This is a genomic window from Halomonas sp. BC1 (assembly GCF_002078135.1).
In the GTDB taxonomy this organism is placed as follows: Bacteria; Pseudomonadota; Gammaproteobacteria; order Pseudomonadales; family Halomonadaceae; genus Vreelandella; species Vreelandella stevensii.
In genome coordinates, this window is record NZ_LFGS01000012.1 from 107033 (window position 1) to 164703 (window position 57671).

At 61.1% G+C, this 57671-nt stretch carries 53 protein-coding genes and 2 pseudogenes (1 of these 55 cut by a window edge); 7 read left to right on the plus strand and 48 right to left on the minus strand.

Going from position 1 to position 57671, the window contains the following annotated elements; genetic code table 11:
* The 12 genes and pseudogenes from B7L72_RS10010 to B7L72_RS10065 form a co-directional block, all read right to left on the minus strand.
* Positions 1-324 (minus strand): annotated as a pseudogene (locus B7L72_RS10010) (iron transporter); the annotation flags it as partial.
* Positions 321-728, minus strand: a complete 408-nt coding sequence (locus B7L72_RS10015; RefSeq protein ID WP_039177216.1) for an ExbD/TolR family protein — start codon at positions 726-728, stop codon at positions 321-323. The gene B7L72_RS10015 and the pseudogene B7L72_RS10010, both read right to left, overlap by 4 nt.
* Positions 721-1263 carry a MotA/TolQ/ExbB proton channel family protein gene (locus B7L72_RS10020; RefSeq protein ID WP_039177218.1) on the minus strand — a complete coding sequence of 181 codons (543 nt, stop codon included), beginning with the start codon at positions 1261-1263 and terminating at the stop codon, positions 721-723. The genes B7L72_RS10015 and B7L72_RS10020 overlap by 8 nt, the downstream gene beginning before the upstream one ends.
* A 1-nt stretch (position 1264) precedes the next feature.
* Positions 1265-2632 carry a MotA/TolQ/ExbB proton channel family protein gene (locus tag B7L72_RS10025; protein WP_081137124.1) on the minus strand — a complete coding sequence of 456 codons (1368 nt, stop codon included), beginning with the start codon at positions 2630-2632 and terminating at the stop codon, positions 1265-1267.
* Positions 2632-3402, minus strand: coding sequence for a DUF3450 domain-containing protein (locus B7L72_RS10030; protein ID WP_081137122.1), 771 nt, complete (start codon positions 3400-3402; stop codon positions 2632-2634). Before B7L72_RS10030 ends, B7L72_RS10025 begins: the two co-directional genes overlap by 1 nt.
* 218 nt (positions 3403-3620) lie before the next feature.
* Positions 3621-4592: a class 1b ribonucleoside-diphosphate reductase subunit beta gene (gene nrdF, locus B7L72_RS10035; RefSeq protein ID WP_016913568.1), complete on the minus strand. Its 972-nt coding sequence runs from the start codon at positions 4590-4592 to the stop codon at positions 3621-3623.
* A 44-nt stretch (positions 4593-4636) separates the two neighbouring features.
* Positions 4637-6850: a class 1b ribonucleoside-diphosphate reductase subunit alpha gene (nrdE, locus tag B7L72_RS10040; RefSeq protein WP_081194078.1), complete on the minus strand. Its 2214-nt coding sequence runs from the start codon at positions 6848-6850 to the stop codon at positions 4637-4639.
* A complete protein-coding gene (gene nrdI / locus B7L72_RS10045) occupies positions 6817-7266 on the minus strand; it encodes a class Ib ribonucleoside-diphosphate reductase assembly flavoprotein NrdI (protein WP_081137118.1) in 450 nt (149 codons plus the stop codon). Before nrdI ends, nrdE begins: the two co-directional genes overlap by 34 nt.
* Positions 7267-7276: 10 nt before the next feature.
* On the minus strand, positions 7277-7498 hold the full coding sequence (nrdH, locus tag B7L72_RS10050; protein ID WP_039177227.1) for a glutaredoxin-like protein NrdH: 222 nt from the start codon (positions 7496-7498) through the stop codon (positions 7277-7279).
* A 252-nt stretch (positions 7499-7750) separates the two neighbouring features.
* Positions 7751-8362, minus strand: coding sequence for a superoxide dismutase (locus B7L72_RS10055; protein ID WP_081137116.1), 612 nt, complete (start codon positions 8360-8362; stop codon positions 7751-7753).
* A 213-nt stretch (positions 8363-8575) separates the two neighbouring features.
* On the minus strand, positions 8576-9502 hold the full coding sequence (locus tag B7L72_RS10060; protein ID WP_081194079.1) for an electron transfer flavoprotein subunit alpha/FixB family protein: 927 nt from the start codon (positions 9500-9502) through the stop codon (positions 8576-8578).
* Between the two features lie 14 nt (positions 9503-9516).
* A complete protein-coding gene (locus tag B7L72_RS10065) occupies positions 9517-10266 on the minus strand; it encodes an electron transfer flavoprotein subunit beta/FixA family protein (protein WP_081194080.1) in 750 nt (249 codons plus the stop codon).
* Between the two features lie 358 nt (positions 10267-10624).
* Here B7L72_RS10065 and B7L72_RS10070 point away from each other — a divergent pair.
* Positions 10625-12288 (plus strand): annotated as a pseudogene (locus B7L72_RS10070) (electron transfer flavoprotein-ubiquinone oxidoreductase).
* 25 nt (positions 12289-12313) lie between these two features.
* Here B7L72_RS10070 and B7L72_RS10075 read toward each other — a convergent pair.
* The 15 genes from B7L72_RS10075 to B7L72_RS10145 form a co-directional block, all read right to left on the minus strand.
* Positions 12314-14518 carry an ATP-dependent helicase gene (locus tag B7L72_RS10075; protein WP_081194081.1) on the minus strand — a complete coding sequence of 735 codons (2205 nt, stop codon included), beginning with the start codon at positions 14516-14518 and terminating at the stop codon, positions 12314-12316.
* Positions 14515-15075: a DUF1285 domain-containing protein gene (locus B7L72_RS10080; RefSeq protein ID WP_081194082.1), complete on the minus strand. Its 561-nt coding sequence runs from the start codon at positions 15073-15075 to the stop codon at positions 14515-14517. Before B7L72_RS10080 ends, B7L72_RS10075 begins: the two co-directional genes overlap by 4 nt.
* A 27-nt stretch (positions 15076-15102) precedes the next feature.
* A complete protein-coding gene (locus B7L72_RS10085; RefSeq protein ID WP_016913558.1) occupies positions 15103-15936 on the minus strand; it encodes a TatD family hydrolase in 834 nt (277 codons plus the stop codon).
* Positions 15937-15973: 37 nt separating this feature from the next.
* Positions 15974-16309 (minus strand): PilZ domain-containing protein, encoded by a 336-nt coding sequence (locus tag B7L72_RS10090; RefSeq protein ID WP_016913557.1) that lies wholly within the window; start codon positions 16307-16309, stop codon positions 15974-15976.
* Between the two features lie 24 nt (positions 16310-16333).
* Positions 16334-17317, minus strand: coding sequence for a DNA polymerase III subunit delta' (locus B7L72_RS10095; protein ID WP_016913556.1), 984 nt, complete (start codon positions 17315-17317; stop codon positions 16334-16336).
* Positions 17308-17961, minus strand: coding sequence for a dTMP kinase (tmk, locus tag B7L72_RS10100; RefSeq protein ID WP_081194083.1), 654 nt, complete (start codon positions 17959-17961; stop codon positions 17308-17310). Before tmk ends, B7L72_RS10095 begins: the two co-directional genes overlap by 10 nt.
* Positions 17962-18015: 54 nt before the next feature.
* Entirely contained in the window at positions 18016-19023 is a 1008-nt protein-coding gene (gene mltG / locus B7L72_RS10105; RefSeq protein ID WP_081194084.1) for an endolytic transglycosylase MltG, read from the minus strand.
* A gap of 35 nt (positions 19024-19058) precedes the next feature.
* Entirely contained in the window at positions 19059-19859 is an 801-nt protein-coding gene (gene pabC / locus B7L72_RS10110) for an aminodeoxychorismate lyase (protein ID WP_081194086.1), read from the minus strand.
* Positions 19860-19865: 6 nt separating this feature from the next.
* Positions 19866-21104, minus strand: a complete 1239-nt coding sequence (gene fabF, locus B7L72_RS10115; RefSeq protein ID WP_081194088.1) for a beta-ketoacyl-ACP synthase II — start codon at positions 21102-21104, stop codon at positions 19866-19868.
* A gap of 194 nt (positions 21105-21298) precedes the next feature.
* Positions 21299-21532, minus strand: a complete 234-nt coding sequence (acpP, locus tag B7L72_RS10120; RefSeq protein WP_008956801.1) for an acyl carrier protein — start codon at positions 21530-21532, stop codon at positions 21299-21301.
* A 124-nt stretch (positions 21533-21656) separates the two neighbouring features.
* Positions 21657-22400, minus strand: a complete 744-nt coding sequence (fabG, locus tag B7L72_RS10125) for a 3-oxoacyl-ACP reductase FabG (RefSeq protein ID WP_081194090.1) — start codon at positions 22398-22400, stop codon at positions 21657-21659.
* Between the two features lie 51 nt (positions 22401-22451).
* Positions 22452-23411: an ACP S-malonyltransferase gene (gene fabD, locus B7L72_RS10130; protein WP_016913550.1), complete on the minus strand. Its 960-nt coding sequence runs from the start codon at positions 23409-23411 to the stop codon at positions 22452-22454.
* 149 nt (positions 23412-23560) lie between these two features.
* Positions 23561-24571 (minus strand): phosphate acyltransferase PlsX, encoded by a 1011-nt coding sequence (plsX, locus tag B7L72_RS10135; RefSeq protein ID WP_026001658.1) that lies wholly within the window; start codon positions 24569-24571, stop codon positions 23561-23563.
* Positions 24572-24612: 41 nt separating this feature from the next.
* Entirely contained in the window at positions 24613-24783 is a 171-nt protein-coding gene (rpmF, locus tag B7L72_RS10140) for a 50S ribosomal protein L32 (protein WP_009099300.1), read from the minus strand.
* Positions 24784-24819: 36 nt separating this feature from the next.
* Positions 24820-25368 (minus strand): YceD family protein, encoded by a 549-nt coding sequence (locus tag B7L72_RS10145; protein ID WP_016913548.1) that lies wholly within the window; start codon positions 25366-25368, stop codon positions 24820-24822.
* A gap of 172 nt (positions 25369-25540) precedes the next feature.
* On the opposite strand from B7L72_RS10145, the gene B7L72_RS10150 reads away from it, so the two are divergent.
* Positions 25541-26143: a Maf family protein gene (locus B7L72_RS10150; RefSeq protein WP_081194092.1), complete on the plus strand. Its 603-nt coding sequence runs from the start codon at positions 25541-25543 to the stop codon at positions 26141-26143.
* A 21-nt stretch (positions 26144-26164) separates the two neighbouring features.
* Here the strand turns inward: B7L72_RS10150 and sppA are convergent, their stop codons facing one another.
* The 3 genes from sppA to B7L72_RS10165 all read right to left on the minus strand — a co-directional run bounded on the left by sppA (position 26165) and on the right by B7L72_RS10165 (position 29020).
* Positions 26165-27280, minus strand: a complete 1116-nt coding sequence (sppA, locus tag B7L72_RS10155) for a signal peptide peptidase SppA (RefSeq protein WP_081194094.1) — start codon at positions 27278-27280, stop codon at positions 26165-26167.
* A gap of 128 nt (positions 27281-27408) precedes the next feature.
* Positions 27409-28059, minus strand: coding sequence for an HAD family hydrolase (locus B7L72_RS10160; RefSeq protein WP_081194096.1), 651 nt, complete (start codon positions 28057-28059; stop codon positions 27409-27411).
* A 10-nt stretch (positions 28060-28069) separates the two neighbouring features.
* Positions 28070-29020: an RluA family pseudouridine synthase gene (locus tag B7L72_RS10165; RefSeq protein WP_081194098.1), complete on the minus strand. Its 951-nt coding sequence runs from the start codon at positions 29018-29020 to the stop codon at positions 28070-28072.
* Between the two features lie 696 nt (positions 29021-29716).
* On the opposite strand from B7L72_RS10165, the gene rne reads away from it, so the two are divergent.
* On the plus strand, positions 29717-33052 hold the full coding sequence (gene rne / locus B7L72_RS10170) for a ribonuclease E (RefSeq protein ID WP_176212868.1): 3336 nt from the start codon (positions 29717-29719) through the stop codon (positions 33050-33052).
* Positions 33053-33104: 52 nt separating this feature from the next.
* On the opposite strand, the gene murB is transcribed toward rne, so the two are convergent.
* From murB to B7L72_RS10205, 7 genes are read right to left on the minus strand one after another with little or no spacing between them, the layout of a single operon-like run.
* Positions 33105-34100, minus strand: a complete 996-nt coding sequence (gene murB / locus B7L72_RS10175) for a UDP-N-acetylmuramate dehydrogenase (protein ID WP_081194102.1) — start codon at positions 34098-34100, stop codon at positions 33105-33107.
* 25 nt (positions 34101-34125) lie between these two features.
* Positions 34126-34593, minus strand: coding sequence for a low molecular weight protein-tyrosine-phosphatase (locus B7L72_RS10180; protein WP_081194104.1), 468 nt, complete (start codon positions 34591-34593; stop codon positions 34126-34128).
* Complete coding sequence (gene kdsB / locus B7L72_RS10185) at positions 34590-35372, minus strand: 3-deoxy-manno-octulosonate cytidylyltransferase (protein WP_081194106.1); 783 nt, start codon at positions 35370-35372, stop codon at positions 34590-34592. The genes B7L72_RS10180 and kdsB overlap by 4 nt, the downstream gene beginning before the upstream one ends.
* Complete coding sequence (locus B7L72_RS10190) at positions 35372-35581, minus strand: Trm112 family protein (protein ID WP_026001654.1); 210 nt, start codon at positions 35579-35581, stop codon at positions 35372-35374. Before B7L72_RS10190 ends, kdsB begins: the two co-directional genes overlap by 1 nt.
* Positions 35574-36590 carry a tetraacyldisaccharide 4'-kinase gene (gene lpxK, locus B7L72_RS10195; RefSeq protein ID WP_081194108.1) on the minus strand — a complete coding sequence of 339 codons (1017 nt, stop codon included), beginning with the start codon at positions 36588-36590 and terminating at the stop codon, positions 35574-35576. The genes B7L72_RS10190 and lpxK overlap by 8 nt, the downstream gene beginning before the upstream one ends.
* Positions 36587-38323, minus strand: coding sequence for a lipid A export permease/ATP-binding protein MsbA (gene msbA / locus B7L72_RS10200; protein ID WP_081194110.1), 1737 nt, complete (start codon positions 38321-38323; stop codon positions 36587-36589). Before msbA ends, lpxK begins: the two co-directional genes overlap by 4 nt.
* 55 nt (positions 38324-38378) lie before the next feature.
* Positions 38379-40673 carry a DNA internalization-related competence protein ComEC/Rec2 gene (locus B7L72_RS10205; RefSeq protein ID WP_081194112.1) on the minus strand — a complete coding sequence of 765 codons (2295 nt, stop codon included), beginning with the start codon at positions 40671-40673 and terminating at the stop codon, positions 38379-38381.
* 95 nt (positions 40674-40768) lie between these two features.
* Between B7L72_RS10205 and B7L72_RS10210 the strand changes: the two genes are divergently transcribed.
* Entirely contained in the window at positions 40769-41320 is a 552-nt protein-coding gene (locus B7L72_RS10210) for a DUF2062 domain-containing protein (RefSeq protein ID WP_081194114.1), read from the plus strand.
* On the opposite strand, the gene B7L72_RS10215 is transcribed toward B7L72_RS10210, so the two are convergent.
* Together B7L72_RS10215 and B7L72_RS10220 are read right to left on the minus strand one after the other, a co-directional pair.
* Entirely contained in the window at positions 41317-42042 is a 726-nt protein-coding gene (locus B7L72_RS10215; protein WP_081194116.1) for an ABC transporter ATP-binding protein, read from the minus strand. The two genes, B7L72_RS10210 and B7L72_RS10215, sit on opposite strands and share 4 nt — an antisense overlap.
* A 10-nt stretch (positions 42043-42052) precedes the next feature.
* Positions 42053-43294 carry a lipoprotein-releasing ABC transporter permease subunit gene (locus B7L72_RS10220; protein ID WP_081137070.1) on the minus strand — a complete coding sequence of 414 codons (1242 nt, stop codon included), beginning with the start codon at positions 43292-43294 and terminating at the stop codon, positions 42053-42055.
* Positions 43295-43492: 198 nt separating this feature from the next.
* Between B7L72_RS10220 and B7L72_RS10225 the strand changes: the two genes are divergently transcribed.
* Together B7L72_RS10225 and B7L72_RS10230 are read left to right on the plus strand one after the other, a co-directional pair.
* A complete protein-coding gene (locus B7L72_RS10225) occupies positions 43493-44563 on the plus strand; it encodes an agmatine deiminase family protein (RefSeq protein ID WP_176212869.1) in 1071 nt (356 codons plus the stop codon).
* Positions 44564-44629: 66 nt separating this feature from the next.
* The gene (locus B7L72_RS10230) at positions 44630-45532 is read left to right on the plus strand and encodes a carbon-nitrogen hydrolase (RefSeq protein WP_081194118.1); all 903 of its coding nucleotides are present in this window, start codon (positions 44630-44632) and stop codon (positions 45530-45532) included.
* 146 nt (positions 45533-45678) lie between these two features.
* Here B7L72_RS10230 and B7L72_RS10235 read toward each other — a convergent pair whose 3' ends face one another.
* From B7L72_RS10235 to secA, 3 genes are all read right to left on the minus strand, one after another.
* The gene (locus B7L72_RS10235) at positions 45679-46635 is read right to left on the minus strand and encodes a Nudix family hydrolase (RefSeq protein ID WP_254893795.1); all 957 of its coding nucleotides are present in this window, start codon (positions 46633-46635) and stop codon (positions 45679-45681) included.
* Between the two features lie 77 nt (positions 46636-46712).
* Positions 46713-47942: a bifunctional glutamate N-acetyltransferase/amino-acid acetyltransferase ArgJ gene (argJ, locus tag B7L72_RS10240; protein ID WP_016913529.1), complete on the minus strand. Its 1230-nt coding sequence runs from the start codon at positions 47940-47942 to the stop codon at positions 46713-46715.
* A gap of 30 nt (positions 47943-47972) precedes the next feature.
* Positions 47973-50696, minus strand: a complete 2724-nt coding sequence (secA, locus tag B7L72_RS10245) for a preprotein translocase subunit SecA (RefSeq protein WP_081194122.1) — start codon at positions 50694-50696, stop codon at positions 47973-47975.
* A 554-nt stretch (positions 50697-51250) separates the two neighbouring features.
* Between secA and B7L72_RS10255 the strand changes: the two genes are divergently transcribed.
* Entirely contained in the window at positions 51251-51712 is a 462-nt protein-coding gene (locus B7L72_RS10255) for a DUF721 domain-containing protein (protein WP_081194124.1), read from the plus strand.
* Between the two features lie 125 nt (positions 51713-51837).
* On the opposite strand, the gene lpxC is transcribed toward B7L72_RS10255, so the two are convergent.
* From lpxC to murC, 6 genes are all read right to left on the minus strand, one after another.
* A complete protein-coding gene (lpxC, locus tag B7L72_RS10260; RefSeq protein ID WP_081194126.1) occupies positions 51838-52749 on the minus strand; it encodes a UDP-3-O-acyl-N-acetylglucosamine deacetylase in 912 nt (303 codons plus the stop codon).
* Positions 52750-52904: 155 nt separating this feature from the next.
* On the minus strand, positions 52905-54086 hold the full coding sequence (ftsZ, locus tag B7L72_RS10265) for a cell division protein FtsZ (RefSeq protein ID WP_016913524.1): 1182 nt from the start codon (positions 54084-54086) through the stop codon (positions 52905-52907).
* A 33-nt stretch (positions 54087-54119) separates the two neighbouring features.
* Entirely contained in the window at positions 54120-55409 is a 1290-nt protein-coding gene (gene ftsA / locus B7L72_RS10270; RefSeq protein WP_016913523.1) for a cell division protein FtsA, read from the minus strand.
* 304 nt (positions 55410-55713) lie between these two features.
* On the minus strand, positions 55714-56436 hold the full coding sequence (locus tag B7L72_RS10275; protein ID WP_016913522.1) for a cell division protein FtsQ/DivIB: 723 nt from the start codon (positions 56434-56436) through the stop codon (positions 55714-55716).
* A 22-nt stretch (positions 56437-56458) separates the two neighbouring features.
* Positions 56459-57397 carry a D-alanine--D-alanine ligase gene (locus tag B7L72_RS10280; RefSeq protein ID WP_081194128.1) on the minus strand — a complete coding sequence of 313 codons (939 nt, stop codon included), beginning with the start codon at positions 57395-57397 and terminating at the stop codon, positions 56459-56461.
* A protein-coding gene (gene murC, locus B7L72_RS10285; RefSeq protein ID WP_100730813.1) for a UDP-N-acetylmuramate--L-alanine ligase crosses the window boundary here: on the minus strand, positions 57394-57671 show its end. Its footprint extends 1135 nt past the window's final position; the window shows 278 of its 1413 coding nt (coding positions 1136-1413); its start codon lies beyond the right edge, outside the window; the stop codon is at positions 57394-57396. Before murC ends, B7L72_RS10280 begins: the two co-directional genes overlap by 4 nt.

The window sequence follows — 57671 nt, forward strand, 5'->3', positions numbered from 1 at the left end:
CTCCGGCAGCTCGCTCTCCAACTCCAGCGGCTCTACCGGTGCATCCGGCAAAGCCAGATCGGGCAGCGCAATCTGACTCGTCGCGACCGGCGCAGGGGCAGGCGCTGGTGCAGGAGGGGGAGCCGCAGGAGCCGCCTGGGCAGGCTCTGGCGGCGGCGTTTCCGGCTCGGCAGCCTGCTCAGGCGCTTCCACCATGGTCATGGCCATGGACATGACCGGCTCGTCGACGCTGCGCTCCGGAGGTGCCACCAGCAGCGCCAGCATCCAGAACAGCCCCATCGCCAGCGCAGCACCAGCCAGCAGCGAGAACCCGTGGCGTATCATGGCGCACTCCGACTAGCCGCCACCGCCACTTGCTCTACGCCTGCCTGCTGCAGGCGATCCATCACTTCGATCAGCAGTCCAGTGGTGGACGCTCGATCGGCCTGGATGACCACCGAGCCATCGCCACTGAGCATGCCGGCCACTTCCTGACCGATGCGATGGGCATCGACCGGACGACCATCCACCCAGACGGCTCCTTCCGGCGTAATCGCGATCAGCACCTGGGCGTCCGGACGCTGTGTGGCGGCGGCCGCTTCCGGGCGCTCGATCTCTACGCCACTCTCCTTGATAAAGCTGGTCGTCACGATAAAGAAGATCAGCATGATGAAGACCACATCCAGCATTGGGGTCAAGTTGACTTCATTGCTCTCTTCGACGGCCTCTATGGAACGGCGTCTACGCATCATTTTCCTCCAGGGCACGCGCCAGGCGATCATGCAGACGCTGGTCTTCGCGGCGAATCACGTGCTCCAAACGGCTGATAAACAGCATGCCCACCACGGCAATGGCCATGCCTGTCAATGTGGGTAGCGTGGCTCGGGCCACGCCATCGGCCATGGCTCGGGCCTGATGGGTGTCACTCATGGAGAGGCTATCGAACACGGTGATCATGCCGGTGACCGTGCCCAGCAAACCCAACAGCGGGCACAACGCCACCAGCAATTTGATCCACGGCAGCGGCCGACGCAGCTTGGCCACCAGGGCCGCACTCCACACATCGCGCAACGTCCGTGCGCTCCAGCTGCGATGGTCGCTACGCGCTGCCCAGCGGTGCACCAGCTGACGACGCGCACGTCGCCAGCTGATGCGGTAGTACCACCAGCGTTCGATGGCCATGGCGAACACCAGCACGGCCACCAGCGCAAGCACCACCAGCACCGCGCCACCGGCATCCAACAACCGCTCTACCGGCTCCAGCCAAAGGGGCAACGTCGGCATATCAGTTCACCGCTTGCCCGGGATGGGCGGACTGCGCTTCCAGGTGATCGGCCAGGGTGGCGCTAGCCTCCCCTTCGATCACTTGCGTAATGGACCGGCTACGGCTGGACAGTGCCGTTTGTGCAAACAGCAACGGCACCGCTGTCACCAGACCCAATACCGTCGTCACCAATGCCTGACTGATCCCTCCCGCCATGAGCTGCGGGTCACCGGTACCGAACACGGTAATGGCCTGAAAGGTGACGATCATGCCCGTCACCGTACCCAACAGGCCCAGCAGCGGCGCAATGGCGGCCAACAGCTTGACGATGGGCTGGCCTCGCTCGATGCGCGGCAGCTCTGCCAGCACCGCTTCATCCAGGCGGGCTTCGAGGGCTTCGGGGGTTTGATGCTTGTCCATGTCCTTGAAACGCTGCAGCACTCGGCCCAGCGGATTGTCTGCTCGCGGCTGCTCCAACTGACGGCGTTGACGACGCACCCGTGCGCTTACCAGCAGCAGATAGAGGTATTGCGCCAGCGCCACCAACAGACCGATACCCCCCAGCACCACGACCACATAGCCGACATAGCCCCCCTGCTGGAAACGCTCCCAGAGACTGGGCTGCTGGGCCAACGCCTGCAGTACGCTGCCCTGGGTAGGGTCGATGGCAAATTCACGGCTCTCACCTTGGTGGTAGGCGGCGAGCAGACGGCGGATTTCCGACGGCGTACGCGGCAGCTCGGCCAGGCTCTGGTCATCCTGCCCCTTGCGGAGCAGTGCCGACTCCGTGAAAGCGGCAAAATCCCCCAAACGGACCACCTGACGAGGCGCAATCTCGCCAGCACCGTCTGCCACGGGCAACTCGAGACGCTCGGCCTGCCCGGTGTTCATGGTCAAGGCTGCCAGCCGGTCTACCACGCTCTCCAGGTGCTCACGCTCCAGCACCTCGACGTCGTTGAGGCGCGGAGGCAAAGCGTCAGGCGTCAACGTCAGCCAGCTCTCCCCTCCCAACTCGTTGCGCAGCTCCTCGCTGTGCCGCGTCAGATCGGCCAACAGTGCCGTAAGGGCCTCCCCCTGCTCATCCTGACGCTGAGCCAAAACCTCGGCCTGCTCGGCCTGCTCTTGCTGCTGCGCCTGCAGGGCAACCTGCTCCTGCTCGGCGGCTGCGTGCGCGGCGCGTGCTTCCTCCAGGGCAGCAGCCAGGGCGTCCTGATCTTCCAGAAACGACTGCAGCCGCGCCTGATCTCGCGCTTCTGCTGCTTCGCGGGCATCACGCAGCGTCGTGACATCACTGCTTTGGGCAATGGCCGGGGCGCTCGCCCAAACGCTCATGGCCAGCAGCAGGCAGGCCATCTTGTGCACGCCGCGCCGATAGCTGGATAGTTTCATTACGGCGCTCCTGTGGCGGTGATCGATAGCGGCAATTGCAGCAGTTCAGGCGTACGCTGATCATCGGCAATACGCAGGCCATTACGCACTTCTCGGCGTGCACGCTCTTCCAGCGCCAGCCATTCGCCGCGCTGCTGGTCCCATACGCCGCCCTCACGGCCATCCGGCGTCAGGTAATAGAGGCCAATACGCCCAATACGCAGATAATCGACTTCCCGAGGAGCCTCGCCGTCGCGCTGCAAACGCCCCCGCCAGCGATCCACCTGGCGGCCGTATGCCAGCTCTGCACGCCAGGCTTCGAGCAGCTCGGCAATCCGTTCGGCGCTCTCCTGGGTGGACGCCTCGGCCCCTTCTACGCGTGCCAAGCGCTCGGCGCGCAGGAAAGGCAGATCCGACGCGATCCATTGGCTGAGCTGTTCGGCCATATCCTGCTCGATGGCCGGCAGCGCAGCACGTGTATCGCTCAGCGTATCCAGCGCCTGGGCCAACCGCTGCTGGCGCTCCGCTTCACCGGCCAGGCGACTACTCAGGGCAGCATTGGAAGCGCTCATCTGCCGCGTCTCCTGCTCCAGTTGGCGCAATTCTTCCAACTGTTCTCGCGTTGCTTCGTCGGCCCTGTCGATTTGCTGCTGCAGCTCAGATTGCACTTGCTGGGCCTCGACACTCTGGGCCGCCTGATCCATCGTTTCATCGCTCGCCATCAGCGATGTACTGGCCAGCATTCCAGCAAGCCAATATCCGCTCAAGGCAAAGAAAGGCCTTTTCAGCACGTCGTCTCTCCCTCACTGCTCAGCGCGCTATCAGTATCAGCTCGCCAAGGCTCACCAAATATAAGAACGATTTGCGTTTAAATCGTTAGCGTGCATAGCCTACCATCAATAGAGCAAATGACAATATTTATCATTAACATTCAATAACGAAATCTTTTCATCACCCATAAAAAACGGGAGCTCTGAGGCTCCCGTTGAGTGGCACGCTAATTGAACGATCAGAACGCCCAGTCGTCGTCTTCGGTAGCGACGGCCTTGCCGATGACGTAGGACGAGCCAGACCCCGAGAAGAAGTCGTGGTTCTCGTCTGCGCTGGGGGACAGCGCCGCCATGATCGTCGGGTCGACGTCCGTGACACTGCTGGGGAACAGCGGCTCGAAACCGAGGTTCATCAACGCCTTGTTGGCGTTGTAGTGCAGGAACTTCTTCACGTCTTCGGTCAAGCCCACCGCATCATACAGCGACTCGGTGTAGCGCACTTCGTTGTCGTACAGCTCCAGCAGCAGCTCGTAGGCATAATCCTTCACTTCCTGCTGACGCTCCGGGGTGGCTTCCGCCAGCGCCTGCTGGAACTTGTAGCCCACGTAGTAACCGTGCACCGCTTCGTCACGAATGATCAGACGAATCAGGTCAGCGGTATTGGTCAGCTTGGCATGGCTGGACCAGTACATGGGCAGATAGAAGCCGGAGTAGAACAGGAACGACTCCAGGAAAACGCTGGCCACTTTGCGCATCAGCGGGTCATCGGAGCGATAGCGCTTGAGAATCAGCTCGGACTTCAGCTGGAGCGACGGGTTCTCCTCACTCCAACGGAACGCATCGTCCACGTCCCGGGTGGCGCACAGCGTCGAGAAAATCGAGCTGTAGGAGCGCGCATGCACCGATTCCATGAAGGCAATGTTGGTATACACCGCTTCTTCATGGGGCGTACGCGCATCTTCCATCAACACCGGCGCACCCACGCTGCTCTGGATGGTATCGAGCAGCGTCAGGCCGGTGAAGACCCGGATGGTCAGCTGCTTTTCCTGCTGAGTCAGGGTGTTCCACGACTGAATATCGTTGGATAGCGGCACTTTTTCCGGCAGCCAGAAGTTGCTGGTCAGGCGGTTCCACACCTCCAGATCTTTATCGTCCTGCAGACGGTTCCAGTTGATCGCATTAACCCGCGACAGGCGTTGCATCGTTGTCATCAGCGCTCTCTTCTAAACGTCATCACATGCCAGTGGGAATATCGTTACAGCGTGCAGGAGACACAGCCTTCTACCTCGGTGCCTTCCAGCGCGCTTTGGCGCAAGCGAATGTAGTAAAGGGTCTTGATACCCTTCCGCCATGCATAGATCTGCGCCTTGTTGATATCCCGAGTGGTAGCGGTATCAGGGAAGAACAGTGTCAGTGACAGCCCCTGATCCACATGCTTCGACGCTTCTGCATAAGTATCGATGATTTTCTCAGGGCCAATTTCATAGGCATCCTGAAAGTAATCGAAGTTGTCTTCATTCAAGAACGGCGCCGGATAATAGACCCGCCCCAGCTTGCCTTCTTTACGAATCTCGATTCTCGCCGCCACCGGATGAATACTGGAAGTGGAGTTGTTGATATAGGAGATCGAGCCCGTGGGCGGCACTGCCTGCAAGTTGCGGTTGTACAGGCCGTGCGCCATGACCGAGGCCTTCAGGGCCTGCCAATCTTCCTGGGTCGGCAGCGCAATACCACTGCGTTCGAACAGCTGGCGTACTTTTTCGGTACGCGGCAGCCAGGCCTGGTCGGTGTACTTGTCGAAGAACGTGCCCGACGCGTAGGTGGAGTCCTCGAAACCGGCGAAGGTGGCGCCATGCTCAATGGCCAGCTGGTTCGAGGCACGAATGGCATGGAACGCGACGCAGTAGAAGTACAGGTTGGTGAAATCCAACCCCTCTTCCGAGCCATAATAGATGTGCTCACGCGCCAGGAAACCGTGCAGGTTCATCTGCCCCAGACCAATCGCACGCGACTTGGCATTCCCTTCGGCAATCGAGGGCACGCTGCTCAGGTTGCTCATTTCGGACACGGCGGTCAGGCCGCGAATGGCGATTTCGACGCTGGTGCCGATATCGCCCGAATCCATGACCTTGGCAATGTTCATCGAGCCCAGGTTGCAGGAGATGTCCTGACCGATGTCGCGGTATCCCAGGTCGTCGTCATACTCGGTCGGCGTGTTGACCTGCAGAATCTCGGAGCAGAGGTTGCTCATGTTGATGCGACCGGCAATCGGGTTGGCGCGATTGACCGTATCTTCGAACATGATGTACGGGTAACCGGACTCGAACTGCAGCTCAGCCAGCGTCTGGAAGAAGGCACGAGCATTGATCTTCTGCTTGCGAATGCGCGCATCCGCCACCATTTCATGGTACTTCTCGGTGACGCTGATATCGCCAAACGGCACCCCGTAGACCCGCTCTACATCATAGGGGGAGAACAGGTACATGTCGTCGTTGCGCTTGGCCAGTTCGAACGTGATATCCGGAATGGTCACGCCCAGCGAAAGCGTCTTGATGCGGATCTTTTCGTCGGCATTTTCACGCTTGGTGTCGAGGAAACGCAGAATGTCAGGGTGGTGAGCATTCAGGTACACAGCCCCGGCACCCTGACGAGCCCCCAGCTGGTTGGCGTAAGAGAACGCATCTTCCAGCAGCTTCATGATGGGGATGATGCCCGACGACTGGTTTTCGATACGCTTGATCGGCGCGCCAGACTCACGAATGTTGGTCAGCAGGAACGCCACCCCACCACCACGCTTGGAGAGCTGCAGCGCTGAGTTGATCGACCGCCCGATCGACTCCATGTTGTCTTCGATACGCAGCAGGAAGCATGACACCAGCTCACCGCGCTGCTGTTTGCCGCAGTTCAGGAAAGTCGGCGTGGCTGGCTGGAAGCGACCACTGATCACTTCATCCACCAGCGACTTGGCCAGCGCTTCATCCCCACGCGCCAGCGTCAGCGCAACCATGCACACGCGATCTTCGTAGCGCTCCAGGTAACGCTTGCCATCGAAGGTCTTCAGCGTATAGCTGGTGTAGTACTTGAAGGCACCCAGGAAGCTGGGGAAGCGAAACTTGTAGGCATACGCCTGCTCGAACAGCGACTTGATGAATGCGAAGCTGTACTGATCGAGTACGTTGGCCTCGTAATAGCCCTCTTCCACCAGGTAGTCCAGCTTCTCTTCCAGCGAGTGGAAGAAAACCGTGTTCTGGTTGACGTGCTGAAGGAAGTACTGACGCGCTGCTTCGCGGTCCTTGTCCAACTGCAGTTCGCCGTTGGCACCGTACAGATTGAGCATCGCGTTGAGCGCATGATAATCCAGCGTACGCGCTTCGTTGGTACCCGCAGCAGGACGTTTCGCTTCTGCCGACTTCTTGGTAGCGGCGCTGGTGGACGCTACGTTGTTAGAGACTGAGCTTGACGTTTCCAAAACTCTTCTACTCCTTTGCGGACCTTGGCGACATCGTCATCGGTGCCAAACAGTTCAAAGCGATAAAGCAACGGTACCCGGCACTTTTGCGCGATGATGCGCCCTGCCAACCCGTAAGCTTCACCAAAATTCGTATTACCCGAGGCAATGACACCTCGAATGAGGTGCCGATTGTACTCATCGTTCAAGAAGCGAATCACCTGCCCCGGCACGGCGCCTTGTGCATGGCCACCGCCGTAGGTAGGCGTCACCAATATGTAAGGCTGCGTGACGCGTGGTGTGGGCTCTTCACGATTCAATGGCAGCCGCTGGGCGCTCAAGCCAAGCCTTTCGATAAACCGATGGGTATTGCCTGACTTGGTGGAAAAATAGACCAGCGTACCCGCCTGCCTGGTTTCCACCGTGGCCGTGTGCATGGCGGCTGAACTATGCCAGCGCCTGGATACGGTCAGGGCGGAAGCCGGACCAGTGATCCTCACCTACCACGACGACCGGCAACTGACGATAGCCCAGAGCTTCGACCTGCTGCTGCGCGCCAGACTCTTCCGTAATGTCGATCACGGTGTACTCCAAACCCTGCTTGTCCAGCGCACGATAGGTAGCGGTGCACTGTACGCAGGCAGGCTTGCTATAAATTTGGATTTCCATGGCTATTTTCCTTTTCATAGCGACACTTTTCGGGTAGCGCATGGTAATGGCGCCACCCCTCTGAAATTCTCCACGCATACTATATATAGATCACCAGAAAATCAATTCAAGCATATATGGTATTTTTTTCATCCACAGGTTATTGACAATCCATACCCAGCGCTATACCCAGAAACCCAAAAAAAGCCGCCCCCTAAAAGGGGGCGGCTTTGGCTGTAAAATCACGCGCTCAGGCGCAATTTTCGACCATTATCAGGCCTTGGCAGCCTGGTAGCGACGCTCGACGTCTTCCCAGTTCACGACATTGAAGAAAGCGTCAACATAGTCGGGGCGCTTGTTCTGGAACTTGAGGTAGTACGCGTGCTCCCATACATCCAGACCCAGCAGCGGCGTGTTGCCATGCATCAGAGGGCTATCCTGGTTGAGCGTGTTCTCGACGACCAGCTTCTTCTCGGGTGTGACAGATAGCCACGCCCAGCCGCTGCCAAAACGGCCCAGCGCCGCTTTTTTGAAAGCGTCCTTGAACGCATCGAAGCCACCCAGCTCAGCATCGATGGCCTTGGCAACATCACCCTGGGGCTGACCGCCACCATTGGGAGACATCATCTGCCAGAACATGGAGTGGTTGGCGTGACCACCGCCGTTGTTGATGACAGCCTGACGCTTCTCTTCCGGCACGCGATCCAGATTGGCGACCAACTCTTCTACGGGCACGTCTTCCAGACCGGTGCCTTCCAAAGCGCCGTTCAGGTTGGTCACGTAGGTGTTGTGGTGACGAGAGTGGTGAATCTCCATCGTCATCGCATCGATGTGCGGCTCGAGTGCATCGTAAGCGTACGGTAATTCAGGAAGGGTATGGGCCATGCTATCTTCTCCTTGAGTGGCTTCTATAACGTTCACTACCTAAGGTGCGGTCTTGCTTCACCCTTTTCAACTGCCGCCCCAGCAATTTTTCTACCAGCGCGACGACTTCTTTATCCCAGCACTTTAGTCAACTATTTTCAGTTTATCGAATTCATCGCCATTAAAAAAGCCGACCTCTTGCGACGTCGGCTTTTGGTAAAACGGCGTTCCTGCTTACAGCTTGCTCTCCAGCTCCGGCAGGATCTCGAACAGATCCCCCACCAGGCCGTAGTCGGCTACCTGGAAGATCGGGGCCTCTTCGTCCTTGTTGATCGCCACGATCACCTTGGAGTCTTTCATCCCCGCCAGGTGTTGAATCGCGCCGCTGATGCCCACGGCAATGTAGAGCTCGGGGGCGACGATCTTGCCGGTCTGGCCCACCTGCATGTCGTTGGGCACGAAGCCTGCATCCACCGCTGCACGAGACGCGCCAATGGCGGCACCCAACTTGTCGGCAATGCCGTCCAGCAGTTTGAAGTTTTCGCCGTTGCCCATGCCGCGGCCGCCGGAGATGACGACCCTGGCACCGCCGAGTTCCGGGCGGTCGCTCTGGGCCAGCTCCTGCTTCACGAAACGGGACTGGGCGTTGTCGACGACCACGTCCACGGCTTCCACGCTGGCGCTACCGCCGCTGCCTACCGCATCGAAGGCGGTGGTGCGCACGGTGATGACTTTCAGCGGGTCGTCGCTTTTCACCGTGGCGATGGCGTTACCGGCGTAGATCGGGCGCAGGAAGGTGTCGGCGCTCTCGACGCCAATCACTTCCGACAGTTGGCTGACGTCTTTCAGCGCGGCCAGCCGCGGCAGCACGTTCTTGCCGGTGGTGGAGGCGCTGGTCAGCACGTGGGTGTAGTCGTCGGCCAGGGCGACCAGCAGCGCGCCCATGGGCTCGGCAAGCTGATGGGCGTAGACGGCGTTGTCCGCCACGCGCACCTTGCTCACGCCGTCGAGTGTCGCGGCGGCTTCGGCGGCGGCCTGGACGCCTTCACCGGCGACCAGTACATCGATATCGCCACCGATCGCCTGGGCGGCTGCCACGACGTGGGCGGTGGCGCTGGCCAACTGACCTTCATGCAGGTCGGCAAGTACCAGAATGCTCATGAGATCAGCTCCTTTTAAAGCACCTTGGCTTCGTTTTTCAGTTTGTCGATCAGCTCGTCCACCGAGGCGACCTTGATACCGCCCTTGCGCTCGGCGGGTGACTCGACCTTGAGCAGCGTGACGTTTGACGCGACCTCGACTCCATAGTCGGCGGGGGTCTTGACGTCCAGCGGCTTTTTCTTGGCCTTCATGATGTCCGGCAGCTTGGCGTAGCGCGGCTCGTTGAGGCGCAGGTCGGTGGTGACAATGGCAGGCAGCGTGAGGGCGACGGTTTGCAGGCCGCCGTCGATTTCACGGGTGACGTTCACCTTGTCGCCATCGATGGCGACTTCCGAGGCGAAAGTGCCCTGGGGCAGATTGGTCAGCGCCGCCAGCATCTGGCCGGTCTGGTTATTGTCGGTGTCGATGGCCTGTTTGCCGAGAATTACCAAACCGGGCTGCTCTTCATCCACCACCTTGGCCAGCAGCTTGGCCACCGCCAGCGATTCGACGCGCTCGTCGGTCTCGATGTGGATGGCGCGGTCAGCCCCCAGCGCCAGCGCGGTGCGCAGCTGCTCCTGGGCAGCCCTGGGGCCTACCGTCACAGCGACCACTTCACTGGCCGCCCCCTTCTCTTTCAGGCGCACGGCCTCTTCCACGGCAATTTCGCAGAAAGGGTTCATGGCCATTTTGACGTTGGTAAGATCCACGTCAGAATGATCCGCTTTAACGCGGATCTTGACGTTGTAGTCGATGACGCGTTTTACCGCGACCAGTACTTTCATAGGTTCCTCGCTTGGCCTGGATGATAGCCGTTGACCTGAACAGACGCCGCTCGGATAGCAGCGTAAAAAAATTCATGCAAGCGTTTGATAGGCTAGCAAATGAAAAACCCTATCAATTTGCCACAGCCTACCTTTATGCAACAACACCTAATCACTGCGGCCTTGGTCGTAGTCGCTGGCGGCTTTTACCGTAAAGTGCGCTTTTGCCATCGTAGGGGTTACCTGACACAGGTATTATGCCTATCATGGGTGATAACCAGAAGCAAACGACCGTTTTAAATTAAGGCCATCTTTTCATAAGCTAGTGCTCAATCGCTAGCACCGACGAGTGGCACTTATGAGAATAAGGAGAAACCGGGTGGAAACCGTTGAACGCGATGTAATGGATTTTGACGTGGTCATCGTGGGCGCAGGCCCCTCTGGCTTGGCCGCCGCCTGCCGTTTGATGCAGCAGGCCAACGCAGCGGAACAAGAGCTGACCGTTTGCGTGGTCGAGAAAGGATCTGAGGTAGGAGCGCATATTCTGTCTGGCGCGGTGTTCGAACCCCGCGCCCTGGCGGAGCTTTTCCCGACTGGGAAGAGCGCGGCGCTCCTCTGAACACGCCCGCCACGCGCGACGATGTTTATTTGCTGAAGGATGCCAAAAAGGCGCAGAAAATCCCCAATGCGCTGGTACCCAAAAGCATGCACAACACCGGCGGTGAACTGACCCGCTACGTGATCAGCGCAGGCAACCTGTGCCGCTGGCTGGGTGAGCAGGCAGAATCCCTGGGCGTCGAGATATTTCCGGGCTTCGCCGCCCAGGAAGTGATCATCGAGGATGACGTGGTGCGCGGCATTCTGATTGGCGACATGGGCATCGGTGCCGATGGCACCCCCAAGGATAGCCACATGCCCGGCATGGAGCTGCGCGCCAAGTACACGCTATTTGCCGAGGGCGCCAGAGGCCATCTAGGCAAACGCCTGATCAAGCAGTTCTCGCTGGATGCTGGTCGAGACCCTCAACACTACGGCATCGGGCTGAAAGAGCTATGGGATGTACCCGCCGACAAGCACGAGCCTGGCCTGGTGGTTCACGGCTCTGGCTGGCCGCTGGACAGCAAGACCCACGGTGGCTGGTTTCTCTACCACGCCGAAAACCAGCAGGTCGTGGTGGGGCTGATCATGGACCTGGGCTATCAGAATCCGTGGCTCTCGCCCTTCGACGAATTCCAGCGCATGAAGCATCACCCGGTGCTCAGCCAATATCTGGAAGGCGGCAAGCGGGTGGCTTATGGCGCGCGCGCGATTGCCAAGGGAGGCTTCAACTGCCTGCCCAGGATGACCTTCCCCGGTGGTCTGCTGATTGGTTGTGACGCTGGCACGCTGAACTTTGCCAAGATCAAGGGCCTGCACACCGCCATGAAATCAGGCATGGTGGCGGCAGAGAGCGTCTTCGAAGCCATCAAGGGCGGCGACGAGGGTGGGCAGACGCTGGCCAGCTTCGAACGCCTGTGGGAGGCCAGCTGGGCTTACCAGGAGTTGAAAGAGAGCGCTAGCTTCGGTCCGGCCATCCATAAATATGGCACGGTCGGCGGCGGGGCTTATAACTTCGCGAACCAGCTGCTGGGCAACAAGCTGCCCAACGTGCACGACACCACCACCGACCACGGCGCCCTGAAACCGGCGGCCGAATTCGAGAAGATTCAGTATCCGAAGCCGGACGGCAAGCTGTCCTTCGACAAGTCCACCTCGGTATTTCTCTCGAACACCAACCATGAAGAAGATCAGCCCTGCCACCTGCGCCTGGCTGACCCGGCGTTGCCAATTCGGGACAACCTGCCGACATACGCCGAGCCCGCACAGCGCTACTGCCCAGCGGGTGTCTATGAAGTGGTGGAGGATGACCAGGGCCAGCCACGCTTCCAGATCAACTTCCAGAACTGCGTACACTGCAAGACCTGCGATATCAAGGACCCGGCCCAGAACATCACCTGGGTAGCCCCCGAAGGCGGTGGCGGCCCGAACTATCCGAACATGTAAGCCTACCCAACACCGGTGCCGCTTGTCAGACTGGCGACACCGGTGTCTCAATATGTTCGATGGGCGCACGCCGTGCGATCAGCCGTCGACGCCCCGCTTGCACAAACCTCACGTCGATGACGGGGTCCGACGGGTTGCCCTCCACGGCCGCCACCTCCCCTTCCCCAAATACGGCATGTCGCAGACGCTGGCCCGGGTAGAACGACATGGTCATTTGATAGTCCGCAGGGGTTTCCTTGAGCTGCGAGGCAGTCAGAACGATATCACTGCGTCCCAACCGGTCGAGGTAGCGTCTCACCAACCCAGGCGACGATACCTCCAGCGGCTCGGCGCTGCCGCCCTCATCATGCAGGCATTCAGCAATACGCACGGCATCCTGCCAGGCGCTTTCACCAATGAAACGACTAGGGCGATGAGCGCCACCGTCATGCAGCACCAGCAACTGCTCTTTGGCGCGGGTGATGGCCACATAAAACAGCCGCCGCTCCTCTTCCAGACGCTCATCGCTGAGCGGGTTGTCGCGGCTGTAGTGGGGAAAGTCCTCTTCATTGACGCCGGCCACCGCCACCAGCGGCCACTCCAGGCCTTTGGCACCATGCACCGTGGTAATCAACACGCCCTGGGCCTGATTCTCCACTGGGCGCTCCAGCAGCTCGATGAAGGCATCGGGGTCCCGAACGCTCTCCGCCTGTTCGATCAACACGTCCAGCAGACGCACGTCTTCCTCGCCCTTGTCGCGTCGAGCAGCCGCGCGCTTGAGGGTCTTTTCGGCATCGATGGTATCCACCACGTGATGCAGCAGCCGGGCTGGCGGCCAGCCAGCCAAACGCGGCAGCTCGCACAGCAGCTCCCAGCGTTTTTTCAGCGTGCGCCGCTGCAAGGGTTTGAGCGCGGACAGCACGGCGTCATCTCGCTCTGGCCAGCGCTGGGTGGCCGCCAGCTGAGACGCCAGGCGCTGCAGACGCTCACGGGCCACGAACGGCGTGGGCTGGGACAGCAACAGCAGCAGATGCTCGGGGTCGTGCAGCAGTTCGGCCCGCCGAGACAGCTTCAAATAGCCTGCCAGTGCCTGTACAAGCGGCAGGCGAAACACGAAGCGATCCTCACGCAGCAGCCGAAAAGGCACCCCGGCCTGAAGCAGCGCCAGCTGAAAAGGCACCGAAAGCGCCCAGCTACGCACCAGCAGGCTGGCATCACTCAATGCCCGCCCCTGGGCCTGCCAGTCCATCAAGGCATCCAGCAACAGGCGGCTGCCCTGCCCCACGCGGACCTGAGTCTTCGGATTCTGGGCAGCCGCCAGGCATAGCTGGTCGGGGCGGCGCTGGTTCGCCATGATGGCGTGGTTGGCCGTCAGAGCCAGCGCGTGTCCATGGCGAAAGGTCGTGGAGAGCGGGTAATCCGTGGCGGTGCCGAAGGTGGCGGTAAAGTTTTCCAGCATGGTGTCCGGCCTGGCACCCCGCCATTCATAGATGCACTGATTGGCATCTCCCACTGCCATGACGCTGGCATCAGGGCCTGCCAGTACGGCCAGCAGCCGCTGCTGAACGGTATTGATATCCTGGTATTCATCCACGATGACGTGGTCGAGGAACCCTTCGACCCGCTGACGCAAAGCAGGCTCGGCCTCCAGCGCTTGCAGCGGGCGGTAGAGCAAGTCCGCGTAAGTCATGACGCCTTCGGCTTCCAGCAGGCGCTCGGCCTCGCTGAAGGCTGCCGGAAAGTAATCGGTGTCAGGCTCGTAGCTTAGCTGCTCATACAGCGTGGCAGCAGGCAACATCTCTGCTTTGACCAGAGCACAAAAATGAGCCAGCGCTTCCAGGCGCTCCCCTTCCAGGGCGGCATCCCGCTGCTCGGCATCGTCCAGCACATTGAGACTTGCCTGGCGCAGCAGACGCTCCATCTGCCACTCGGCAGAGAGCAGCCGCCGCGGCGCCAGCGCTCCCCAACGACACAAACTTTGCGTGAGCCGATGCCCGAGCGAATGGAAGGTACGTACATCCGGCAAGGTTTGCCCCTGCGGCGCCATTTTGGCAAGGCGACGCTGAAAATCATCCTTGGCCGAGCGGTTGAACATCAGCACCAGCATCCGCCGTGGGGAGACTCCCTGCTCCAACAGGTGCAGCACGCGTGCGGCCATGGTGGTCGTTTTACCGGCCCCTGCTACCGCCGCCACCCGCGCATGCCCGGCATCGTGGTGAACGACGGCCTGCTGTTCGGCAGTCAGTTTCACGAGACCTCACCCGCCACGCCGTGATCCCACACGCCCAGCCGATGCCATTCACCCGCACTGTAAAGACGACACTCGCTGCGGCCACCGGCCAGCTCGTGTATCTGGGCCTGCTCGACCAGCCGGTAGAACACGTTGCGGTGCAAACGCGCGGCCAGGCCAAAGCGCACCGCACACTCGGGGGCCAGCTCTCCGTCGGGGGTGGCGGTCAGCGTCAGCGGGTGCTGGTGGTCCAGCCGCACCACATCGTCGAACTGAGTCTTGAACCACCAGGCGTCAGCGTAGAAATCCGCTTCCACGATCAGCAGCGGACGGTCCACTACTTGAACGCGCCAGCGCTCCGCAGGTGTCACCAGGCAGTAGCCCTCATCGTCCAGGCGCAGCAGGCTTGCCAGCAGCTTCGCCACCGCCGGGCGCGCAAACGGCTGCCCCTCGTGCTGCCAGGTGCCGTCTGGATGAATCACGATATCCATGTCGCCAGACAGCGCAGGATGCCAGGTATCCAGCGGGGGAATATCTGCCGCGTCACCCCGTTGCTGCAGTAGCCGATCCAGCGTCATCGCCCTTCTCCTGAACTGCGCCGAGCGCTATACCAACAGACCGGACTGGGCCAGCGCTTCTTTGACATGAGGCGGTGCATCGGGAACGGCACCACGAAACAGATGGTAGAAATTGGCGGTAGTCTGCATGGCGACCTCGTCGGTGGTGATGCCGCGCTGCTGAGCAATGCACTCGGCGACTTCGACGACCCAGGCAGGCTCATTGGGTTTACCACGATAGGGCACGGGGGCCAGATAAGGACTATCGGTTTCAATCAGCAGCCTGTCGAGGGGCAGCTGTCGAGCCAACTCTCGCAATGGCGCTGCGTTACGAAACGTGATGATTCCCGACAGCGAAATGTAGAAGCCGAGCCGGACGGCCTCTCGGGCCATGTCCAGATCTTCGGTGAAGCAGTGCAATACCCCGCCGACGTTAGGATCGGCGTATTCGCGCAGCAGGGCCAGGGTGTCCTCCTTGGCCTCTCGAGTATGCACGATGACCGGCAGCTCCAGCTCGGCAGCGGCGATCAGATGGCGCTTGAAGCGTTCATGCTGAACGGCCTGTGGTACGCTCTCCTGATAGTGGTAGTCCAGCCCGGTTTCCCCGATGGCCACCACGTCGTACTGCTGGGCGGCCTCCACGATCTGCTCCACGCTGGGCTCTACCGGAGCCTGGTGCAGCGGATGCAGCCCTGCCGATATCACCACATCCTCATGTGCCCTGGCGATGGCGGCCAGACCAGGCAACGCTTCCAGCGAGGTCGAGATGGCCAGAAACTGATGCACGTGAGCAGCACGCGCTGCTGCCAGCGTGGCAGCCACGTCGCCGCCGTGAGTAAGCTCGGATAGGCGGTCCAGATGACAGTGTGAATCAACGAACATGAAAATCTCGCAGGGGATGAGTGGCGTGACGACGATGTTACAACGTGAACGAAGGCGGCGCCTTGTCCAGCTGACCGGCCAGCAAAGTCTCGATCCGGTCGCGGACAGGGTAATCCTGTTGGCTGAAGTGCACCCCGATGCCCGGCATCCGCCGGCCGCTGACACCTTCGGGCGAAATCCAGATGACCTGACCGCTGACGGAAAGGCGTTCGGTCTCCCCCGGCAGCGTCAACAGCAATACCACCGGCTGCCCGAGACGATAGAGCGAAGGCGTGGGGACGAAGATCCCGCCGCGATCCAGAAAAGGCATATAGGCAGCGAGCAGCGTAGGCACATCCGGTATGGTCAAGGAGAGCGCTTTTTGAGCAGCCATCACCACCTCGTCAGAAACACGTTGTCATGAGCGCAGCAGGGCCGACCAGCGCACCAGCCAAGCCTCCAGCACCAGTTGCGGGTTGGGGTTGGCTCCCACGGCCAGCAGCCGACGTTGCTCGCGGGCGTAATCGAGCAGCCGAAACCAATCCTGAACCCGGCCATTCTTGACGGCTTGCCGATACAGTGGCGCAAGATCCGGGTTGTGCAACGCGCTTTGCTCGCCCGACAGCCCTAGCCGGATCAAGTCTTCAAGCCAGGCAATACCGTACCACAAGATCGAATCGATCGCCTGACGATCCAACCGCGCCGCCTCCGCCACCGGCTCGGCGCCTCTGACCAGCTGCTCGAAGCAGTCATGAATCTGATGGCGTAGCGCCCGCTCCTCCGGCGCCGCCAGCTCCACCGCCAGCAAGGGCAGTCCGCCTGAAACTTGCCACCAGAAGTGTGCCTCGTCACCGCCCAACTGCTGGGTCAGCCAGCCACGGCACTCGTCGAATGCCACGCTGGGTAGCGCCCACTGCTGGCAGCGCGAACGGATGGTGGGCAGCGTGCGAGAGGGTACATCGGAGAGCAGAATGAACAGCGTCTTTTCACCCGGCTCCTCGAGGCTCTTGAGCAGCGCATTGGCCGCCGCGATGTTCATGGCCTCCGCCGGTGACACGACGATGACTCGGTAACCGCCCTGCTGGGCCGTTTGTGACACGAAACGGTTGACCTCGCGAATGGGGTCTATGCGAATTTGACGCTTGCCCTCCTCCGGCGACACCCTCAGCAGGTCGGGGTGATAGCCTGACGCCAGCATATGGCAAGCATGGCAATGACCACACGCCTGGTCACCGGGCTGCGCGCATAGCGTGCGTGCGATCAGCGCTTCGGCAAGCTGCTGCTTGCCCACCCCATGGGCGCCGCTGAGCAGCAGCGCATGGGGCATGCGACCGCTGTCGGCCAAGCGAACCAGCTGCCGCCACGTCGCCTGGTGCCACGGCAAGACATCATTTACGACCATTGCGCCATCCGTGTTTCCAGTGCGCGCGCAATGGCCGCCTGCACGCTTTCGAGAGGCTGTGCCGCATCGACCACGGCAAAGCGCTGCGGTGCCGCTTGGGCCCGCGCCAGGTAAGCCTCACGCACGGCGCCGAAAAACGCGGCCTGCTCCTGCTCGAAACGGTCGCGCTGGGTATTGAGATCACGCAACCGCCCCTCCAGGCGTTGGCGGGCAGCCTCGACGGGCATGTCCAGCAGCAGCGTCAAATCCGGCGAAAGCCCTTGCTGAACGAAGCACTCCAACTGAGCAATGCGCGCCGGATCGATGCCACGCCCGCCACCCTGATACGCAAAGGTGGCGTCGGTGAAGCGGTCACACACTACCCAGGCACCGCGCTCCAGGGCCGGCACGATTTTTTCCGCCAGATGCTGTGCTCGGGCCGCAAAGACCAGCAGCAGCTCAGCGTCTACGCTCAGCGGCTCCTGGGGTGCAGGATCCAGCAGCAGCTCGCGAATGGCTTCGGCACGCGGCGTGCCACCGGGCTCACGAGTTCGCACTACGTCGAGCCCCTGCTCTTTCAGCCAGGCCTCCACGAACGCCACGTTGGTAGATTTTCCGACGCCCTCACCGCCCTCCAGGGTGATGAAGCGACCACGCTTGCTCATTGCTGCCCCTTACGGAATAGATACGCCATGATAATGCTCGCCATGATCTGTGTGTCAGCGGTTGCGAATATAGCGATTCACCGCATTGTTGTGCTCGCGCAGGGTGCGCGAAAAGTGGTGCGTACCATCGCCACGGGAAACGAAGTAGAGCGTTTCACCCGGCAACGGATTCACCGCCGCCTCCAGCGAGGCGCGCCCCGGCATGGCGATGGGCGTGGGCGGAAGGCCATCGATCACGTAAGTATTGTAGGGGGTTGCCTCGCGGATGTCGGCGCGAGTAATGCGCCCCTGATAACGCTCGCCCATGCCATAGATGATGGTCGGGTCGGTCTGCAGCCGCATGCCCCGCTCCATGCGCCGCTTGAACACCCCGGCGATTTCACGACGCTCTTCCGGCGCACCGGTTTCGCGTTCGATCAACGACGCCATGATCAACGCCTCGTAAGGGGTATCGATGGTCAGGTCGTCATCACGCTGCTCCCAGACCTCTTCCAGGATTCGCTCCATGCGGCTCAGCGACTGGCGCAGAATATCCACATCACTCATGCCCAGGTGGTAGCGGTAGGTATCCGGAAAGAACCAACCCTCAGGAAACGTGCCTTCACGCCCCAATAAGGCCATGACCTCGTCATCGCTCATCTCGGCAGTGCGATTTTCCAGCTTCGGGGCACTGTCCAGCAAAGCGCGCATCTGGCGGAAGGTCCACCCTTCCGGGATGGTCAACGGGTACGTCACCACGTTGTTGCTGCCCAGCAGTGCCACCAACTCCATACCGCTCATGTCCGGCACCAGCTGATATTCGCCTACCCGCAGACGCGGCACCTGCTCGGGCTCCAGCCGCGCCAGCAGTTGGAAGGGCCAACGCGCCTGGATAATGCCTTCCGCTTCCAACTGACGAAGCACCTGATTGAAGCCGGCACCGGCAGGCACCTGGTAAAGCGCGGGCTCATCCAGCGCAATGGGCGCCGCCAGACGATGTTGCCAATAGGCGTAGCCACCGGCCACTGCGGCAACGCCTAGCGCAATGATCAGCCCCACGGCGATAAGAAACCGTTTCACGATGTCACCTCAGTGATTTTAAAGTCGTTGTTGGCTATTCAGGCTGGATAGCCCAATAACGGATGGGCCACCCGCTGTAACGGGTCGGGGCCTTGCACCTCCGGCCAGGTACGCAAGATGCTGCCCTGCGGGTCATCCAACCGATACACGGGCCACACACCTTGCACAGAGTTGCCCACCCAAAGGCGCTCGACGCTGGAGAGCGCGCTCACAGGCAGCTTGCTCTCCCTGACATACCCCAGCTCCAGTAGCGCAGCCCGCAGCGTTCCTGCGACGCCGCAGCCATCGACGAAGGGCGTCAACAACGCCTGACCCGATTGCCAGAACAGGTTCATGCTGGTCGCTTCGATGACGTGATCGCGGTGATCGAGTAGCAGCCCTTCAGCAATGGTACTTGCCTGCCACTCCCGGCGAGCAAGCACGTTTTCGAGGCGGTTCAAGTGCTTGATGCCCGCCAACTGCGGCTGGTGACCCAGCCGCAGTTGGCATAAGCGCACGCGCACCCCCGGCTGCCAGCGCTCGGGGCTGGCAGCAAAAGGCATTCTGCGGCTCAGTAGCCTCGGCGCTATTTGATCGGGAAGCGCGTAGCCGCGCCCTCCACTGCCCCGGGTCACGATGACCTTGAGCACCTCCAGAGGTGCCTCTGCGGGGGTTTTCCACGTATCGGCAAGCGCTGAATCCGCAGGCATCGGAATACCAAGCCGCTGGCACCCCAAGGCCAATCTTGCCTGATGGTATGACCACAGCACGGGCTGCCCTTCACGCAGCAGTACCGTTTCGAACAGGCCATCCCCATACGCCAGCCCTCGGTCATCGAACGGCACCCAAGGCATGGTCATGACGCGCTATACCCGCTTGAACAGCAGCGAACCATTGGTGCCACCAAACCCGAAGGAGTTGGAGAGCGTGATATCGATGCGCATGTCGCGGGCGGTGTGGGGCACGTAGTCGAGACGACAGCCCTCCTGGGGGTTATCCAGGTTGATGGTGGGCGGTGCCACCTGATCACGAATCGCCAGAATACTGAACACCGCCTCGACCGCACCGGCCGCACCCAGCAAGTGGCCAATCATGGATTTGGTCGAGCTGACCGCTACGTCTTGCGCAGCACTGCCCAACACCTTCTCGACGGCACGGCTTTCGGCCAGGTCCCCTGCGGCCGTCGAGGTACCATGGGCATTGATATAGTCCACCTCGGAGGGGTCGATACCCGCGTCCTTGATGGCATTGCTCATGGAGAGCGCAGCGCCTCGACCATCTTCCGGCGGGGCGGTCATGTGATAGGCATCATCGCTCATGCCAAAGCCTGCCAGCTCCGCATAGATGCGTGCGCCGCGCGCCTTGGCGTGCTCGTACTCTTCCAGCACCAGTATGCCCGCCCCGTCGGACAGCACGAAACCATCGCGATCCCGATCCCAGGGGCGGCTGGCCGCTTGCGGGTCGTCATTGCGAGTAGACAAGGCGCGGGCCGCCGAGAAGCCCCCCAGGCCCAAGGGCGTAGTGGCCATTTCTGCCCCGCCACACACCATCACGTCGGCATCGCCATAGGCGATGGTACGCGCACTGTAGCCGATATTGTGAGTACCCGACGTGCAGGCCGTGGCAATCGCGATATTGGGGCCTCGGAAGCCGTGCTGAATGGCCATGTTACCGGAAATCATATTGATGATAGAGCCGGGCACGAAGAACGGCGACACGCGACGAGCGCCTCCCTTGAGCAGCGCACTGTGGTTCTGCTCGATCATCGGCAGGCCGCCAATGCCCGAGCCTACCGCCACACCAATCCGCTCGGCATTCTCTTCGGTGCACTCGATGCCAGAATCCTGAATGGCCTGGGCTCCGGCTGCCATGCCGTATTGAATGAATAGATCCATCTTGCGGGCATCTTTCGGATTCAGATAAGGGCTGATATCGAAGTCCTTGACCGAACCGCCAAACCGCGTGTTGAAACCGCTGGTATCGAAATGCTCGATGGCTGCGATTCCACTTTTACCGGCGACGATATTCGCCCACGATTCAGCCACGTTGTTGCCCACTGGGGTCACCAGGCCTAACCCGGTTACCACTACCCTTCTCCGCGCCATCAGTTTTCCTCCAGGCATCCATGGTGACACGACCCGTCCGGGTCATTTTGCAGCACAAAATTGGTGACTAGTATAACGGAGATTGCACGGTATATTCATTGTGACTGCAAAGCAAAAAAGCCGCCCCACATCAGGACGGCTTTTTTAACATGGGTGACAGCCTGCCACCCTGGTTCACAGCGTCGACCGAGCCCTTACTGGTGGGCGTTTACGTAGTCGATGGCTTCCTGAACCGTGGTGATCTTCTCGGCTTCTTCGTCGGGGATCTCGGTGTCGAATTCCTCTTCAAGCGCCATCACCAGTTCAACGGTGTCCAGAGAGTCAGCACCCAGGTCTTCTGTGAAAGAAGAGCTATTCTGGATATCTTCTTCTTTTACGTTCAGGCGCTCAGCCACAACTTTTTTAACGCGCTCTTCAATAGTACTCATCAACGTACTCCAGTCGTTCACATTAGCCGTTAGAGATAACCAGCTATTTGGAAACCGCAAGCCAAAAGCTGCGGGGTAGTTTATAGACGCCCTCAAGCTGACGCAACCGCCAGTCTCAAGGCCATCAACGCATATTCATACCGCCATTGACATGCAGGGTTTCACCCGTGATGTAACCTGCAGCATCACTGGTCAGGAACCCCACTGCGGCGGCGATCTCTTCCGGCCCACCCAAGCGAGCGAGCGGAATCTGCTTGAGCAGCATCTCGTGCTGCGCTTCCGGCAGCGCTTCGGTCATGTCGGTGGCGATGAAACCCGGTGCCACGGCATTGACCGTGATCGCACGCGAGGCAACTTCACGGGCCAGTGCACGACTGAACCCTTCCATGCCTGCCTTGGCGGCCGCGTAGTTGGTCTGACCCAGGTTACCCATGGTCGCCACCACCGAGCTAATCGACACGATACGACCAAAACGAGCCTTGGTCATGCCACGCAAGCAAGCCTTACTGACACGATAGACGGACTTGAGGTTGGTATCCATGACGGAGTCCCACTCCTCTTCCTTCATGCGCATGAGCAGGTTATCACGAGTGATACCGGCATTGTTGACCAGAATGGTCGGCGCACCAAAGCGTTCGGCAATACTCTTCAACACCTCATCGATGCTGGCCTGATCGGTCACGTTCAGACACAGGCCTGCACCTTCGATACCATTGGCCTTGAGATCGGCATCGATCTTCTCGGCACCTGACACACTGGTGGCCGTGCCTACCACGATGCGCCCCTGGCGGCCTAGCTCATGCGCAATGGCTCGCCCGATGCCTCGGCTGGCACCGGTTACCAGCGCCACTCGTTTTTCTTGCGTCATTTCGTTTATCCTTTCACCAAACTAGCAAAGGTAGCAGAAAACAACCGCTGGTCACGCACCGTTTGCCAACGCTTCGCGAGCGAGCTCCAGCGCGGCATCCAGGCTATCCGGGTCATTCACCGCCAACCCCTTGGCACTGCGCACGATACGCTTGTTCAAACCAGTCAGCACCTTGCCTGGGCCACACTCGATAAATACGCTCGCCCCTTGCTCGGTCATCGCCTCGACGCAAGCAGACCAGCGCACCGGCTGGTAAAGCTGCTCGATCAGGCGCGTGCGCAGGGTATCGATATCGGCATGCGCCTGGGCATCTACATTCTGAACCACCGTGTAGCGAGGGGCACGCAGCTCCATGTTCTGCATGGCCTCGGCCAACTGCTCGGCCGCTGGCTTCATCAGCGCACAGTGCGAAGGCACTGAGACAGGCAAGGCCAGCGCACGCTTGGCCCCGGCCTCCTGGCAAGCGACGATGGCACGCTCGACGGCCGCTTTGCTGCCCGCGATGACCACCTGACCAGGCGAATTGTAGTTGACTGCAGCCACCACGTCGCCCTGGGCAGCCTGGGCACAGGCATCTTCAACCGCCTGGTCCTCCAGGCCCAGAATGGCGGCCATTCCTCCCTGACCAGCGGGCACCGCCTGCTGCATGGCTTCGCCGCGCAGGCGTACCAGCTGCACACCCTCGGCAAACCCCATGACACCGGCACACACCATGGCGCTGTATTCGCCCAGGCTGTGGCCTGCCATCACGTTAGGGCGCGGCCCTTCCAACTCCTGCCACACACGCCAGATGGCCACGCTGGAAGTCAGCAGCGCCGGCTGGGTGCATGCGGTCGCGTTCAATGCATCTTCAGGTCCTTCCTGGACTACTTTCCACAAATCGTAGCCCAACGCATCTGACGCTTCCTCAAAGGTCGTTCCCACCACGCTGTAGCGCTCGGCCAGCTCTCGCAGCATTCCAAGCTGCTGAGAGCCCTGCCCGGGAAAAATGAGGGCAAGGGGTTGAGACATGTCGTTCACCTTTGCTCTTGTAGGCATTTGCTCAATTGAGCGATAGGCGTAGCTATTGTCCCCGTTTGACAACGGGTGTCGGCATCTCCTGCTGCCTCCAATAGCCCGCAAAATCGTATATCGTTTATTGTCATCCGATCACGGCGGCATCAGCGAAAGCGTTTTGCCAACTGAGTGGGCAAATCCTGCTCTACCTCGTGCAGCGCTCGCAAAATGGCATAATAAAAGCCGTCTGCCTGCGCCCCGCCATGACTCTTCACTACGATATGCTGCAACCCAAGCAGGCTAGCGCCGTTATAGCGCACCGGATCCAACTCCTGCTTGAGGCGCCTGAGTACAGGCCTGGCCAGTAGACTTGCCAGCCGCCCAGTGAGGCGCGATTCAAACGCCATCTGGACGCGCTCGACCAGCATACGAGTCAAACCTTCACTTGCCTTGAGCATTACATTGCCAACGAAACCATCACACACCACCACGTCCAGCTCGCCCTGGAAGACATCACCCCCCTCAGCATAGCCGCAATAGTCGAAACCGGGGTCTGCATAACGGCGGATCAAGGCATCTGCTTCACGCACCGTGGCACTGCCTTTGGTGGCTTCCGAACCAACGTTCAACAGCGCCACGCGCGGACATTCGATACCGTCCATGCACTGGGCCATGGCCGCTCCCATGGCGGCAAAGTCTACCAGACGTTCAGCAGGTGAATCGACGTTGGCCCCAAGATCCAGCAAATAGCAGCGACGCCCTGAACGCGCAGGAATGGCGGTACTGATCGCTGGTCTGGAGAAGCCTGCCAGCATGCCCAGCTCGCGTCGCGCCAACGCGACAAGCGCCCCCGTATTGCCAGCACTCACTCCTGCAACGGCGTGCCCAGCCGCCACATGACGCAGCATGGACGCCATACTGGTGTGCTGACCCCGGCGCAACGCCCAGGCGGCGGTGGCATCAGTCGCTACGCTGTCAGGCGCATCGATGACCACCAAACGTGACACTGCCGCAGCCAAGGGCTGCGGCAAGCGCGAGAGCTCAGCGACGATACGCTGATGCGGGCCAAACAGGGCAAGCTCGAGCACAGGATTTTCCACTACTGCCCTTGCAGAGCCTTCGATAATGGCACGGGGGCCTTGGTCACCCCCCATGACATCAATCGCAAGACGCACTGCACTCACACTGATTGGCCGCGCGATAGGTCGAGCGAGGTTTAAACCTCAACCACCTTGCGGCCACGGTAGAAACCGTCCGGAGAAACGTGGTGGCGCAGGTGAGTCGTACCGGTTTCCTTGTCCTGAGACAGGGTCGGGGCGCTCAGCGCATCGTGGCTACGACGCATACCGCGCTTGGAACGAGTTTTACGGTTCTGTTGAACTGCCATGGGTGTTTACTCCAAGGTATGTAGGGTAAGTGATGCTTACTTTTTGCCTTTCAAAGCGCCACTGCTTTTCAAAGCATTGAGCACCGCGAAAGGGTTTTTGGCAGGAGCGGACTCGTCCGCTGCGCCTTCGGTCTTGCTGACCAGCTGCTCCGCCGAGACATGGCATTCGGTCTCATCGTGATAGACCACCTGCGGCAAGCTGAGGATCAACTCATCCTCGACTACCGTCAGCAAGTCCAGCTGTTCGTTTTCCACCAGCACAGGCTCATGACTGGCAGGCAGCTCGGCAGCCAACGCTTCGTCCGAAATCATTCCCAGAAGGAAATCACTCGACACGTCTTGATTCAGCGGCACCAGACAACGACGACAAGGCAGCGCCAGAGTCGCTTTCAAGGAACCACGAATTTCGCGACGGCCCTGGGCATCGACACCAAACTCAAGGATGACGTGACAGTCACCCGTTTGGTCGCCGGCTTCTTCAGCCAGGCGTGGCAGCTTGTTCAAGGCTACCAGGCCTTCGAGTCGTTCGCGGCGGGCTGCAAGCTTATAAGGCTCAACCCGGCTGGGGAGTTGTGAGGTCAACATAGGCGCGCAATGATAGGCACTCGCCCCGCCGGTGTCAAAGCCAGCAGCATAATTCTTGGCAGTTTCTGCTCGCACACAGCCGCAACAGGCATGCGTCAGGGCTTTTCGCTAAACTGTCGGCGATGCATTTTCCCTTTCTTCCACCCCGTTTCGTCACTCACAGGAGAGTATCGTGCCCCTCGCCCCCAATGCCACGCTGGTGCTGGCCTCCAGCTCACGCTCGCGGCAAGCCCTGCTCGACCGATTACAGCTACCCTACCAGTGCCAATCGCCGGATATCGATGAGACACCGCTGCCCCATGAAACGCCTGAAGCCCTGGTGCATCGACTATCGCTGAGCAAGGCACACGCCGTCGCCGAATCCTTTCCGGCACACTGCATCATCGGGTCGGATCAAATTGCGCTGTTCGAAGGCGAGGTGCTGGGCAAGCCCCATACCGCCGAGCGCGCCTGCGCCAACCTGAAACGTTTTTCAAGCCAGCGCGTCAGCTTCCTGACAGGCCTGGCACTGGTGGACACTCGCCAGCAGCGCCACCAGGTGCATATCGAGACGTTCGATGTCGTCTTCCGAACCCTGCGCGACGCCGAGATCGAACGCTATGTCGCCCTGGAGCAACCGCTGGACAGTGCGGGCAGCTTTCGTATGGAAGGACTCGGCATCACGCTATTCGAGCGCCTGGAAGGGCGCGACCCCAATGCACTCATCGGCCTGCCGTTGATAGCTCTTTGCGACATGCTGCGCCAGGCAGGCATGGACCCACTCGGCACTGCATAGTCACGACCAGGAGGCTTACCCCTAGGGGGCCTGGAAGCGCAGCGGCGAGCGGGCGCTCTCCACCCCCAGCACTTCCGCCGCCGCCTGGGTGAAGCGTCGCGTCAGGCGCTCGAAGGGGTCCAGGCGAGGCGTGTAATTCTCCCACTCGGCTTCTCCGATGCGCGCCCGCGCCACTTGCTCGAGGCTGGCCAGCTCATCCACCAGCCCCAGCGCCAGCGCCTGCTCACCGCTCCATACCAACCCGGAAAACACCTCAGAATCGCCACTCAAGCGCTCGCCTCTCCCGGCCCGAACGTCCTCGATGAACTGCTCGTGGGTCTGCGCCAGCACCGTTTGCCAGAACTGAGCCACCTCCTCATCGAGCGGCTGGAACGGATCAAGAAACGCCTTGTTTTCACCGGCGGTCATGACACGCCGCTCCACGCCCAGCCGATCGATCGCCTCCTGGAAACCAAAGCCTGCGTAAATGACCCCTATCGAGCCCACCAGGCTGGCGGGAGAGGCAATGATCTCATCCGCTGCCGACGCGATATAGTAGGCACCGCTGGCTCCCACGTCTTCGATGACCGCCAGGATGGGCTTGTCACCCAGATCACGCAGCCGCATGATTTCCGCATGGATGCGCTGGGACTGCACCGGGCTCCCGCCGGGGCTGTCGATATGCAGTACGACCGCCGCCGCGCTCTCGCTCTCCCAGGCACGATTCAAACCGCGAATGATGCGTTCGGCATTGGCGGGCGCATCACTGGCAATGACGCCCTGCACCTCGACCAACGCCAGATGCTGCTGTTCCGGCACGCTTGAGGTCGGCTCTGCCACGAAAACGCGGTACAGCGTCGTGGTGATCGATACCAGCACCAGCGTCAATACGACGAAACGGAAAAACAGCTTCCACCGCCGCGCCCGGCGCTGCTCGGTCAAGACGCCACCAATCCAGCGGTCCATCATTTCCAGCTGGGCCAGACGCTGACGTTCGCGCAGCGTTTCGGCATCGTCGCTCGGCTCACCTGCGGCCGATGCTTTCGACGCGGTCGCAGCGACTTGCGGTCCCTGCGTCCAAGGATCCTGCGCGCTTCCCGACGGCTCTTCATGGGAGGGGCTGCCTTGCTCTCTATCGCGGGACTGATCGTCGCTCATACTATTTCCCTCATGATATTTCCCCTCATACGATGTTTCTCATACTGTCTGCCTCTCGGGCATTGACCACCAATAGCTGTGTACACGTGGATCAGCTATATAAAACTCAGCCCCTCTGTCACCCAGCGTCAGCCATGCAACCATTCGAACAGCGTGGGAATGTCATCCGTCATCCAGACAGGCTGGCACGCCGCCAGCCGCTCGGCAGAGTGCACCCCATAGGTCACACCGACCCGATCCATGCCGATGGCGCGTGCCATTTCCAGATCGTATTCGGTATCCCCCACCATCACCGCACGCTCTACCGGCGTATTAAGCTCGGCGAGTAGCTCCAGCAGCATCTGTGGATGGGGTTTGGAGCGGGTTTCATCTGCGGTACGACTGGCATCGAACCACTGGCCGCTATCGGTTTCTCGAAAGACACGATCCAGGCCGCGACGACTCTTGCCCGTGGCCACGGCCAGCCGCTGCCGGGGACGCTGACGCAGCCTGGCCAACTGCTCCTCGACACCGTTGAAAAAAGGCATGGGCGTCGTGTCGCCACTCACAAAGTGATGCGAGTAGCGCTGGCGCAAGCGCTCTGCCTGCTCCGGCGAAACGCCCGGACACAGCGTTGCAATGGCTTCGGGCAGGCCAAGACCAATGATGTTTTCGATGGCGCTGTCTTCCAGGGGCGGCCAGCGTACATCCGCTGCGGCGGCATGCATGCACGACACGATCTTGGGCACCGAATTCATCAGCGTCCCATCCCAGTCGAAGATGATCAGTTCGTAACGCATCAGGCTCCCCCTACTTGCTTGGCTGACGCGCACGCGCCAGCGTCTCTTCCAGCGCTTCAGGCAGCGGCGCCTTGACCGTCACCGGACGACCGTTACCAGGCTCGGGAAAGGTCAATGAGCGCGCATGCAGAAACAAGCGTCCCAGACCCAATTGTTTAGACAGCCGCTCGCTTTCCCGCGTCGCGTACTTGTCATCGCCCAGCAAGGCGTGGCCCGCATGGGCTGCGTGCACACGAATCTGATGGGTACGCCCAGTCACCGGCTCGGCCTCGATGAGCGTCACTTTTTCGAAGGTCTCCACGACGGAGAAATGGGTGCGTGATACCTTGCCGTTGGGATCCACCCGCACACGCCGCTCGCCATTACCGGCATCGAAGCGGTCCAGCCGGGCACTTTCATAGGTCTTTCTGGCAGGCCAGCGCCCTGCCACCAGTGCCAGATAGCGCTTGTCCATGCCGTGCTTCTTGAGCGCCTCGTTGAGCGTCACCAACGCCTCACGCGACTTGGCCAACAGCAGGCATCCGGAGGTGTCACGATCCAGACGATGGACCAGCTCGAGAAAGCTCAAATCGTCGCGTACCTGACGCAATGCCTCGATCAGACCGATCTTGACGCCACTTCCACCATGCACCGCCAGGCCAGAAGGCTTGTTCAACACCATCCAGTCCGGCCCTTCCATGATGACGCTACCCACCAACACGTCGCGCAGGTTATCGCTGACCTCCTTGACCGCCTCCTTGGGCGCCAGGCGCAGAGGCGGTACGCGGACGAGGTCTCCCCCCTGCAGGCGATAGTCCACCTTCACGCGCTTCTTGTTCACTCGAACCTCCCCCTTGCGCACGATGCGGTAGATCAGCGCCCGTGGAGCGCCCTTCAATCGTGTCATGAGGAAATTATCGATTCGTTGACCCGCCTGCTCCGGGGCGATTTCCACCCACTGCACTTCACGCCCTTCGGACATTACCTTGTACTCCTGGTCTCATCCACGCCACATGGTGGAAAGTGACCTTGATTGAAAAGCGGCATTCTAGCGTAGACCTTACGCCATTGCGTCAATTGCTGACGCTTCTCTTTACTGTTATATTCCAGGACGCTCATCGGCCAACGTGACTTGCTGATCTGAAACGCAATAAGCCGCCTTGTATGGCGTATTGTCGTCCAGCGAATTGTCCGTCACGTTAGCCTAAGCACCTGCCCGACCAACATGCAGGTCAGAGCAACGAGGCCAGGCCAGTGTACGCATTGCCCGCCTTCTACGTAATGAAATGCAGCACCTCTGTCGCCTGACCGCGGCAGAGGGAAAAGAATACCGCCAGCCTCGACTGGCAAAAAACGTTACGCCCCTGCCAGGCAGTTACCTTATTCGTCACAAGGCGCTGTCATGCCGGGGCGCAAAGATCAACGCTGTGCCGACAACCGGCGTTGACGAATCGATGAATGCCAGGTGTAGGCGGTGTCAGCAGAGCCGGATGGACGTGACAGCCACCGAAACACGTTCTGCCTCCGCCACGTACTCAACGCCCTATTGGCCGGGTCGGCTACGATGCCTTCCCGGCTTGATGCGTCAGCATAACCATGCGCCGAGCACAAGCACGCAGCACACAGCGGTTCGTCGACGACTCCTCGTTTGACGGCACGACATGCTACGTGAGACCACATGAAACGGATGCTTATTAACGCGACCCAGCCCGAAGAGCTGCGGGTCGCCCTGGTAGACGGACAGCGCCTCTACGATCTGGACATCGAGTCCGGCGCACGCGAACAGAAGAAAGCCAACATCTACCGGGGCAAAATCACCCGGGTAGAACCCTCCCTCGAAGCCGCCTTCGTCGACTTCGGCGCCGAGCGCCACGGTTTTCTGCCGCTGAAAGAGATCTCTCGCGAATACTTCATCAAGGATGTTTCGGGCCGCCCCAACATCAAGGAAGTATTGAAAGAGGGTCAGGAAGTCATCGTTCAGGTAGACAAGGAAGAGCGTGGCAACAAGGGCGCCGCCCTGACCACCTTCATCAGCCTGGCCGGACGCTTTTTGGTACTGATGCCCAACAATCCCCGTGCAGGTGGCATATCGCGGCGTATCGAAGGCGATGACCGCAGCCAGCTCAAGGATGCCATGGGCCAGCTGACAGTTCCCGACAAGATGGGCCTGATCGTACGCACCGCCGGTATTGGCCGCAGCTCCGAAGAGCTGCAGTGGGACCTGGACTACCTGGTGCAGGTGTGGGAATCGATCACCACCGAGTCCGCCAAGCGCCCTGCGCCCTTTTTGATCTACCGCGAATCCAACGTCATCATCCGTGCCATGCGCGACTACCTGCGCCAGGATATTGGCGAGGTGTTGATCGACAGTCCCGACATCCACGCCGAGGCGCTGGCATTCATCCGCCAGGTGATGCCTTCCTACCAGCAAAAGATCAAGCTGTATGCCGATGAAGTGCCGCTGTTCTCGCGCTTCCAGATCGAGTCGCAGATCGAGACGGCCTACCAGCGGGAAGTGAAACTGCCTTCCGGTGGCTCCATCGTCATCGATCACACCGAAGCGCTGGTCTCCATCGACATCAACTCGGCCCGCGCCACCCGTGGCAGCGATATCGAAGAGACCGCCCTGCAAACCAACACCGAAGCCGCCGATGAGATCGCTCGCCAGCTCCGCCTGCGCGACATCGGCGGGCTCGTGGTCATCGATTTCATCGACATGGGCCCGGCTCGCAACCAGCGTGAAGTCGAAAACCGCATGCGCGATGCGCTCAAACTGGACCGCGCCCGCGTACAGATCGGCCGCATTTCGCGCTTCGGCCTGATGGAAATGTCGCGCCAGCGTCTGCGCCCCTCGCTGGGCGAAACCAGCGGCGTGGTCTGCCCGCGCTGTAACGGCCAGGGCACCATCCGCGATGTGCGCTCGCTGTCGCTCTCCATCATGCGCCTGATCGAAGAAGAGGCCATGAAAGAGCGCAGCGCCCAGATCCGCGCCATCCTGCCCGTGCCGGTCGCCACTTATCTGCTCAACGAAAAGCGCAGCGTGCTGGCGGATATCGAATCACGCCAAGGCGTGCGCGTGGTCATCCTGCCCAGCCCGGAGATGGACACCCCGCACTACGACGTTCAACGCCTGCGCGATGACCACCTGGACGAAGACGACAGCCACACCCTGTCGAGCTTCGAACTCTCCACGGACACCGAGATTGGCAAAGAGCCGCCTCCCAGCTTCGCGGCTCCGGCTCAGCGGGCAGAAGCCGCGGTCAAGAGCATCGCTCACAACGCCCCGGCCCCTGAGTCGCTGCAAACCGAAGAAGCGCCCGCCAAACCAGCCGCGGCCGAAGCGCCTGCCGAGCAACCCAGCGTACTGGGTCGCTTCATTCGCGGTTTTGCCAAGCTGCTGGGTGGCGATGAGACCAGCACAACGGCCACACAGGAAGCCAGCTCGACGAACCGTAAGCCCGAGCAGTCGGCAGCCCCAAGCCGCCCGTCGCGCAATGAGCGTCGTCAAAAGCCTGCGCAGGAGCGCCAGGAAAACAGCGCTTCACGCGACCAGCGTAACGATGCCACCAAGGCACCTGCTGCTCGCAACGACGACAGCAACGACAAGCGCAGCGGCCCCAGCCGCACCCGCAACCGTCGTCGTCACCCGCAGCAGGACGACAGCCGGGCTCAGGAAAGCACGTCCCGCAACTCGCGTCAGAAAGAGACTGCCAAGGAGTCGTCGCAGAACGATGCTGCCAGCAGCGCACCGCAGCCGGAACAGCGTCGCGAGAAACCCCGCGACAACAAACCCAAGCACGACGATAGCCGCCCAGAGGCCGCTCAGCAGGACGAGCCGCAAAAGGATGACGGCAAGCCGAAGCGCACGCGCAACAACCCGCGCCAGCGTTCACGCAAGCAGGCACTGAGCCCGCAGGCCGAAGCCGAACAGCTGAAGCTCCAGGCAGAAGCCCAGCAGGCATCTGAGGAAGCCCCTGCCCCAGCAGCGGCAGACGCTGAAACGCCTGCAAAGAAAGCCGCGTCAGCGCCAGAAACGGCGACTCAAGCAACCGCTGCCCAAGAGACAGCCACGCAAGAAACAGCGACTCAATCGCCCAGCGAAGCGGCAGACACGCGTCCTGAAGCACGTCAGGAGGCTACCGCAGAGACCGCAGCCGAGGACACTACTGCCACCGCACGTGCCAGCAATGCCGACAAGGCGCGCAAGTCAACGCGCCAGCGCCGTCAACCGGCCATTCGCGACGAAGCGCCCAAGCAAGCCAACGCGTCTGGAGACGATAACGGGGCCGTCGACGCATCCGCCATGGAGCCTCAGACACCGGCGGCCACCCATGAGCAGCCCGCTGCAGCCACAGAAGAGCCGACAGCGCCACGTGAGGAACAGCCAACCTCGGCGGCTGATCAAGAGCCCTCAGCGGCGGTAGAGAAAGAGCCTTCAGCGGCGGTTGAAGAGAAGCCCTCAGCGGTTGCTGAAGAAAAGCCTTCAACGACCGTGGCAGAAGCACCTTCTGCCGATGAGAGCCCATCTTCCGCCACTACGGAAGAGCCCTCAGCAGTGGTTGAGAAAGAGCCCTCAGCGGCGGTAGAGAAAGAGCCCTCAGCGGCGGTAGAGAAAGAGCCTTCGGCGGTGGTTGAAGAAAAATCTTCTGCAGTAGTTGAAGAAAAAGTCTCAGCAGCCGTTGAGGAAGAGCCTTCAAAAGCGTCTTCCGCAGTAGCAGCAGAAGACACCTCAGCAGCCACTGAAGCGCAATCTTCCGTCACCACTGAGGAAAAGCCCGCCACGGCCGAGGAGCAAGCGCCCACGGAAGCGACTCAGGAGCGCTCGACGCCTGCTGCAGAAAACGCAGCAGCAGAGAAAGCCCCCGAAGCCCCTCAGGCAGCGGCCGACGCCAACGCCAGTGGCGAGCCTGCCGCTGACGAGGAGGCCTCCAAGCCACGTCGTCGCCGCCGCCGGGCTCATAACGACCCGCGTGAACAGCGCAAGCAGCAGGCCCAGCAAAACTCACCCGAGTAATGCTGACAGCCGTAAAAAACCCCGCCTCGGCGGGGTTTTTTATGCGCTATCGTCAGGAGATCACTCGTGGCTCCGCTTCCAGGCTGACGCCAAAACGCTCGGCGACCGCACCTGCAACGATATCCGCAAACGCCAGCAGCTCTGCACGATTACCGCCACCAAAGTGCACCAGCACCAGCGCCTGATGCTGGTGCACGCCAAACGCTCCCTGGCGGTGCCCTTTCAGGCCACACTGGTCGATCAGCCATCCGGCCGCCAGCTTCACCTGCCCATCGGGCTGGGGAAAATGCGGTATACCAGGATAGTCGTTCAACAGCCGCTGGGCATGGTCACCGCTCACGAGCGGGTTCTTGAAGAAGCTGCCGGCATTGGCCAGCACGGCGGGATCCGGCAGTTTCTCCTGGCGAATGGCGCAGACGGCACGCGCCACCTCCAGCGGGTCGGGCGCGGCAGACACCCGTGCGGCCAGGTCGCCATACCCCAGTTGCGGATTGGGCGTTTCCGAGAGCCGCAAGACGAGCTGCGTAATGACCACCTTGCCTGCCAAATCACGCTTGAAGAGACTGTCTCGATAACCAAACTGGCACGCCTCGCCATCCAGCCAGCGCACTTCCCCCGTGGCCAGTTCGACCACCTGCACCGCCGCCAGCACGTCGGCCAGTTCGACACCATAGGCACCTATGTTCTGCACCGGAGCGGCCCCACAGTCACCGGGGATCAGCGCCAGATTCTCACAGCCCCACAGGCCACGCGCTGCCAGCGCCATCACCAAGGCGTGCCAATTCACTCCCGCCCCTACGTAGGCCAACACCTCCCGGCCACGCCGCTCCAACCACCACTGCTGGAGCGAAGGACGAATGACCACTCCTGACAACTGGCTCGGCAACAGGACGTTACTGCCCCCCCCGAGCAGCGTCATCGGCCCCCGCTGCTGCCGTGCCTGATGCAACACGTCCTGCAACGCCGCCAGCGTGGTCGGCGCCGCGTACTGTTCGGCCACACAGGGCAAGCGCAGCGTATTGGCCTGGGTCAGATCCCAGGATGCCATCAGAACCTCAGGGCGGGAGACAGCGCTAGCGTTCACGCTGCAACTCATCGAGCAGACCCTGCGATGCACGCTCGATCAAGTCCAGCACTTGCTCGAAACCGTCGTCGCCACCGTAATAGGGGTCAGGCACATCGCTCTGCGGCAGCCCGGCGTAATCGAGCAGCAGCCCTACCTGGGCCTGGCTATTGGCCGGTTGCAGAGCACGCATGGCGGCGAGGTTTTCGCGATCCATGCCCAGCACGTAGTCGAACTCGTGGAAGTCACTGGCTTTCAATTGGCGAGCGCGAAGATGGCCAATCTCGATACCTCGTTGACGCGCCGCCGCCTGGGAGCGGGGGTCCGGGGCTTTCCCTACGTGCCAGTCACCTACTCCGCAGGAGTCGATGGTGACGCGGTCATCCAGCCCTGCTCGCACCACGGCCTGCTGAAAAACGCCTTCCGCGGTGGGCGAGCGGCAAATATTGCCTAAACAGACGAACAGCACGCGCTTCATGGACGATCCTCCGATGACGACAACAGGGCGCGTACCCGTGCCAGGTCCTCCGGAGTATCGACCCCTGCCGGGTTCGCCGCCGCGGCCAGCGCCACCTGAATGGCGTGACCGTGCTGCAATACACGCAGCTGCTCGAGCTGTTCCAACTGCTCCAGGCTGGACGCCGTCAGATCACGGTAGGTGGCCAGAAAGCTGGCACGGTAAGCGTAGATGCCAATATGGCGCAGCCAGGCATCGGTGGTGAGCAAATCGGGCTGAGTCTTGAACTGCTCTCTGTCCCAGGGGATTGGCGCTCGGGAAAAATAGAGCGCGCGCCCTTGCAGTGAACGCACCACCTTGACCACATTGGGGTTGAATAGCGTATCCACATCGCCGATGGGCTCGGCCAGGGTGGCCATGGCCGCCTCGGGATCGTCTGCCAGCCGCTGGGCTACCTGGTCGATCAATACGGGAGGGATCAATGGCTCGTCACCCTGCACGTTGACGACCAGCGTGTCACCCGCCAGCGAGAGCTGTTCGGACACTTCGGCCAACCGGTCCGTGCCGGAGGGATGGTCGGCTCGGGTCATGACCACTTCCGCGCCGTAGGCCTGCATGGCCTCACGGATCCGCTCGTCGTCAGTGGCCACGATGACTCGCTGCGCCTGGCTCTCGCAGGCACGGCGCCATACGTGGGCCACCATGGGCTCACCGGCGATATCCAGAAGCGGCTTGCCAGGCAACCGTGAAGAGCCGAACCGTGCCGGGACGACCGCGATAAACTGCGCCACAGAGCCCATCACACCTCCCCGGTACGGCCAGGTGAAGTGGCCAGCTTCTCATCGGCGTCCATCTGCCGCGCTTCTTCAGGCAGCATCACCGGAATCCCGTCCCGTATGGGATAGGCCAGACCATCATAGTGGCAGCACAGCTCCTGTGCGTCGCGCTGATACTTCAGCTTGCCGTTGCAGAGCGGGCAAACCAGCATTGCCAACAGTTCCTTATCCATCGGTGCTTCCCCTTTGTGTCAGTTCTGCCAGCCTGGAAGCCAGCCAATCTTCAAACTCTTCTGGAAGCCGCGCTTCCACCTCCAGCACCCAGCTGTCCGCCGGGGCCAGCTCACGGCATTTGACCGCATCCTTGGCCGTCATGACCACCGGCCCGGCGGCCATGGGCTTGAATGTTCGCTCATCGAAAGCGTGATGATCCGCCAAGGGGTGCTGTTCCCCATAAACCCCCAGCGTTTCGAGGGTCTTGAAAAAGCGCTGCGGGTTGCCGATCCCCGCCAGCGCATGTGCTGGCAGCGTAAAGGGCAAAGGAGCCAGCGGGTAGTGCTGGCCACTGGACAGCTTGCGCCAGCCCCGGGGCACCAGCTGCATGGCCACCGAAGGCACCGGCAAGGGAGTCGTTAGCGTGCCATTGACGATCACCGCATCCACTTGCTGCAAGCGGGTAACGCCTTCGCGCAGCGGTCCTGCAGGCAGGCAGCGCTGGTTGCCCAGCCCACGGCTGCCATCGACCACCACTAGCTCAATATCGCGCCCCAGCGCCAAGTGTTGCAAGCCGTCATCGCTGATCACGATATCGCAACCCATCTCGACCAGCGCTCGGGCGCCCCGAGCCCGCTGCGGGTCTGCCACGACGGGCAGCCCGGTCTGTTGAACCAGCATGAGCGGTTCGTCACCGCTATGCGCGGGGTCCGTGGTGGGCGTGACGTGAAGCGGATAATGGGGTGCGGTGCCGCCATACCCTCGGGTCACGATGCCTGGCGAGTAGCCCTGCGCGACCAGCCAGCGCCCCAACCAGGCCACCAGCGGTGACTTGCCGGTGCCACCCAGGGTGATATTACCGACCACGATCACCGGCACCTCTGCCCGCCAGACAGGTTTGCGCCCTCGTCGGTAATCGCGCGCTCGACGACGCATAAGATAACGGTATAAATTGCCTAGCGGAAACAACGGCGTCAGCCACGGGCTTTCCCCGTAGGCGGCATCCAACCAGCGCTTCGCCAGGCTCACTCGTGCTCCTGAAACTGAAGCTGGTGCAGGGCCGCATAAGCACCTGACTTTTCCAGCAGCGCCTGATGGGTGCCCTGCTCCACGATCCGCCCCTGGTCCATGACCAGAATGCGGTCGGCACGCTCGATGGTCGACAGGCGGTGGGCGATCACCAGCGTGGTGCGCCCCTCACAGACCCGCTCCAGGGCTTTCTGGATATAGCGTTCGGATTCGGTATCCAGCGCCGAGGTAGCCTCGTCCAGAATCAGAATCGGCGCATCCTTGAAAATGGCTCGGGCAATCGCCAACCGCTGGCGCTGCCCGCCCGAGAGCATGACCCCATTTTCGCCTACCACGGTGAGATAGCCTTCCGGCAGTTTCTCGATGAACTCACTGGCGTAGGCGGCTTCTGCGGCAGCCTTCACGGCGGACATGTCCGGATTTTCCACGCCATACGCGATATTGTCCGCAATGGTGGCATTGAACAGGGTGACCTGCTGGGAAACCAGCGCTATCTGCTGCCGCAGCGGCCCCAGCGCGTAGCGGTCGGCATCGATGCCATCGATCAGGATCTGGCCTTCGGTGGGTCGATAGAAGCGCGGCAGCAGGCTCACCAGGGTAGACTTGCCGCTTCCCGAGCGCCCCACGATCGCCACCAATTCGCCGGGGGCGACGCGCAGCTGAATATCGTGCAGCACGTTGGGCTGGTCGTCGGCGTAGCGGAAGCTGACATGGTCGATGATCACCTCGCCAGTCAAGCGGCTCGGCACCACGTCGCCCTCGTCACGCTCCGGGGCCAGGTCCATGAGACCGAACAGCTCGGCAGCAGCGGCAATGCCCTTCTGAATCTCACTGTTCACTTCGGTGAGCTGACGTACTGGTTTGATCATCAGCGCAGCGGCAGTAATAAAGGCAACGAATTCACCGGGCGTCATGTTGGCCATCAAACGAGGGGCCATGGCCAGCCATACCAGCAGGGCCATGGAAATGGCCACCAGCATCAGAATCACCGGCGAGCTGACCGCTCGGGTCATGGCTTCTTTCATGCTTTGCCGACGGTTCTCTTCGCTGACACGTTCGAAGCGCTGCTTTTCATAGGCTTCGGCACCATGGGTGCGCACCACGCGATACCCCGAGAGGGCTTCCGAAGCCACGTGCGTCACATCGCCCATGGAGTGCTGGATGCGCTTGGAGATGCGCCGAAAGCGCTTGCTGACGTAACTCACCACAGCGGCAATCAACGGCGTCACGCCCATGAACAGCAGAGTGAGCATCCAGTTGGTCCAGAACAGGTAGCCAATCAGGCCCACCACGAAGAGCCCTTCACGGAGAATGATGGTCACCGCGTTGGTCGCCGCCCCGGCAACCTGCTCGACATGGTAGGTCACCCGTGACACCAGATGGCCGCTGGAGTGGTGATCGAAAAACCGCCCCGGCAAATGCAGCATGTGATCGAATACGTTACAGCGCAGCGTATGAATCACGTAGCGCCCCACGTAGGCCATGAAATAAGTACTGAGAAACGTGCCCAACCCTCGGGCTGCGAACATCAGCACGACGAACAAGGGCAGAAACAGCCGAAACGCGGCATCGGGATGCTGAATGCCATCGATGAGGCGCTTCATCATCTCGGCCAGCGCGGTGCTGGACGCGGCATAAATCAGAAACCCGATCACGGCCAGCGAGAAAGCGCGCCAGTGTGGCTTCACATAACTCAACAAACGTTTATAGAGTACCCAACCTGAATCAGTCACACGCGCTCCCGGCAGTAGTGTGCAGTGGGGCGATTCTACCCTATGGTGGCTCGCTTCAACACCGCTTCTGGCCGCCGGAAACACGCCGCTGGGTATCTATCTGCACGGGTACCCCCGGTTCCAGGCGGATACGCACCGCGCCATCATGGGCGGTACTCCACAGGCAGCTGTGCTGATGGCGAAAGCGCCGCACCACCTCATCGGCCGGGTGCTGGAAGGCATTATCGCGTCCGGCACTGAAGATGGCATGCCGAGGCATCGCTTCACGGACGAACTGCACACCGGAGCTGGTGTGACTGCCGTGATGGCCCGCCACCAGCACCGTGACGTCACCGGCCAACAGGGGCAGCAAGTGGCGTTCCACCTGACGCCCCACGTCCCCGGTGATCAGCAGCCGATGCTCTCCCACCTGGACTTCCAGCACGCAGGAGCGGTCATTGGAAGAGAGCTGCTGATGTCCTGCCGGGGGCCAGAGGAAACGATAGATGATCCCCTCCTGCTGCCACTGCTGGCCCTGCTCACAGGGCGTGCTGGCAACGATCAGCGGCTCGTCCAGCGGGGCACGCCAGTCCGCCACTTGATGCTCGTCCCGCAACGCTTCGACACCGCCTGCGTGGTCGGTATCGGCATGGCTGACCACCACCAGGTCGAAGGCCTGACCAGGCGGCCAGAGCGTTTGCAAGGGCATGAAACCGCTGCGAAAACGCGGCCCCGTGTCGTAAAGCATCCGATAATCGGCGCTGCGCAGCTCGACCAGCTGGCCCTGCCCCACATCGTGCACGGTGACGACCAGCCGACGCTCTTCGACGCGCTCACTTGGCCACCAGGGAGCGCTCAGCGCCAATAGCGTGACCAGTAGGCGCACCCCGCTGGGCGTGGCAGGCAATCCCCAGCCAAGCGCTAGCAGCAGCCAGGCCAGTGCCAACGGGTATACGTGCTCGGGCGGTGGCTGCCACAGCGGTGCCAGGGCCAACGAAGCCTCCAGTAGATAATGGAACAGCGCCAGCGCCTGTGCGAACACCCACCAGGCTGCCAGCCCAATGCTCGGCAGCGGCGCGAGCAGCCACCCCAGCAGCGCCGAAGGCACCATGATCGAGCTGACCCAGGGCACGGCCAACAGATTGACCAGCGGAGCCGCGGGCGCCACTCGGCCAAATGCCAACAGCACCGCTGCCGCCATCAGCGGCGCCAGCAACAGCTGGGAACGCAGCAGCGCCCAGCACCAGCCTTTGATACCTCGTGGGCGAGGGCGCCCCTGCCAGATCACGATCAGCCAGCCCACCGCCACGAACGACAGCCACAAGCCGGGCCGCCATAGAGAGAGCGGGTCGGCCACCACGATAACGGCGAGGGCCAGCCACCAGGCCTGCCAGGGGCCTGGCGCATGGCGCCCGCTCAACACCCATAGCCCCAGCAGGGTCATGATCATGGCGCGCATGGCAGGCGGTGCCAGCCCTGCCAGCAGTGCATAGCCCACGGCAGCCGCCCCCGCCACCCACCAGGGCCAGACGCGCAGGCGCCAGTCACCGGGAGACATCAGCCGTGCTGCCAAGCGGGCCAACAGCAGCGCAAAGGACGCTACCAGGCCAACGTGCAAACCGGAAATCACCACCAGGTGCGTGGTCCCGGTGGCATTCAAAAGCGCCCAGTCCTGCTGCGTCAGCTGGTCGCTATCGCCCAGCGTCAGCGCGGCCAGCCAGCGCTGGGTACGCGCCTCTGGCGCATTACTCTCCAGGTAGGCCACCGCCTGCTGACGTAGTTGGAAAGGCGCCTCCGACAGGCGCTCCGGCGCTGGGTCGTTGCGCACATAGCCGGTGGCATGAATACCTTCACGCCACAGCCACTGGGCATAGTCAAAGCTGTTGGGGTTGGCAAAGCCTCTGGGCGGGCGTAGCCGAACGGTCAGCTGCCAGCGCTCGCCAACGGCGTAAACCGCACTGGACTGGGTGGCAGACGAGGGAAAAGCCGAGTAGGCGCTGACCCGCACTTGCTTCAGCCGATCACAGGGCAGCAGGGGCTCCGGCGAGCGGCACGCTTCTACCGCCAGCCTCAAACGTTGGCTGCCGCCGTCCTCTCTTTGCACGCGGAGCACGCGGGCCTCCAGCGTCAGGTCCTGGCCGCTCAAGCCATCAGGCAGTCGATTGCCCCACTCCTGCTGAAGAGTCAGCACCATCAGTGCCACCAGCGCTAGCCATATCAACCCACGAGGGCGCGTCGTCGCCATGACTACGGCCGCCACCATCAGCACTGCCAGCGCCAAAGTGGCGTCTCGCTCGGCCCCCAGCCAACCCGCCAGCGCACCGCCCAACAGCGCAGCCAAGGCCGCTGGCACCGCACTCCCTCGCCCCATTCCACCTCCCTGGCCGAAACCCTTCGCCTCAGTAGCGTAGCCTAAGCCCTGCGCTATGTGGATAATAGCCTGCACCAATAGCAAGAGTACCTGACATGCCGCGCCGTTTCCTGCAGCGCTACATGCCTAAACCGGACACCATCCGGCGCCAACGATCGTTACGCTTCATGGCGCCGTTGATTGCCGATCCGGGTTTGTGGCTACTCACTCGACGCAGCGTTGCCAACGCGTTTAGCGTCGGGCTTTTTTGTGCCATGCTGCCCATTCCCTTTCAAATGGTCGTGGCCGCGCTGGGAGCACGGCTGGCTCGCTGCAACCTGGCCCTGTCGGTGGGTCTGGTGTGGGTCACCAATCCGCTGACCATGCCGTTGATCTTTTATATCAATTATCGGATCGGTACTTTTTTGCTGGGCGCTCCGGTGCGCGAGGCGCCTTCTCGCATCTCGACCCGCTGGATAGCCGAGCAGATACATGACATCCTGCCCCCCCTCCTGCTGGGTTCCCTGATCAGTGCCATCGTGCTGGCCATCATCTCCAACGTCGCGATTCGGCTCATCTGGCGCTGGCACGTCTCCCATAACTGGAAACGCCGCCGCCTGAAAAGGCGACGGCGCAGAGCCTGCATCGAATCGCAGTTCGACGATTAACCCCTGAGCGATTCACTCTGGAGCTGCTCGACGAGCCGCCCACCATCCAGCTTCATGACCCGATCCTGATGGGCCGCCAGGCTCACATCGTGGGTCACGATGACGAAGGCGCAGGCGCTCTCCTTGGCCAGCTCATCCATCAAGTCCAGAATGGTACTGGCGGTGGTCTGATCGAGATTGCCAGTGGGCTCATCCATCAACACCAGGCTCGGGTCGGTCACCAGCGCCCTGGCAATGGCCACACGCTGGCGCTCGCCGCCCGAAAGCTCACCAGGCTTGTGGTCGGCACGCGCCTTCATGCCCACCCGATCGAGCAGCTGCAAGGCACGCTGTTCGGCGACCTTTTTCGCCTGGCCGCGAATGATCAGCGGCAGCGCGGCATTCTCCAAGGCAGTGAACTCGGCCAGCAGGTGGTGGAACTGGTAAACGAAACCGATATAGCGATTGCGAAACTTGCCAAGCGCGGCTTCGTTCAGCTCCGACAGCGGTTCGCCAGCGATCACCACGCTGCCTTCACTGGGGCGATCCAGCCCCCCCAGCAGGTTCAACAGCGTGGTCTTGCCGGAACCGGAGCTGCCCACGATGGCCACGCGCTCCCCGGCATGTACCTGCAGATCCAGCTGGTCCAGCACCGTCAAATCCTGCGGCCCTTCGCTATACACCCGTGTCAGGCCACGGCATTCCAGCATGACGGCGGGTGGTTGAGTAATCGTCGAAGTCATCAGAGCATCCTTATTCATAGCGCAGTACGTCAGCCGGTTGAACCCGAGCTGCTCGCCAGGCAGGGTAAAGTGTCGAGAGGAACGTCAGGCCGAAGGCGGCCAGCACGATGTCCCGCACATCGCTCCACTGCAAGCGCGAGGGCAAGTCGCTGATGAAGTAGACCCCAGCATCGAGGAACTGGATGCCGAAAGCACTCTCGAACCAGGCGATGATGTCGGAAATGGTCAGCGCCAGCGCAATGCCGACCGCTACCCCGACGGCAATGCCGATCAAGCCGATGGCCAACCCCTGGACGATGAAAATACCCATGATCGAGCGTGGTGTGGCACCGATGGTGCGCAAGATGGCAATGTCGGCACGCTTGTCGGTCACCACCATAACCAGGGTGGACACAATGTTGAACGCCGCCACCGCAATGATCACCGTCAGCAGCAGTGCAATCATGCGCTTCTCCATCTGGATGGCCTGGAACAGGTTGCCGTGGGAGAACGTCCAGTCGGTGCCACGATAACCCGAGCCCAGCTCCCTGACGATGGCCTGGGTTTCGCTCCCGGCCACGAACAGATCATCCAGCTCGAGTCGCAGCCCGCCTACGGCGTCGCCCATGCGCGCCAGGGTCTGCATGTCTTCGATGTTGGCATAGGCCAGATTGGCATCCAGATCCGCGCCCACGCTGAAGATTCCACTAACCGTAAAACGCTTCAGCCGGGGAAAGACCCCAGCGGGCGTAATCGACGCTTCGGGCACCAGCAGCGTGACGCGGTCACCCACCCCGACGCCAAGACGCCTGGCCAGCATGGAGCCCAGCACCACATTCCACTCGCCGGGCACCAGATCGGCCAGCTCACCTTCCCGCATGTGCTGGCCAATGATCGACACCTGGCCTTCCCAGTCAGGGTGGATGCCGTTCACCATGGCCCCCTGATTACGCCCACCCGACGAGAACATACCCTGCTGCTCGACGTAGGGCGCCGCGCCAATCACTCGCTCGCGCTGCGTCAGCCGGTTGGCCAGCGCCTCCCATTCGACCAGACCCTCCTGCGCTTCGATCTTGGTGTGCGGCACCATGCCGAGGATACGCGTGCGCAGCTCATGATCGAAGCCATTCATGACCGACAACACCAGAATCAACACCGCCACGCCGAGCATCAACCCAAGCATCGAGGTCAGCGAAATGAACGAAATAAAATGGTTGCGGCGTTTAGCGCGCACATAGCGCAGCCCCACCAGGAAAGGCAAACGATCAAGCATGGCTTCATTCCTTAATAATGAGCGTCCATGGTACGGTTTTTTCAGCATGGCTGCATGTACAAACGCAGCCTTAGAGTAGCGAAAGCAGCGGCTGTTCCCTGGCACACGGTAACGCTTGCAAGTTGCGTGGCAACCCCCTAAATTGCGCCCGTTCCTCTTGCCCGCTGGGCGAGCTCTCTTACCTCGACACGAGTACCCGTGACATTGGCTATCAAGACGTATCGCTTGCTCCCCGAATGGCATCCACAGGATGGCCTACAGTTGACCTGGCCCCGCCCAGACGGCGACTGGGCGCCCATGCTATCGCGGATCGAAGCAACCCTTGAGCGCATTGTGTTGGCCACCGCACGCTATCAACGCGTCATCATCAGCGTGCCGGATGAGGCGACTCGGCAACGCCTGCTCGCCACGTTCAGCGCTTATGGCATCCCCGACGCGCAGCTGCAGCTGATTGTCGCACCCACCGACGATACCTGGGCGCGCGACCACGGCCCCATCACGGTGCTGGACGAAGAGGATCAGCCCCTGCTGCTGGACTATACCTTTACCGGCTGGGGCGGAAAATTCCCTGCCGAGCACGACAACCAGCTCACCCAATGGCTGGCGGACGCTGGAGTATGGGCCTGCCCCGTCGCCTCTCGGGCCATGGTACTGGAAGGGGGCGGCATCGAGACCGACGGCGAAGGCACGCTGTTGACGACCGAAGCCTGCCTGCTGAACCCCAACCGCAACCCGACCCTCAGCCGCGCCGACGTGGAAGCCCGGCTGGCAGAAGATTTCGGCGTGGACCGCTTTCTGTGGCTGGCTCATGGCCACCTGGAAGGCGACGATACCGACAGCCATGTGGACACGCTGGCACGCTTTTGCGACCCCACCACCATTGCCTACGTGCGCTGCGACGATCCAACAGATCCGCATTATCCGGCACTGCAGGCCATGGAGCAGGAGCTCAGGGCATTCCGCCAGCGCAATGGCGAGCCCTACCGCCTGATCGCCCTGCCCTGGCCACAGGCCTGCTTCGATCCGGAGGATGGCCACCGGCTGCCGGCTACCTACGCCAACTTCCTGATCATCAACGAAGCGGTGCTGGTGCCCACCTATGGTGACCCCGCCGACGTGGTTGCCCTGCAAGCCCTGGCCACGGCGTTTCCGGAGCACACACTGATCCCGATCGAGTGCGTCAGCGTGATTCGCCAGCACGGCAGCCTGCACTGCCTGACCATGCAGCTACCCAAAGGCACACTCGCCCCGATTGTTTCCATGTCTTGAAGATAATGTCTTGAAGATAATGTCTTCAAACTAACGCCTTGAAGTGAACGTCTTGAGGAGAACGGCATGTCACACACGCTGAACGTTGCGGTCATTCAACAGGCTGCCTGGCCTGACAAGGCACGCAGCCTGGCAGAGAGCGAAGCCGGTATTCGCGAAGCAGTCCGTCAAGGTGCCCAGCTGGTACTACTGCAGGAGCTGCATGCTACCCACTACTTCTGCCAATACGAAGACCCGGCGCTGTTCGATCTGGCCGAGCCGCTGGATGGCCCCACCGGGCAGCGCCTGGCCGACCTGGCAAAAGAGCTGGATATCGTGCTGGTGGGTTCGCTGTTCGAGAAGCGCGCCGCAGGCCTCTACCACAATACCGCCGTGGTATATGACCGCGCCCAGGGTCGCGTGGGCCAGTATCGCAAGATGCACATTCCCGACGATCCCGGCTTCTACGAGAAATTCTACTTCACCCCCGGCGACGCCGATGCCGCCCGTGGCGATGGTTTCACCCCCATCGACACCTCGGTGGGACGCCTGGGCATCCTGGTGTGTTGGGATCAGTGGTATCCGGAAGCCGCACGACTCATGGCCCTGGCGGGCGCGGAGCTGCTGCTCTACCCCACGGCGATTGGCTGGGACCCCAGCGATGCTCCTGCCGAAAAAGCCCGTCAGAAGGAAGCCTGGACGCTGATTCAGCGAGCCCATGGCGTCGCCAATGGCCTGCCGGTACTGGTCGCCAACCGGGTGGGCTTCGAAGCCGACCACTCGGGCGTCGGCGCTGGTATCGAATTCTGGGGAGGCAGCTTCATCTGCGGCCCCCAGGGGGAGCTGCTGGCCCACGCTGGCGAGCAGCGCGAGCAGCTGGTGGTGACCCTGGACATGGCGCGCAGTGAAAACACGCGACGCATCTGGCCTTATCTGCGCGACCGCCGTATCGATGCCTACGGTGACCTGACGCGCCGCTACCGGGATTGAGCCAAGCGTCCTTTCAACCACCGCCATCGTAAAAAAACGCCTGCCCGGGTAACCCGAGCAGGCGTTTTCATTTGCATCACGAGGCGTCCCTTCTTCACGCCATGTCGCCCGTCGCCTGCCAGCAAGCAGGGCCGGACGTCACGGGCTCACTTCCAGAAATCGCGGATCGACGCGATCCCCTGAGCCCCCACGGCCCGGGCATGGTTGGCATCGAAGCGCGTCATGCCACCCAGCGCGAACACCGGCATGCCCGCCCGCTCGACCAACTGCTGGAAGTCGTGCCACCCCATGGGGGCCACTTCCGGGTGGGAGGGCGTGGTACGCAGGGGTGACAGCGTCACGAAATCGCAGCCCAGCACGGCGGCTTGAGACAGCTGCGTCTGGTCATGGGTCGAGGCAGAGAGCCACTTGTTTTCGGCAATGGGGCGGCGGTCCAGCGACATCAAACGGGCACTGGTGAGATGAATACCGTCGGCATCCACCTGCTCCAGCACTTCCGGTTCGGCATTGAGCAGCAGCTTGGCGCCGTACTGGCGGCACAGCGCCAACGCACGCTCTGCCCGTGCCAGGTAGGCCGCTTTATCCAGCGACTTGGCCCGCAGCTGCACCAGGCGAACACTATCCTCACGCAGGGCGCGCTCCAGCAGCGCTGCAAACCGCTCATCATCGGCCTCTTCACCGGTAATGAGGTATTCGGTAGGCAGCATCACTGCGCGCAGGATGGGCAGATTGGCGGCGGGGAACGGGTAGTTCACCAGCTCGTCCATGGGTACCCAGCGCACGGCCTGACCTTCACGCCCGAAAGGTTCACCGGCAAACTCATGCACTTGCCACACGTCCAGCAGAATGTGCTTGTCCGGGTACTCGTGGTGCACACGAATCAGAGGCTGGGCGCGCACGATCTCTACCCCCAGCTCTTCATGCAGCTCACGCTTCAGACCTTCCAGCCCCGTTTCATAGGGCGCCAGCTTGCCGCCAGGAAACTCCCACAGGCCGCCATGATCGACATTGGACGGCCGACGCGCGATCAACACGTGCTTCTGATCAGCGCTGATGATGGCCGCTGCCGCGACATGAACCCGTCGTTTTACCATTACACTCATTACGTCTAATCCACTCTGTGCGCGCCGCACGGGACAGGTACGGCGCTATCTGGCTTTGTTGAGCACGATGCCACAGCCTAGCTGCGGTAATCCGCATTGATGGACACATAGTCATGGGAAAGATCGGAGGTCCATACGGTAGCCCCCTCCTCACCACGACCCAGCGTGATCCGAATGGTGATCTCCTCCTGCGCCATGACCGCACTGCCAGCGGCCTCGGTATAGCTGCTGGCGCGACCGCCCTGCTCCACCAGCCGCACGTCCCCGAGGTCGATGACCACTCGGCTGACGTCGAAGGCCTCAACTGGCGCACGGCCCACTGCGGCCAGAATACGCCCCCAGTTGGCATCCGAGGCATACAGCGCGGTTTTCACCAGCGGCGAGTGGGCGACGGTGAAGGCGACATCCAGTGCCTCCTGGCGGGTACGCGCCTCATCGACCTGCAAAGTGACGAACTTGGTCGCTCCTTCGCCATCACGAATGATGGCCTGTGCCAGCTCGGTCATCACGCGCTGCAGGCCGTTGCGGAAAATCGCCACCTGCTCATCGCTTTCGATGCGAACGCCGGTACCCGTGGCCGCCAGCATGCAGGCGTCGTTGGTGGAGGTGTCGCTATCCACCGTGATGCAGTTGAACGACCGGTCGACGGTCTCACGCAGCAGGGTTGCCAACAGCGTTTGCTCGATGGCCGCATCGGTGACCACGAACCCCAGCATGGTGGCCATGTTGGGCTTGATCATGCCCGACCCTTTGGTAATGCCGTTGATGGTGACCTGCTGGTCCCCCAGCGCTAGCGTCACCGTTGCCCCTTTGGCGCGGGTGTCGGTGGTCAGTATACCTTCGCCGGCGTGTTGCCAAGCCTGACTACTCGCCGCCAGGGTATCCAGCGCTGGCGGCAGACCCGCCAACAGCCGCGCCATGGGCAGCGGCTCACCGATCACACCGGTCGAAAACGGCAGCACCTGCTGCGCCGAAACGCCTGCCTGCGCGGCCAGTGCCTCACAGCTCTCACGAGCATCCTGCATCCCTGAATCGCCGGTACCCGCATTGGCATTACCGGTATTGATCAGCCAATAGCGAGGGGCCTTCCCCGCCGCCTGGCACTGCGCCATGTGCTCCTTGGCCACGGTGACCGGCGCTGCGCAGAACGCATTGCGGGTAAACACGCCCGCCACACTGGCGCTTTCGGGTAGTTCGATCACCACCATATCGCGGCGGCCCGGCTTCTTGATGCCCGCCATTGCAGTGCCCAGACGCACCCCTTCAAGGGGTGGCAACTCCGGAAAGGGAAGGTTACCCACCGCCATGTTTCTCTCCTTAACGTGCGCTAACGATAATCAGCTTAGTTTGCCGCAGCACTGCTTGTATTTCTTGCCGGAACCACAAATACACGGATCGTTACGGCCGACTTTCGGCCCCTCACGGCGCAGCGGGCGCCCATCGGCACCAGGCGCGGCTGCCTCACCATCTTCGCTGGGCGCATCGTGGCGGCTGGCCGCCGTGGCCTTCTCACGCGCCAGCTCTTCGCGGCGCTTCTGCTCCAGCGCATCCACTTCTTCTGGTTGGCGCACCTGGACATGACTCAGGATGCGGGTGACATCGGCCTTGATGTTGGTCAGCAGATGCTGGAACAGTTCGAAGGACTCGCGCTTGTACTCCTGCTTGGGGTTCTTCTGGGCGTAGCCACGCAGATGGATACCGCGACGCAGGTGGTCCATGGATTGCAGGTGTTCTTTCCAGCGCGTATCCAACACCTGCAGCATGACCTGCTTCTCGAAGCGACGAATCAGTGCCGCGCCCGCCGTAGCAATCTTGGCTTCATAAGCTTCACGATGCATGGTCTGCAGGCGCTCACGCAGCTTCTCTTCACTGAAGCGCTCATCCTCTTCCGCCCACTGAACCACCGGTGCGTCCAGATTGAACTCGGTTTTCAGATGCGACTCCAGGCCATGCAGATCCCACTGCTCGGCCAGGCTCTGCGGCGGCACGTAGGCGCTGATGGCCTCTTCCATCACCTCCTCACGAATACCCAGCACGGCGCTCGATACGTCGTCAGAGGCGAGAATTTCGTTACGCTGCTCGTAAATGACGCGGCGCTGGTCGTTGGCGACGTCATCGTACTCGAGCAGCTGCTTACGAATATCAAAGTTGCGCCCCTCGACTTTCTTCTGGGCACGCTCGACGGCGTTGGACACCATCTTGTGCTCGATGGCCTCGCCACGCTCCAGACCCAGCGCCTGCATCAAGCGCTTCACTCGGTCCGAGCCGAACAGTCGCATCAGGCTGTCTTCCAGCGAGAGGAAGAAGCGCGTGGAGCCAGGGTCGCCCTGACGGCCCGCACGGCCACGCAGCTGATTGTCGATACGACGCGATTCGTGGCGTTCGGAACCGATCACGTGCAGCCCGCCAGCTGCCAGTACCGCATCATGACGCTCCTGCCACTCGGCTTTCAGGGCATCGAGCTGGGCCTGGGTCGGGTTCTGCAGCTTGGCGGCATCGGCTTCCCAGTTGCCGCCCAGCATGATATCGGTACCACGACCGGCCATGTTGGTGGCAATGGTGATGGCGCCAGGGCGCCCGGCCTGGGCAATGATTTCGGCTTCGCTCTGGTGCTGCTTGGCATTGAGCACGCTGAATTTGAGGCCCGCGTCACGCATCAGGCGTGCCAGATATTCGGAGGTCTCGATAGAAGCCGTACCGACCAGCACCGGTCGACCCGCCGCGGTCTCGGCAGAGACGTCCTTGATGATCGCTTCGTACTTCTCTTCGGCACTCAGGTAGACGAGATCGTTGAGATCCTTACGGGCCAGAGGCCGGTTGGTGGGAATGACGATAACGTCGAGGCCGTAGATCTGACGAAACTCGAAGGCCTCGGTATCTGCCGTACCGGTCATGCCCGCCAGTTTTTCATAAAGGCGGAAGTAATTCTGGAAGGTGGTCGATGCCAGGGTCTGGCTTTCACGCTGAACGGTAACACCCTCTTTGGCCTCGACCGCCTGGTGCAGGCCTTCCGACCAGCGGCGGCCAGGCATGGTGCGCCCAGTGTGCTCATCGACGATGACCACTTGCCCGTCGGCGACGATGTAGTCGACGTCAAGATGATAGAGGTGCCGCGCCCGCAGCGCCGAGTGCATGTGCTGCAACAGGTTGAGGTTTTGCGCCGCATAGAGCGAATCGCCTTCGCCCAGCAAGCCTTCGGCGCGCATCAACTCCTCGACCTTGTTATGGCCTTGCTCGGTGAGCTCGACCTGCTTCTGCTTCTCGTCCAGCACGAAGTCGCCTTCGACAGGAGCGTCTTCGTCTTCGGATACTTCCGCCTGCTCCAGCTGCTGGGCCAGACGGTTGACGATGGTGTACAGCTCGGTGTTCTCGTCCACCGCACCGGAAATGATCAGCGGCGTACGTGCTTCGTCGATCAGGATGGAGTCCACTTCGTCGACAATGGCATAGTGCAAACCGCGCTGCACCTTGTCCTCCAGCGAGAACGCCATGTTGTCGCGCAGGTAGTCGAAGCCAAACTCGTTGTTGGTGCCGTAGGTGATGTCACATTGGTAGGCGTGACGCTTCTCTTCAACGGTCTGGCCAGCAAAAATCACCCCTATCGACAGCCCCAGGAACTCATACAGCGGGCGCATCCACTCGGCATCACGGCGGGCCAGATAGTCGTTCACCGTGACCACGTGTACCCCTTTGCCCGTCAAGGCATTCAGGTATACCGCCAGCGTGCCCACCAGGGTCTTGCCCTCGCCGGTTTTCATTTCGGCGATACGCCCGCGGTGCAGTGTCATGCCACCGACCATCTGCACATCGAAGTGACGCATGCCCATGACTCGCTTGCTGGCTTCGCGCACTACCGCAAAGGCCTCAGGCAGCAGTTTATCCAGGCTTTCCCCAGACTCCAGACGCTGGCGCAGCTCGGCCGTCTTGGCCTGCAGCTCGCCATCGCTCAAGCCGACCAGGGTCTCTTCCAGCACGTTGATACTCTGCACGCTCTTGAGCATGCGTTTGACTTCACGGTCGTTCTTGGAGCCAACGACTTTGCGTAACAAGGAATTAATCATGAAATATCCACATCAACAGGAGCGACCTCTTCAGGCGCACTCTTTCATAGGGTCAATTAACGTCGGGTAAATGAACGTACCGCTAGCAGCAGGTCAACGGGCTGGCGGCCCTCGAGGAGAGCATACATCCAGAGCGACCGTCTGGCGGGGCATGACGGAAAAGAAAGAGATAAAGCTTTTCAGAACAGGAAGTTGACGCTGCTGGCGTGCTACCCAGCGCCTTAACGCGCGGCGCTTTTTGGCGATCCACTGCGACTGGGCACGCAGCATGGCGGGCACCCAAAAGCAGATACACACGCTCCGGTCGCTGCTGCGCAGATCAGAAGGGTGTAAACTGGCGGGCAGCAGACAGCTCACCAGCAGGCCCGCAAGCCACCAACGCGCCAGCCCATGGCGACGATGCCGCCGTGGCAGAGCAGATAATGTATCGAGCGTTGATGGCATGCTGTGGCGTGGCTCCTGAGCGTGTTAGGCTCTGTCGATAGACAAAAAACATGGGTGCTGCGCGCACTCGTCAGCACGAAACTATCCGCAACACCCCAGGAATCAGGTGAATGAGTATAAAGGTTAAGCGTTCCCGCGCACAGCCCATTACCCAATTGCTGAACACCTCCGCTGGCGCCGGCCACCTGATGCGCCAATCGCGCCTGATCGATCAAGCCCAGACCCATCTGCGCGCCCATCTGCCTGAAGAGATGCGCGAGCATGTCTTCGTAGGCGGCTTCAGCAACGGGCGGCTAACCCTGATCAGCAGCCAGGCCAGCTGGTTGACCTGGTTACGCTATGAGCAACCGCATTTGTTGAGCCTGCTGCACCAGCTCCCCGGCTTTACAAGGGTAACGGGGTTCACGTTAAAAGTGCGCCCGGTACGCACCGTGGCGCCACCAGCACGCTATGCACGCACCCTTTCCAGCAGTGCTGGCACAACGCTCAAGGAGTGCGCCGAAGATACCGAACACCCCAGGCTAAAGCAGGCCCTGGAGCGCCTTGCTTCGCACGCTCAGCGTAAGACATGAACCCTACGCACAACAGGCCGCTCGCCCACCATTAGACCAAACGCAATAAAGCACCGCATGGCGGTGCTTTATCTTTAGTGGGGGGACACTCCCCGATTTTCAAGCGGCGACCCTTAAAAACCACCTCAGGCCATGGCGGGTGCCGCATAGGAGATAGGCGCAACGGCCTTCTCTTCTTCGAAGGTCACGATTTCGTAGGCATCGGGCTGCGCCATGAGTTCACGACACAGACGATTGTTAAGGGCATGGCCGGATTTCACGCCACGGAACTCACCAATCAGGCTATAGCCCAGCTGATAGAGATCGCCGATGGCATCGAGCACCTTGTGCTTCACGAACTCGTCTTCGTAACGCAGGCCACCCTCATTCACGATACGGTAGTCATCCACCACGATGGCGTTGTCGAGACTGCCACCCAGCGCCAGATTGTTCGAGCGCAGGTACTCAAGGTCACGCATGAAGCCAAAGGTTCTGGCCCGCGACACTTCCTTGACAAAGGATGTCGTGGAAAAGTCGATCAATGCCTTCTGCTTCTGCTGCTCGAAGACAGGGTGGTCGAAGTCGATGGCAAACGACACCTTGAAGCCTTGATGGGGCAGGAATACGGCCTCCTTGTCACCATCACTGACCGCCACGCGATGCTTGATGCGAATGAATTTCTTGGCCGCGTCCTGCTCGAGAATACCCGCAGACTGAATCAGAAAAACGAACGGGCTAGCGCTACCGTCCATGATCGGCACTTCCGCGGCACTGATATCGACGTAGGCATTGTCGATTCCCAGCCCCGCAAAGGCCGACATGAGATGCTCGACGGTGGCTACCTTGACGCCTTCATGGGAAAGTGCCGTACACAAGGTAGTGTCTTCCACCAGCTCGGCGCGGGCAGGCACGTGAACCACTGGGTCCAGATCGGTTCTGACAAACACAATACCCGTGTTGGCCGGTGCCGGGCGCAAAGCCAGATGGACTTTCTTGCCAGAGTGCAGACCCACTCCAGTGGCGCGGATGACGTTTTGTAGTGTGCGTTGTCTGATCATGGGCAGTGGTCAAGCTCTAATATCGGCGGCGTGTAACGAGTCGCTACCCAGCCGCAGGGGGAGAAAAGTTATCAAACAGTGTTCACTTTAACAGCAAACGAGCGTCTTACCAATAAAACTCTCGTTTGCTGCCTCAATAAACCTGATAGCGCAGATCAATCTGCCTGGCGGCGCAGGAACGCGGGGATATCCAGATAGTCATCGGCATCGGCCGAACGACGTTTTTCAGGGCGTGGCTTGGCTGCTGCTTCCGGCGCTTCGGCACGCGCGGTAGCCTGTTGCCGCATGACGGTGGGCTGCTGCAATTTACGGTAGTCGGAGCCACCGGCATCTGCAGCGGAGCGGCGCGCCGGTTCGCGAGACACGGCCTTGGCCTTGCTGCCATCCAGGCCAGCCGCCACAACGGTCACGCGCAGCTCGTCGGACATTTCCATATCGATGGAAGTACCCACGACGATGGTGGCTTCCTGAGAGGCGAACTCCTGCACCGTGGCACCCACGTCATTGAACTCGCCAATGGAAAGGTCGGGGCCAGCCGTGATGTTGACCAGAATGCCGCGTGCGCCGTGCAGGTCGATGTCTTCCAGCAGCGGGCTGCGGATGGCTTTTTCTGCAGCTTCACGGGCACGGTTTTCACCAGTGGCACCGCCAGTGCCCATCATCGCCATACCCATTTCTGACATGACAGTACGCACGTCTGCGAAGTCGACGTTGATGATGCCCGGGCTGGTAATCAGCTCGGCAATGCCTTGCACTGCGCCCAGCAGGACGTCGTTGGCAGCACTGAACGCGGTCAGCAAGGTCGCGTTCTTGCCCAGCACCGACAGCAGCTTTTCGTTGGGGATGGTGATCAACGAGTCGACATGCTCGGAAAGCTCTTTCATGCCCTCCTCGGCCGCTCGCATGCGCTTTGGCCCTTCGAATGGGAAGGGGCGCGTGACCACAGCAACCGTCAGGATGCCCAGCTCTTTGGCGACCTGAGCAACCACAGGCGCGCCTCCCGTCCCGGTACCGCCGCCCATGCCTGCCGTAATGAAGACCATATCGGCGCCATTGAGCAGCTCGGCGATGCGATCACGATCTTCCATCGCGGCCTGGCGGCCCACTTCAGGGTTGGCTCCCGCGCCAAGCCCCTTGGTGATTTCCCCACCCAGCTGAAGCACCGTTTTAGCCGATACGCGCTTGAGTGCTTGCGCATCGGTGTTGGCGCAGATGAACTCGACGCCTTCGATGTTGCTCTCGACCATGTGGTTGACTGCGTTACCGCCGCCACCGCCAACACCGACGACTTTAATGACCGCACTGCTCGAGGGTGCGTTATCTACCAATTCGAACATAAGCCCCGTCTCCTGAACCGCGTCGCGGCCCTATCAGAAATTTCCTTTTAACCAGCTTTTGATTCTTGCCAGCGTCGAATGGCCATCCTTGATATCACGTCGGACAAGCTCGCTGCGACCCTTGTGGCCCCCAGCACTTCCCACGTGGCTTTCCAGGCCTTGCCCATGACGCGTTTCCTGCAGTGCATAGTGGAGTAAACCCACGCCCGTCGCATAGATAGGATTGCGAACCACATCCGCCAGGCCTCTGACATTTTGTGGGCAGGCAATACGAACCGGCATGTGAAAAATTTCTTCAGCCAGTTCGCTGACACCTTCCATGCGTGAGGTGCCACCGGTAAGCACCACACCCGCAGCCACCATATCTTCATAGCCACTGCGGCGTAATTCGTCTCTGACCAGCGTGAAGAGCTCTTCATAACGAGGCTCCACGACTTCCGCCAGTGCCTGGCGCGACAGATCTCGTGCCGCGCGATCACCCACGCTGGGCACCTTGATCATTTCATCGCTGGCCGCCAACTGCGTCAATGCGCAGGCGTATTTTACCTTGATTTCTTCCGCGTGCTGAGTGGGCGTACGCAGCGCCATGGCGATATCGTTGGTGACCTGATCACCGGCGATCGGAATCACTGCCGTATGGCGGATGGCGCCCTCACTGAAGATGGCCATGTCGGTGGTACCTCCACCGATATCGACCATACATACTCCCAGCTCGCGCTCGTCTTCGGTAAGCACTGCCATGCTGGACGCCAATTGCTCCAGGATAATGGCATCCACATCGAGACCGCACCGCCGCACGCACTTTTCGATGTTCTGTACGGCATTCAAGGCAGCCGTGACCAGATGCACTTGCGCCTCCAGACGAACCCCGGACATACCCAGCGGTTCGCGGATACCCCCTTGCGCATCGATGGAGAACTCCTGGGGCAAGACATGCAACACGCGTTGCCCTTCAGAGATAGCCCGAGCCCGTGCGGAATCGATGACCCGCTCGATATCGTAAGGAGTGACTTCACGCTCCTTGATGGCCACCACGCCGTCGGAGTTCATGGAGCTGATATGACTGCCTGCCACACCCACATAGACAGAGTGGATATCGCAGCCCGCCATCAGCTCTGCCTCTTCGACAGCACGCTGAATCGACTGCACCGTGGATTCGATATTGATGACCACTCCTCGCTTCATGCCGCGAGAAGGATGAGAACCGATACCGGCGATTTCAATCCCACCATCATCGGTGGGTTGACCGACTATCGCGACGACCTTGGACGTTCCAATGTCCAGCCCGACAACCATATTGGATGCGTTGGGTGAGCCTGCCATGAGTCGGTAAATCTCCTTGTCGTCGTTTTATAAGAGCGGGGATCGCCTTTTAACGCTTAAACGAAAAGCAGGCAAAACCCGAAGATAAAATAAATAAGTTGACTAAAACTGTATAACGCCGCTAACCGCGACCGAACAATAAATACTGACCCACAGCATCGTCTGGGACATAGTATAGAAACAATAGCCACAATACGACTAGCCCAAACCCACGATAATTGGCCAGGAAAGCATTTTATACCCCATAAGCGGTTTTTTTAGCGGGCCTGCCTGCCCATTTACCCGCTTTTTTGCACATTGCGCCTTATCGTGACTCGTCCTCCTCCTCCGGAACCTCGGTTTCACCATGCCAGGCCACTGCCACACCATTGGGGTAGCGCAGGTCGATGTAGCGGATATGCTCGCCCACGCTGCTCAGCTCACGCTGCCAGGAGGCCGATAGCCGGGCTAGTCGCTCCCCATGGTGACGACGCCCCAGCATTACCCAGGTACCCTGGTCGAGCTGAAGCCGCCAGGCGCCTCGGGGCTCCAAGCGCAATTGCGCCAGGGTCAACGACAGCCCGGCAAAGTGCGGCGTCAAACGCTGATAGTAGGCCAGCACTTCCGCACTGCTTTCCTGAGGCCCCGCCAGGTCGGGCAATCCGGCTGGCGCATCAAGGGGCGCGTAGGAGAAGGGTTCGCCTCTTGGGTTAAGCAGGAAATCATCATTCCAGCGGGCTACCGGCGTTTGCTCTATCAACTCGAAAACCAGCGCGTTGGGCCACTCTCGGGAAATTCGCACTTCATCCAGCCAACCAATCTCCAGCGCATCGCGGCGCAGCTCGCCCAAATCTGCCGACAGCCAAGTGATATTCTGGACCAGCGGGGCCAGCTGTGAGCGCAGATAGTCCGCGCTCAAATACTCCCACTCGCCTCGAATGGACACTCGCTCGATCGGGCGATCCAGCCAAAGCCATAGCGCTCGACTCCCCGCCCCCAGCAGCAATGCCAGTAGAACGATACCGAGCCACGCATTGCGCTTCTTCATAAAAAACTCATGCCATGCCCCGTCACGAATCGCGCGCCAGTGCCGTGGTTAAAATACGCATCACCAGCTGGTCGAAATCGATGCCAGCGTGGGCTGCTGCCTGTGGCACGAGGCTATGATCGGTCATCCCGGGCACGGTATTCACTTCGATCAGCCAGAAATCGCCCGCAGCATCACGCATGACATCGATACGCCCCCAGCCTTCGCCACCCACGGCAAGGAAGGCCTCCTTGCACAGCGCAGCCAACGTCTGCTCGTCTTGTGCAGACAGGCCACAGGGCAAGTGGTACTGGGTGGTATTGGTCAGATACTTGGCTTCATAGTCATAAAACCCACCGGGCACCTCGACACGGATAGCAGGCAACACGTCATCGCCCAATAGTGCGACGGTGTATTCATCACCAGTAATAAAGCGCTCGGCCATGACCCTGGCATCGAAGGTAGCCGCCTGGGCATAGGCGGCTTTCAGCTCATCAAGGCTGCGGACGATACTAATGCCTAGAGTCGAGCCTTCGTGTACCGGCTTGACCATCATGGGTAGCCCTAGCTGAGCGACCACCGCCTCCCAGTCCGAAGCGGCATTCAGCATGATGCACTCCGGCGTGGGCAGGCCGACGGCTTGCCACACCTGCTTGGTACGCTGCTTGTCCATTCCCAGCGCCGAAGCCAGTACGCCACTGCCGGTGTAAGGCAAACCGAGCAGCTCCAATGCGCCCTGCAGCGCTCCATCTTCACCGCCACGCCCATGCAGTGCGATGAACACCGCGGTGGGATCGAGGCGCTCGAGGCCCGCCAGCCCACCCTCTTTGAGATCGTAACCCTGCGCATTCACGCCTTGACGCTGCAAGGCGCTCAACACGGCGGCACCACTCTTGAGCGACACCTCCCGCTCGGCCGACATGCCGCCGTAGACCACGACGACACGCTCCAGGCCAGCCTGCTGCGTTTGCCCTGATGTCATAGCACCACCTCTTTCATGACCAGCTTGGCTTGGGCAAGGCGCAGTGAAATACCACCCACATCGCCCGCGCCCTGGGTAATCAGAATATCGCCTGGACGCAGCACGTTGTTGAGCAGGGCAGGCAGCTCGTGCTTGTGCTCCACGAACAGCGGATCGACATCGCCACGTTGACGGATGGAGCCTGCCAGGGTCTTGCCTTCAGCACCCGGCACCACCGCCTCGCCAGCGCTGTACACGTCGAGCAGCACCAGCGTATCCACCTGAGACAGTACGC

What these genes read in the sequence shown, in the direction of transcription:
- B7L72_RS10015 (WP_039177216.1), bottom strand. Translation starts at nt 728, where the DNA reads ATGCGTAGACGCCGTTCCATAGAGGCCGTCGAAGAGAGCAATGAAGTC.
- B7L72_RS10020 (WP_039177218.1), bottom strand. Translation starts at nt 1,263, where the DNA reads ATGCCGACGTTGCCCCTTTGGCTGGAGCCGGTAGAGCGGTTGTTGGAT.
- B7L72_RS10025 (WP_081137124.1), bottom strand. Translation starts at nt 2,632, where the DNA reads ATGAAACTATCCAGCTATCGGCGCGGCGTGCACAAGATGGCCTGCCTG.
- nrdF (WP_016913568.1), bottom strand. Translation starts at nt 4,592, where the DNA reads ATGACAACGATGCAACGCCTGTCGCGGGTTAATGCGATCAACTGGAAC.
- nrdI (WP_081137118.1), bottom strand. Translation starts at nt 7,266, where the DNA reads ATGCACACGGCCACGGTGGAAACCAGGCAGGCGGGTACGCTGGTCTAT.
- nrdH (WP_039177227.1), bottom strand. Translation starts at nt 7,498, where the DNA reads ATGGAAATCCAAATTTATAGCAAGCCTGCCTGCGTACAGTGCACCGCT.
- B7L72_RS10055 (WP_081137116.1), bottom strand. Translation starts at nt 8,362, where the DNA reads ATGGCCCATACCCTTCCTGAATTACCGTACGCTTACGATGCACTCGAG.
- B7L72_RS10060 (WP_081194079.1), bottom strand. Translation starts at nt 9,502, where the DNA reads ATGAGCATTCTGGTACTTGCCGACCTGCATGAAGGTCAGTTGGCCAGC.
- B7L72_RS10065 (WP_081194080.1), bottom strand. Translation starts at nt 10,266, where the DNA reads ATGAAAGTACTGGTCGCGGTAAAACGCGTCATCGACTACAACGTCAAG.
- B7L72_RS10080 (WP_081194082.1), bottom strand. Translation starts at nt 15,075, where the DNA reads ATGACGCTGGATCGGCTACTGCAGCAACGGGGTGACGCGGCAGATATT.
- B7L72_RS10085 (WP_016913558.1), bottom strand. Translation starts at nt 15,936, where the DNA reads ATGTTCGTTGATTCACACTGTCATCTGGACCGCCTATCCGAGCTTACT.
- B7L72_RS10090 (WP_016913557.1), bottom strand. Translation starts at nt 16,309, where the DNA reads ATGGCTGCTCAAAAAGCGCTCTCCTTGACCATACCGGATGTGCCTACG.
- B7L72_RS10095 (WP_016913556.1), bottom strand. Translation starts at nt 17,317, where the DNA reads ATGGTCGTAAATGATGTCTTGCCGTGGCACCAGGCGACGTGGCGGCAG.
- tmk (WP_081194083.1), bottom strand. Translation starts at nt 17,961, where the DNA reads ATGAGCAAGCGTGGTCGCTTCATCACCCTGGAGGGCGGTGAGGGCGTC.
- pabC (WP_081194086.1), bottom strand. Translation starts at nt 19,859, where the DNA reads ATGACCATGCCTTGGGTGCCGTTCGATGACCGAGGGCTGGCGTATGGG.
- fabF (WP_081194088.1), bottom strand. Translation starts at nt 21,104, where the DNA reads ATGGCGCGGAGAAGGGTAGTGGTAACCGGGTTAGGCCTGGTGACCCCA.
- acpP (WP_008956801.1), bottom strand. Translation starts at nt 21,532, where the DNA reads ATGAGTACTATTGAAGAGCGCGTTAAAAAAGTTGTGGCTGAGCGCCTG.
- fabG (WP_081194090.1), bottom strand. Translation starts at nt 22,400, where the DNA reads ATGACGCAAGAAAAACGAGTGGCGCTGGTAACCGGTGCCAGCCGAGGC.
- fabD (WP_016913550.1), bottom strand. Translation starts at nt 23,411, where the DNA reads ATGTCTCAACCCCTTGCCCTCATTTTTCCCGGGCAGGGCTCTCAGCAG.
- rpmF (WP_009099300.1), bottom strand. Translation starts at nt 24,783, where the DNA reads ATGGCAGTTCAACAGAACCGTAAAACTCGTTCCAAGCGCGGTATGCGT.
- B7L72_RS10145 (WP_016913548.1), bottom strand. Translation starts at nt 25,368, where the DNA reads ATGTTGACCTCACAACTCCCCAGCCGGGTTGAGCCTTATAAGCTTGCA.
- sppA (WP_081194094.1), bottom strand. Translation starts at nt 27,280, where the DNA reads ATGAGCGACGATCAGTCCCGCGATAGAGAGCAAGGCAGCCCCTCCCAT.
- B7L72_RS10160 (WP_081194096.1), bottom strand. Translation starts at nt 28,059, where the DNA reads ATGCGTTACGAACTGATCATCTTCGACTGGGATGGGACGCTGATGAAT.
- B7L72_RS10165 (WP_081194098.1), bottom strand. Translation starts at nt 29,020, where the DNA reads ATGTCCGAAGGGCGTGAAGTGCAGTGGGTGGAAATCGCCCCGGAGCAG.
- rne (WP_176212868.1), top strand. Translation starts at nt 29,717, where the DNA reads ATGAAACGGATGCTTATTAACGCGACCCAGCCCGAAGAGCTGCGGGTC.
- murB (WP_081194102.1), bottom strand. Translation starts at nt 34,100, where the DNA reads ATGGCATCCTGGGATCTGACCCAGGCCAATACGCTGCGCTTGCCCTGT.
- B7L72_RS10180 (WP_081194104.1), bottom strand. Translation starts at nt 34,593, where the DNA reads ATGAAGCGCGTGCTGTTCGTCTGTTTAGGCAATATTTGCCGCTCGCCC.
- kdsB (WP_081194106.1), bottom strand. Translation starts at nt 35,372, where the DNA reads ATGGGCTCTGTGGCGCAGTTTATCGCGGTCGTCCCGGCACGGTTCGGC.
- B7L72_RS10190 (WP_026001654.1), bottom strand. Translation starts at nt 35,581, where the DNA reads ATGGATAAGGAACTGTTGGCAATGCTGGTTTGCCCGCTCTGCAACGGC.
- B7L72_RS10205 (WP_081194112.1), bottom strand. Translation starts at nt 40,673, where the DNA reads ATGGGGCGAGGGAGTGCGGTGCCAGCGGCCTTGGCTGCGCTGTTGGGC.
- B7L72_RS10210 (WP_081194114.1), top strand. Translation starts at nt 40,769, where the DNA reads ATGCCGCGCCGTTTCCTGCAGCGCTACATGCCTAAACCGGACACCATC.
- B7L72_RS10215 (WP_081194116.1), bottom strand. Translation starts at nt 42,042, where the DNA reads ATGACTTCGACGATTACTCAACCACCCGCCGTCATGCTGGAATGCCGT.
- B7L72_RS10220 (WP_081137070.1), bottom strand. Translation starts at nt 43,294, where the DNA reads ATGCTTGATCGTTTGCCTTTCCTGGTGGGGCTGCGCTATGTGCGCGCT.
- B7L72_RS10230 (WP_081194118.1), top strand. Translation starts at nt 44,630, where the DNA reads ATGTCACACACGCTGAACGTTGCGGTCATTCAACAGGCTGCCTGGCCT.
- B7L72_RS10235 (WP_254893795.1), bottom strand. Translation starts at nt 46,635, where the DNA reads ATGAGTGTAATGGTAAAACGACGGGTTCATGTCGCGGCAGCGGCCATC.
- argJ (WP_016913529.1), bottom strand. Translation starts at nt 47,942, where the DNA reads ATGGCGGTGGGTAACCTTCCCTTTCCGGAGTTGCCACCCCTTGAAGGG.
- secA (WP_081194122.1), bottom strand. Translation starts at nt 50,696, where the DNA reads ATGATTAATTCCTTGTTACGCAAAGTCGTTGGCTCCAAGAACGACCGT.
- B7L72_RS10255 (WP_081194124.1), top strand. Translation starts at nt 51,251, where the DNA reads ATGAGTATAAAGGTTAAGCGTTCCCGCGCACAGCCCATTACCCAATTG.
- lpxC (WP_081194126.1), bottom strand. Translation starts at nt 52,749, where the DNA reads ATGATCAGACAACGCACACTACAAAACGTCATCCGCGCCACTGGAGTG.
- ftsZ (WP_016913524.1), bottom strand. Translation starts at nt 54,086, where the DNA reads ATGTTCGAATTGGTAGATAACGCACCCTCGAGCAGTGCGGTCATTAAA.
- ftsA (WP_016913523.1), bottom strand. Translation starts at nt 55,409, where the DNA reads ATGGCAGGCTCACCCAACGCATCCAATATGGTTGTCGGGCTGGACATT.
- B7L72_RS10275 (WP_016913522.1), bottom strand. Translation starts at nt 56,436, where the DNA reads ATGAAGAAGCGCAATGCGTGGCTCGGTATCGTTCTACTGGCATTGCTG.
- B7L72_RS10280 (WP_081194128.1), bottom strand. Translation starts at nt 57,397, where the DNA reads ATGACATCAGGGCAAACGCAGCAGGCTGGCCTGGAGCGTGTCGTCGTG.